Raw genomic sequence first — 57671 nt, forward strand, 5'->3', positions numbered from 1 at the left:
ACCTGAAGGCGGCGGCGGTCCGAACTATCCGAACATGTAGTCGATCTCGCAGGGCGACCTGACATGGCCGCCTCGCGTGCGATCCGAACCCATCGACTTTCCTGTCAGGCTATTTATTTATCTGCGTAGCCATGTAGGAAATCCGCCCTCTAACGACCTCAATGGCCTGTTTGAGGGCGTAAATGTCCGGAAGATGACGCTGCGGCAAGCGTATCTGGTTAGCATTTGCGTCGATCTGTTCGATCTCGGCGCTCCATTGCGAGATCTGTTCCTGGCTCGGCCGTTCACTTCGCCATATCTCATCTTCCAGCAGTTTCACTTCGCGATACCAGACTACGAGGCGGTTTTTGATCCGTGTCTCCGCGATTCGGGGCAACGCCTGAAGCACGCCAAGCAGCAAAGCCGCGAAGGGCAGAAGAATCAGAAGACGCCGCTCGATAAAACTGGCCAGCCAGAACGGAAGGTAGCGTTGCAGGAGCGGACGGCCAGATTTGAAGTAGCGAATGCTTTCGTCGGAAACGGGAAATTCGTCGGTGTTGACGTTGGGAAAGGTGCCGAGTGGCGTGAAGTAGTCCTCGCGGCCATGGACGGCGCTTGCCGTATCCAGCAACAGATAGACGAAGGCCGGGTGCAACGAGTCTTTCGCCACGAGCAAAGCCGTTGCGGCGAGCAGGGTGACATCCGCCGACGGACGATCATTGGCAATGCTCGTCGAGCCGCGCGGAAAAATGACTTTGGAGAGAGCCGGAAATTTTTGGACTAGCGCGTCGGCCTGAGCAAAGCTCATTAGCTTCAGATTGCTGTTGAGCAGGGTTCGTTGCATATCGGCATCCGGCCTGCCAATAAAGAATGCCGCATCGAGTTGTCCCGTTTCGAGACCTTGATACGCTTTGGTAGCGTCCATTTGCAACAGCTTGGCGTCGTCGCCGGAGACACCGCTGTAGGCGAGCAATTGCAGCGCGACGTTCAGCAGACCACTGCCAGGAACGCCAATGGAAATCCGCTTGCCACGCAATTGCGCCAACCGGTCAATCGTGGTGTCGCCGCGATAGAACACCCAGATCGGTTCGTACGACACCGCGGCGATCGTTTTGAGGTTGTCGGTCTCTTTCGGACTGGTCGTGCCTGACTGGATAAAGCCGACCTGGTAAGCGCTGTCTGGATCCTTCAGCCGCTGATAATTTTCGATCGAACCGGAAGAACTGCGGATATCGAGCGTCACGCCTTTGCGTTTCAGGATCGGGCCGTAGCGGTCCGCAAAGCCGCGATAGATTCCCTGGTCTGCCCCGGATGTGATGACGATCGTATGCTGAAACGCGGGTTCGAGAATGATCGCCAGCAACCAGCCCGACACGGCCACCAGCAGAATCGCACCCGTGATGAAGAGCCACGGGCGCTTCGGCCTGATGGGTCCTTTCCGGGCGCGATGGAGAACGGGGTTGTTCCTTGGCACGTTTCGGCCTCTTTGGTCAGCCCTCCGAACGGGAGGAGCACAACGCTGCCCTAACGTGCGTAGACTGCAGGCTACCCGGCTTCATGTCAACAATCCGGCAGGCGCTTTCTTCCTGCGCTGTATCGGCAATCAACCAGGCAGAAGGCGTTTGTCGGCGAACCCTCAGACGCCAGATAAACACCCGCGCCAGCAGCACCTCTCAGGCAAGTGCCACCACCGCGATTTCGACCAGCAACTCGGGCGCGGCAAGCTTCGCTTGCACCGTCGCGCGCGCGGGTGCGCTACCTTGCGGAACCCATGCGTCCCATACCTCGTTCATTCCCGCGAAATCGCGGGTAATGTCCGCGAGCCAGACCTGTGCGGAGACGAGTCGCGTCTTGTCGATGCCGGCCTTCTCCAAGAAATTGTCGATCTTCTCCAGCACCTTAGCGGTCTGGAGTTTCACGTCAGGGGTGTGATCGGCGGAAGTCTGGCCGCCGACGAATACGAGGCCGCCCGCCTTGACGACGCGGCTCATGCGTTGATTGGTTTCGATACGAACGATATCGGTCATGACACTCTCTCCAGTTGAAGTCGAACGAAGTCGCCGCGCGCTGACTGCTCGCACGACGGCGCAAAGAAATAACAGTGTTTAATGCGTCGCTAGAGACGAAGCACCGCTAAAGGACGACTCCGCGGTGCGGCCAAAGCGATCGATGGCAAACGCATCGAGCGAAATCGACGGCGCGCCGTCGAGCATCAGTTCGGACACCAGCTTGCCGCAGCCCGGCCCGAGCTGAAAGCCGCTGCCGCAATAGCCAAACGAGTAATACAGATCCGACGCCTTGCGGCTCGCGGAGATGACCGGCAGTTCATCTTCGGTAAACGCTTCGACGCCGGCCCACGCGCGGTTCACGCCAAGATTGCGCAGATGAGGAAACAGATCGGTCACGGTGCGCGCACTGCGCACGAGACGAACGAAATCGACTTCGCCGTGACGATTGGCCAGATCCGCAATGCCGATCAGCTTGCCGCCAATTACCACGGTGCCGTTGTCGAACTGCTTGAAAGACAGCGGCCTGCCCGTTGCGCCGAGCGTCGCGGAGCAGAACGGTGCAACACGATGCGTGACCATCAGCATCAAACCTTCGGGGTGCACCGGCACGGGCTCGCCGACCTGCTTCGCCAATTCGCCGGACCACGCGCCCGCGGTGACGAGCAGCTTTTGCGCGCTGAACGTGCCGTGTGACGTGACGGCGAACCATAGCGTGCCACGCTGTTCGATGCGGCGCGCCGGCGTGCCTTCCAGAAACCGCGCGCCGAGTCGTTGCGCTGCGAGCCGGAATGCCGTGGTGGTTCGATAGGGCAGCGCGTAGCCGTCGCGCTCCACCCAGATTCCGCCAGTGACATGCCGCGCGAGCGCCGGTTCGAGTTCGAGCACGGTCTCCCGGTCGATGACCTTTTCGTGCGTGAATCCATGCGATTCGAGCAGGGCGACGCGCTCGCGGCACGCATCGAGTTCGTCATCCGTTTCGGCGATCTTCAACTGACCGGAAGGAACGAAGCCGCCATCCTCACCGAGCAGATCGGTCATGCCGTGCCAGATTTCCCGCGACATCAGCGCAAGCGGAATCTCGGGCAATGGACGGCCCAGCGTGCGCACACCGCCTGCATTCACGCCCGACGAATGACGCGCGACGTAGTCGGCTTCGAGCACGATCACCTTCGCGCCGCGCCGCGCCATATGGAACGCGCTGCTCGTGCCATGCAGCCCGCCGCCGACCACGAGGACATCGGCTTCCTGAATGTCGGTCGTGTCACTCACCAGCGAGTTCTCCGAGCGTGAGCGGCTTGATCGGCGGACGGATGCGGTAGTAGCCGACTTCGGCGGGCGAGACGCGGCGCGCGTCGGCGATCACTTCCGTCACGGTGAGGCCGCACATGCGTCCCTGACACGGACCCATGCCGCAGCGTCCGAACGACTTCGCCTGATTCGGTCCGACACAGCCGAGTTCGACGAACTTGCGCAACTCGCCCGCGGTGACTTCCTCGCAACGGCACACGATAGTCTCGTCGCGCGGAATGCGATTGACGTCGCGCGGACGATACAGGCTGTCGAGAAAAGGCCGGATGCGCATCACGCCCGCCAGTGCGCGGCGATGCGCGACGGCTTCCGCATCGCGTGTCGCCGGGGTGATCGCGCCGAGTTGCGCGGCCGCCGCGAGACCCGCGAGCGTGCCCTGCAAGGCCGCTGCCTGCGCGCCGCCGATGCCCGCGCCATCGCCCGCGACGAAAATGCCGGGCACGTCCAGTTCGCCCCATGCATCGACTTTCGGGGTGAAGCAGAGTTGCGCGTTGTCCCAGCGGTGCGACGCGCGCAGCGCTTGCGTGAATTGCGTGTTCGGCACGACGCCTTGGTGCAGCAGGATCACATCGGCTTCGATACGATGCGCCGTGCCTTGTGTCGTGAAGTGAAGCGCGGCGGCGCGCTCCACGTGATCCGTGCCGATGCGCGCTTCCACGCGCAGATCGTCCGCCGCCTCGAAGATCGGCACACCCGCTTCGCGCAGCGTGCGGATCAGTTGCAAGCCTTTGCTCAGAAACGGCCACGCGCGCAGCGCCGCCAGCGCGTGACGCTTCGCGCGCCAGCGGTCCTCGTGACGCGTGGTATCGACCAGCGCGCGGATCGGCACGCCGGCGCGCACATACTGCCAGCCGAGCAGATACAGCAGCGGCCCGCAGCCCGCCAGCACCGGCGGCGCGGCCGGCACTTCGCCCGCGCTCTTCAACAGAATTTGCGCTGCGCCCGCCGTCAGCACGCCGGGCAGCGTCCAGCCCGGAATCGGGAAGGGCCGCTCCAACGCGCCGCTCGCGAGAATCACGCATTGCGCGTCGAAGCTGCCGATCTTGCCGTCCTTCAGATAATTGACGCCGCGCTCGCGCGTGACCTGCCACACCGTCGCATGGGTCACGTGGCGCGCGCCGGAGGCGGCGAACGCATCGGCGATGGCGGAGCCCGCTGCGTAGTCCGGCCCGAGAATCTCCTTGCGGCGCGCATCGGCGCGGCCGATGCCGCGGTAGATCTGGCCGCCCACGGCGTCCTGTTCGTCGATCAGCACGGTTTTGAGGCCGGCACGCGCGGCGCGCGTCGCTGCGCTCATGCCCGCGGGGCCGGCGCCCACCACGACGACGTCGACGGCTTCGGAAGCGAAATCGGATGCGAAATCAGCGGCCATGGGCGTTCTCCAGCGGTGCGTCGGTCAGGGTCGCGGGCGGCAGGTCGCGCGCGCCTTCCTGCGAGCGGATTCGCATGCCGGCTTTGACTTCGACCATGCAGGCCTGGCGGCTCGGCACGCCGTCGATTTCGACGAGACATTCGAAGCACGCGCCCATCATGCAGAAAGGCGCGCGCGCTGCGCCCGACACGGGCGTCGCACGAAAGCGCGATACGCCTGCGGCGAGCAGCGCCGCCGCCACGGAGCGGGCGCCCGGCACGGCCAGCGGCCGGTCGTTGAACCAGATGTCGACGCTCGCAGCGGCAGCGCCTTGCGCGTCCGGCAGCGGCTTGAAGAGTGTGTGAGTCGATTGGGTAGTCATGTCGAATTCAATGAGCGGGAGTCAGTTCTCCGGCGTGCTCGAAGCGGCGCGCGGAGAAAGTGGGCAATTCCTCGGGCATCGGCGCGCCCATGATCCACGGCGCGACGCGCAGCGCATGCGCGGCCGCCAGCGTCACGCCGCTATGGCAGGTGACGACGAACGCGCCGGGGTGCGCCTCGGACTGGTCATAGATCGGAAAACCGTCGGGACTGTAGACGCGCAACGCGGCCCACATGCGCACGAGCCGCACGTCATGCAACATCGGGAACGCGCGCACGCCGCGCCGGGCGATGTCGGCGAGCACATGCGTGGTCGTGAAATCGTTGAAGCCGACTTCTTCCATCGAATCGCCGAACTGCACGCTGCCTTCGTCGGTCTGGCGTACGTTGAGCGTCGGATACTCGAGAAACGGTGCGACGCGCTCGCTCACCAGCACCTGGCCGCGATTGGGCGCGACCGGCGCGTCGAGTCCGACGAACGGCGCGAGCGTGCGATTGCCGAGCCCGGCAGCGAGCACGACCCGCGCCGCGCGATACGTCCCGCGCTTTCCATGCACGACGAAGCCCTGCGCTTGCGGCTCGATGCGTTCCGCGCGTTCGCCCGACACGAGCCGCACGCCGCGCGCCTGCATGGCGGTGTGCAGTCCGCGCAGGAGCTTGAGCGGGTTCACGTGACCATCCATTGGCGTATAGCTCGCGCCGATCACCGCGGGGCCGATCTGGGGAATGCGCGCGCGAACTTCCGCGGCGTCGAGCATCTGGTAGGGGTAATCGCCCAGTTCGGCTTGCAGTGTCGAGAGGCGTTTTTCGCGTTCGGCGAGTTCGTCGTCGTCGAAGCAGAAGTGAAAGCCGCCGGGCTGACGCAATGCCACGTTCACGCCTGTTTCCTGCAACAGCGCTTCCGCGAGTCCCGGCCAGCGCGTGGCCGAACTGCGCGACCACCGTGCATAAGGCGACAGGCCATAGCCCTTGCCCTGAACCCAGACGAGGCCGAAATTGCCGCGCGACGCGCGAAAGCCGCCGTCGTCCTCGTCGAGCACGGTCACGCGCGCGCCTTCGCGGGCGAGTCCGTAGGCCACGGCCGAACCGACGAGGCCGCCGCCCAATACAAGGACGTCGGGGCTGGCGGTGCTAGTCAATGTCATCGGGTTTCTCCGATCAGAATGCGATCCAGGCCGACCATGCGGTCGAGCAGGATCATCAAAAGGACAGTGCCGACGATCAGCACCGCCGACACCGAAGCGACCAGCGGATCGATCGTCTGCGCGATCTGGTTGTACATGGCGACGGGCAGCGTGGTGGTGCCGGGCGTCGCGACGAAAATGGTCATGGTCAGTTCGTCGAAGCTCTGGATGAACGAGAGCACCCAGCCGCCCGCCACGCCGGTGCGGATCATCGGCAGCACCACGCGGCGAAAGGCGGTGAAGCGGCTCGCGCCACAGGAGAGCGCGGCGCGTTCGGCATCGCGATCGAGCCCGACCGCCGACGACAGCGCGAGCCGCAGCGCATACGGCAGCACGATGATCACGTGCGCGCACACCAGCGACCAGAACGATCCGGACAGATGCAGCAGCGACAGAAAGCGCAGGAACGCGATGCCGAGCACGACTGCCGGAATCATCATCGGCGAGAGGAAGAAGCTCGTGAGCGCGGCGCGGCCCGGAAAGCGATAGCGGGCGATCGCCAGCGCGGCAGGCACCGCCAGCAACACGCCGATCGTCGCCGCCGCGAACGCGAGCCGCACCGAGAGCCAGAATGCCGCGACGATGTCGCCGTTCTCGAGGATCGCGCGGAACCAGCGCAGCGACGCGCCGTCGAAAGGCATCGAGATGAAGCCCTTGTCGGTGAACGCCACGAGCATCACCACCGCGAGCGGCGCGAGAATGAAGGTCAGAAAGAACGCGTTGTAGACGAGGCCGAGAATGCCGTTCTGTTTCATGATCGTCTCCTTCGCTCAGTCGAAGATGTGCTGGAAGCGGCGTTCGGCGAGCCGGCTGCAACCCATCACGATCGCCACATTGGCGATCAGCAGCAGCACGGCGATAGTCGCGCCGAGCGGCCAGTTGAGCGTGCCGAGGAACTCGTCGTAGGCCGCGGTGGCGACCACCTTGAGGCGCCGGCCGCCGATCAGCGCGGGCGTGGCGAACGCCGAGGCCGACAACGCGAATACGATGATCGAGCCCGACAGCACGCCCGGCATGATCTGCGGCAGCACCACGCGGCGGAACACCGCGAACGGCGAGCCACCGAGCGAGCGGCCGGCCCATTCCACCTGCGGATCGAGCTTCTGCATCGTCGCCCAGACCGACATCACCATGAACGGCACCAGTACGTGGGTGAGCGCGATGATCATGCCGGTCATCGTGAACACGAGGCGAATGGGTTCGCTGGTGACGTGCAGCGCTTGCAGAACGTTATTCAGCACGCCGTTGTTGCCGAGCAGAATCTGCCAGCCGAGCGTGCGCACCACCACGGAGATGAGCAGCGGGCCCAGCACGATCAACAGACAGAGCGACTGCCACGGACGCCTCATGCGCGCGAGCACGATGGTCTCCGGCACGCCGAGCACGATGGACAGCAGCGTGACGGCGAAGGCGAGACCGGCGGTGCGCAGGAAGATCGTGCCGTAATACGGGTCGCTGACGACTTCCCAGTAGTTGGCGAGCGTATAGGCGGCCGTGACACCCGCCGTATCGCTGAAGACGCGGAACGACAGCATCAGCGTGAGCAGCATCGGCACCAACAGCAAGCCGATGAACAGCAACAGCGCGGGGCCCGACAGCAGCCATGGCGCGGCACCGGGGCGGGCGTCGTCAAGCGTGGCCATGAGGGCTCTCCTGGTTGTCTCGCGTGAGCACGCGCAGGTCGTCGTCGGTCCACGCGAGGCCGACTTCGTCGCCTTCCTCGGGCGGCGGCGCGCCGTGATTCGGTTGCGCGATACGCAGCTTGCCGAGTTCGGTGTCCACTTCGAGCAGCCATTGATTGCCGACGAAAACACGCGTCGAGATGCGGCCGCGCACCCGCGCATCGCCATTGGCCAGATGCACCTTTTCCGGGCGGATGTATACGTTCACCGCGCCGTTGACATGACGGCCTTCGTGCGGGACGTGCAGGGTGGTGCCCGCGACCTCCACCTCCGCGCAGCGCGGGTTGCGGCGCAGCACTTCGCCGGAAAACGCGTTGGTGCGCCCGAGGAACGTCGAGGCAAACGGCGTGGCGGGGCGCTCGTACGCGTCGTAAGGCGTGCTCAGTTGCGCAATCACGCCGCGATGCATTACCGCGATGCGATCGCTCATGGTCATCGCTTCGACCTGATCGTGCGTGACGAGAATCGTCGTGATGCCGAGCCGCTTCTGGATCGCGCGCAATTCGATGTGCATCTCTTCGCGCAACTTGGCGTCGAGGTTGGACATCGGCTCGTCGAGCAGCAGCAGTTCGGGCTGCATCGCGATAGCGCGCGCAATCGCCACACGCTGCCGCTGGCCGCCCGACAGTTCCTTCGGATAGCGGTGCCCGAGGCCGTTCAGGCGCACGAGCGACAACGCCTCGGCAACGCGCTCATCGCGCTCCTTGAGCTTGACCTTGCGCATCTCCAACCCGAAGCCGACGTTGCCTGCCACCGTCATGTGCGGAAACAGCGCGTAGCTCTGGAATACCACGCCGATGCCGCGTTTCTCGGGACGCTCGTGCGTAATGTCGCGGCCATCGAGCAGGATGCTGCCGGTGGTTGGCGTGACGAAGCCCGCGACCATTTGCAGCGTAGTGGTCTTGCCGCAGCCGGACGGTCCGAGCAGCGAAAGCAGTTCGCCGCGTTCGACGGAAAGATCCAGGTGTTCGATTGCCGTGAAATCGCCGTAGCGTTTCGAGATGTTTTGCAAAGTCAGGAAGGCCATACGCCTTGCTCCTTCATCAGATCGCGCGCCGCGCGAGGGACTTGCTGGTGTCGGAGTTCAGCGTTCGACCGAACGGTTCCAGCGCTCGGTCCACTCGGTGCGATGCTGGTTGATCGTGGTCCAGTCCATCGCGGTCAGCTTCGAGATCTGTTCGGGACCGTAGGGCACGCGCGCGGCAATCTCCGGCGTGAGTTTGACGGTCTTGTTGACCGGACCCAGGCCGATGCCTTGCGCTTGCAACGTCTGCACTTCCGGGCTCAACAGGTATTGCACGAACTGCTGCGATAACTGCGGCTGTGCGTTTTCCGCGACGGCACATGCCGCTACCTGCAGCGCGACCGCGCCTTCCTTCGGATAAATGAACTTGAGCGGAAAGCCGGTGTTCTGCAATGCGACTGCGCGGCCGCTGCCATAGGGCGCGAGAATCACGTCGCCCGCCTGCATCTGGCCGTCCATTTCGCCGGGCGTGGGCGCCCAGGAGAGTACGTTCGGCGCGACGTCCTTGGTCATCGCGGCGAAACCTGGATCGATGTTCTTCTCGCCGCCGCCGGAAAGACGCGCGAGCATCACGAGCGTATGCAGACCGTAGGTGTTGGTGATCGGCGGCACGCCGAGTTTGCCCTTGATGCGGCTGTCCGTGAGCGCCTTCCACGAATCGGGCGGCGGCAGGCCGGCCTTCTTGAACGCCTCTTCGTTGTAGCCGATGCCGGTCGCCACCATGCCGACGCCGATCGCGGTCGGTCCGAGCTTCGCGAGCGGGTAGAGGTCTTTCATCACGGGCGCGTCGTCGAGCTTTGCGCACAGGTTGAGCTGCATCGCCTGATACATGGGACCATCGTCCATCACCGCGACGTTGATCTGCTGATGGCCTTTCTGCGCCTGCAACTTGGCGAGCGTATCGCTCGAATTTCCGGCGACGTAGACGATCTTGACGTTGTGCGCTTTTTCGAACGGCGGAATGATTTTTTGCCGGTAGACCTGCTCGTTCGAGCCGCCGACATTGGCGACATACAGCGTGGTCTCGGCTTGCGCGAAGAGCGGCGCGGCCAGGGCGGAAGTGAATGAAAGCGCCGCGATGGCGGTGCGGGATGGGGCGGACAGACGGCGATGCAACGCTCTTCTCATGACGACGATCTCCAGTTCCGGTGTGGGGAGGCGGGCTTCACTGCCCGTCGTTACAATGCAGTGTCGCGCCGGCTGGTCATGTCGTCCAATACGAATAAAATACCTATCTATGCATGGATGATATGGATTGGTGGGCCTCGTCTAAGGGAGAATACGGATGAATCTCAAGCACATCGAGGCGTTTCGCGCGGTGATGGTGTCGGGATCGATGACCGCCGCGGCCAAGGCGCTCTTCACTTCGCAGCCGAACGTCAGCCGTCTGATCGCGCAACTGGAGCGCGATACGGGCTTGCAGCTCTTTCAGCGCAGCGGCGTGCGTCTGATTCCAACCAGCGAGGGCGAGGCGTTCTTTCGCGAAGTCGAACGCGCGTTCGTCGGCTTGCAAGGGTTGGTGGCTGCCGCGGCGCAGATTCGCAATCTCGGCAGCGGGCGTTTGCGCATCGCGGCAATGCCTTCGGCGGGCATGACGCTGGTCCCGCATGCGATCAAACGCTTTGTCGAGCTATTCCCGGAAGTCACCGTGTCGCTGCACGTGAATACGTCGAGCACTGTCAATCATTGGACGGCGTCGCAGTTTTGCGACCTCGGCGTGGCCGTGTATGTCAGCGAGGCGTCCGATTGCGAGGTCGAGCAGCTGTCGGATGTGGCTGCCGTGTGTGTGTTGCCCGCGGCGCATCGGCTGGCGGCGAAGCGCAGCATCAAGCCGGAGGATCTGGAAGGCGAGTCGTTCATCTCGCTGTGTCACGGCGACGGCACGCGTGCGATGATGGACGAGGTGTTCCAGCGCGCGGGCGTGCAGCGCGTCCTGGCGATCGAGGCGCAATACACTGCAATGTGCTGCGAGATGGTGCGTCACGGCATGGGGGTGACGCTAGCGCATCCGATCGTCGCGCGCGACTTCGCAGGACCCGGGATCGAGATTCGCCCTTTCTTGCCGGCTACGCGTTTTCAGACCTATCTGCTGTTTCCTCCGCACCGGCCGCGGGAGCGGCTCGCATCGGCGTTCGTCGAGGTTTTGCGGGGCTTGCATGAAGAATTGCTGGCGGAGGTCGTGGCGCCGGCGCGGAGTGTGGCGGGACGCCGGCGGGTACGGGCGCGGGCTGGGGCGTGAGCGGTGAGCGGTGAGCGTCCGGCGTCCCAGTGTAAACACTTGTGAGAATCCACATGAATCAAATGAGACAACCCGAAGACGCGCTCCATGCGTTTCAGAACGCCTGGAACAGTCACGACATGGAGTCCCTCGGAGCGTTGTTCCATGAGGACGCGACCTTCGTGAACCGGTTCGGGCACTACGTGCGCGGCGTCGAGGCGATCATCGAGCTGCATGCGCCCATCCACGCCACTATCTACAGCGATTCGACGCTGGAGAACGAGTTGATCGACGTGGTCGCGATCGGCGGCGATGCGGCGCTCATGCACTTCTGGAGCCGCCTCACGGTCGGTGCGGCGCATCCGGCGGGGCCGCATGCTGTCGATACGCTGATCCTTGCGGTGCTGACGCGGCAGGCTGGCGAGTGGCGAATCAAGGCGCTGGAGAACGTCACCCTGACGAATCCTCGCACGGGGGAAGCCGTCTTGAGAGACGGCGGGGTGGTGTGATCGGGCAGCACAATCACTTTCACGACGTACGTTACCGGAAGCACCTGGGTTTACCAGATCAAGTCTGCCTTTTCCGGCACAGCGTTATAACATTGTGTGGATAAGGCGGTAATAAGCAGCGCCGCTCAAGGCCGTGCGATTGCGCTTGCGAGAGCTTTGCGGTTCCGGAACTCCAGCCCACTAGCGTCCTATAGTGAACCGCTTTGGTCAATAGAGAGGTGTGCTCAGTTGATCGCTGGTGAACCTCGCCGGATACTCGTAGCGTCGCCCTTCGCTGACAGCCTCATGCTATCCGACGAAGGGCGCAGACCGATACGCCGCGGCCCCGGACTCGACTGAACTTGCCGGAAGGCTCCGGACATGGGAGACGAAGTATAAGCGGGACTGAAGGGGGCCTGAAATGGCGCACGCTGATCTGGCTGTACTTGGGGGTGTGGGAATTCTCTCGCTGGCTTGTCTTGTCGTATGCGGAATGTATCTGTACCTGTGCAGCGACAGATGCCGCAACCGAAAGCACCGACCGGAAGCGCAACCGGGCGGCACTCGATCCACCGGCCAAGATGGCGAACCGTCTTCAGCAATCAAGGCAACCATGGGCACGCAACTCAGCGATCGCTGCAGATCCTCGCTCTATCGGGCCGTATTCAGTCACGCCGACGAAGACAGCATCGTGTTCGTGTTCGCCGGCACCCGCGAAGACGCCCGCAAGCGCGCGGCGAGCGCACTGGCTGCCATTCACACGATCCCGGTGCGGAGTGTGCAACTCGCCGATCTCGCGTCGTTCCGAGAAATGGTCGATATCGGCGTGAGCGAGGACGAAGATCTGCGAATCTTCGAAATGGCCTGGAAAGGCGCGGACGTGAGCGCGTGGGCCGAACATCCACTCTTTCTTACCGACGACCCTGGATTGCTCGGCAAATGGGCCGAGTTGTACGGCGACCTCGCGCGCCAACTGGCCGTCGGCGCAATTGAAAAAGCGCGGAACTGATCTTCTGCCGACAGGTTGAATTCGCGGGGCGTGGCCTGTACGGAAGCGCCCCGTTTCGTTTGCGCTCGCCTCGACGAGTTCAGTGCAGGATGGTGCTTCCAGGTTTTGTGTGTCAGTATTGTCGATATGGAACTTCGTAACGTACCGACCCGGCTTTACCATCATCACGGCCGCAATCCAGTGCGCCGTGATTCGTTACGTCCATAGCAAGGAATTCGGGAGTTCGTTTTCTCCGTCTCCATGCACAAACGATCAAGGCGCCTCAGGCGCCTTTTTTTATTTTCCGGACTCGCGAGGATCTCATGACCATGATTCGCGGAACTCGTTTTATCGTTGGGAAGGAAGCCGCACAAATACGCACTCTGGAAGATCGGTTCCGGAGCTACCTTCATTGATGCTGGAGCCGAAGAGGCTATCGTGCCTGCCTTGTGGTCGCAGGATACGTTCGTCCAGAAGGCCGGCGGCAGTGAGATCATCGGCCAGATGTGGGCCTTTCCGGATAAGAAGGGACGACCTTGCTGTCTGATCCCGGAAGCCACGGCCTTATTCCAGGAGAGGTGCATCGCACTGCTTGGTCAACGAGAGGCGCGCATGCTGTTCTACGTTGCGCGCTGCTATCGATACGAGCGACCGCAGGCCGGCCGCTATCGGGAGTTTTCGCAACTGGGATTCGAATATCTTTGCGCAAATCCTGAACTGGCTGCGAGGCGGAGCCTGGAGATTGCGGTCGGCTTTCTCGATTCACTCGGAGTGCGCTATGAGATCGATGATGCGGCTCGCAGGGGACTCAGCTATTACCTGAACGGCCAAGGTTTCGAGATGCGCTGCACCGAACTCGGCGCGCAACAGCAAGTTGTAGGCGGAGGGGCATACCGGGAGGGCGCGGGTTTCGGCATTGGGGCAGAGCGGTTGCTGTTAGCCATGGCTGCTCAAGGGCTCATATAGCGAAGGGAAGATCGAGGGGGCATTCACATGTCCCCTGTTCTCAGATAGTGGCCGTTCGCCCGCCGACCTGACTCATGCGCTGAAAGGCCGTTTGAGTTAACACGCGATCGCCTATTGAATCACGCGTGTTAACTTCATTTTTTCCAATTCGGCAGATTGGAGTCGAATCATTAATCGGACGCCATTCCGGCAAAGAGCCGTCAACCAATAAATAGTGATTTAGTAATCTCGACTAACCCGATGGACCGAGGTTCGTTACGCCCGGGGCGCGTACGCCGACGTTGAGCTATCCATAACAGTCTCTTCCTGAAAATACGCTTTATCGGCCCCGGCACGTACGCCGACTATATGCCTGCGTCACGCGTCGAGCCATGGACGTGGACGCACGCAGCTCCCTAATCCCGGCAAGCAGCCGCTTACACGATCAGACCGCACAACATTCGGCCTGCAGCCAGGTGCATGAAAGCATTTTCAGGAAATGGAAAATGCAATCCACACAATGCGCGCATTAATCGTCTCCTGCCGGCATATCGACATATATCGACATATATCGCAACCCCTCGCAAAGCATCAGATTAATATATGAATAAAAGAAAGTTGAAGATGAAAATTCGGATAACGAGCGTTTTGCTCGCGTTCGCCAGTCCGGCCGTGCACGCACAAAACTCGGTGCGCCTGTCAGGATCGGTCGACGCGGGTCTCGCCTATGTCAGCGACGCGGGCAACGCGAATGGTCATCGAAGTGCCTGGCAGGCGAAGAATGGCGACATCAACATCAGCCGATGGGCATTGTCCGGCAACGAGCAGATCTCCAGCGATCTCAGCGCGATTTTCACGCTGACCAACGGCTTTAACGTGATGAACGGCACCGCCGCGCAACAGGGCCGCCTGTTTGGTTTTCAGTCGTGGATGGGACTTGCTTCGCAGTCGACAGGCACGCTCACATTCGGTCGTCAGTTCGACGAAGTCGTTCAGTTCGTCGAGCCGTTCGCGCTGGGCGGCACACGATACGGCGGTACCGCTTTCGCGCACGTTTTCGACAACGACAACCTCGACAATTACACACGAACGAACAATTCGGTCAAGTACACGAGCCCGGTGTTGCTGGGTGGACTGAAGCTCGGGGCGCTATATGGCTTCTCGAACGAAGCGGGCGGCTTCGCGGATAACCGTGGCTACAGTTTTGGTCTCGGGTATCAGTACACCAATCTGGACCTCGGCGCGGGCTACTTTCAATTCAATAACGCATCGAACCTCGCGACGGCCAATACGAACGGCGCCGAACCGGCCGGCGCGCCGTTCAACGCGGAGCGGCAGCGCACCTGGGCGGCGGGCGGCCTTTATCATTTCACTCAAACGGCGGTCGGCCTCATTTTGAGCGAAACGCGGCTGGACAAAGCCTCGTCGATCAACAACGTGGCCGATACCGCTATCAGCCTGCCCGGCGACGACGTGCGCTTCGACAACGTCGAAATCAACGTGCGCTACGCCGTCACTCCGAGGTGGGATATTTCGGCTGCCTATACATTCACGCTCGGCCGCTTCGCCACGCCGACGGGCGTGCGCTATCCGAAGTGGCATCAGGCCGGCATCGTCAACACCTACTTCCTGTCGCCTAGCACCGACGTCTATGCGGAAGCCATCTATCAACGCGCCAACCAGTTGCAAGGAACCGGGATTCAGGGCGCGCAGATCTCGAACTTCTCGCGCGCGTCCGGCGCGAATCAGTTCGTCGCCGCCTTGGGGCTGAGGCACCGTTTTTAGCCGACCCGTCATGGTCGGCGCGCCGAGGGGCTCTGTCGCAATCCGCAGCGGCGGCCGTGGCTGCGCTGGCCGGACCGCGCGTTATCGAGCGGGTCGATAGCTCTGGCTTTAGCTGAAGACAACTGATCAAACCCCGCCAAGCCGTTCCTCTGAACAGCAAAGGCGGGGATTGCTTCAGGCATTGAAGGCCACCGCGCGAGGATCGTGCGTCGTTCGTTCTCTCTGTAACCCGCTATCATCGTTTTTCGTCACCAAGGAGAACAAGCGATGAGTCGCCCGGATTTCATCAAGCACTGGACCGAACTGGAAGAGCCGCATGCGCATTGCTATCGGGGTGACTCCGAGCCGATGGGACTCGACGCGCCGCTCTCCGCCGCGATGGGTATTACGCGGATCGGCATACATCATGTCAGGCTCTTGCCGGGTCGCCGCACTTCATATCCGCACGCCGAAAGTACCGAGCAGGAGTTCGTCTACGTGCTTCAAGGCAAGCCCGATGTCTGGATCGACGGCGTTCTGCACGCTCTTGTCGAAGGCGACTCGGTTGCGTTTCCGGCCGGCACCGGTATCTGCCACACGTTCATCAACGACACCGCCGACGAAGTCAGGCTGATGGTGATCGGTGAGCGCCCGCGCGAAGACAACCGTATCCGATATCCGCTAAATGAAGCATATGAACTGACGCGCGTGGACCGCTGGACGGACTGGCCAATCAGACCGATCGGCGATCATGACGGGAAGCCGGAGTAACGTCCGCTTCCAAAGCGCGGACAGTTCATACGCGGCGTAAACGGCAAGGTCGGCGCGCGCTGGACGCAGTTTTCCAGGCGCCTTTCAATTCGTCGGCGCTGCGACACGCGCTTACGCGTGGCCGGGCCGATCCCACGGAGGCGTTCCGCCGAATGCATCGACGAGGAAATCGATCAACGCGCGCATCTTGGCGCTCATGTGTCGACGACTCGGGTACAACGCGAGCACGTCGATGTCAGGCAGACGATACTCAGGCAAGACCCGAACGAGATGGCCGGCACGCAGGTCGTTACCGACCAGAAACGTGGGCTGCCAGATCACGCCTTGCCCGGCAAGCGCGGCAGCACGCGCTGTGTCGCCATTGTTGGTGCGCATGTGGCAGTTGACCTTCACGATGTGAGCCTTGCCATTTCTGTCGATCAGTTGCCACTCGTCGCCGGTGGCCGCATACGAGTAGCCGATGCATCGATGTTCGTTCAGGTCCGCGGGCGCTGCGGGATATCCGTAATGCGCGAGGTAAGCCGGCGACGCACACAGAATGTTGGTCGACGTCGCAAGCTTGCGGGCTGCGTAGTTAGTCGAACCGGCGCGTGAGATGCGAATGGCGAGGTCGTAACCTTCGTCGACAATATCGACGACGCGGTCGATCAGCGAGACGTCGAGCTCCACTTCGGGATATTTCCGCATGAACTCGGGCCATAGCGGCGCCAGGTGCAGAATCCCAAAACTCACGGGCGCATTGATGCGCAGCCGGCCGCGCGGTTCGATCGACGCGGACGACACGAGCCCCTCGGTCTCGGCGACGTCGTCGAGAATGGATTTGCAGCGTGAGTAAAAGGTCTCGCCGCCCTCGGTGAGCGAGAGTTTGCGTGACGTGCGATTCAGCAGGCGCGTGCCGAGATGCGCCTCCAACTCATTCACGTAGCGGGTCACGTTGGCGGGCGAGGTTTCGAGCACATCGGCTGCTCGCGTGAAGCTGCCTCGGCTCACCACGGTCACGAAGACTTCAAAAGCGCGCAGCCGGTCCATGTCTGCCCCTAATCATTCACATTTGCTGAATGATACACCTATGTTTTTCGCCTTTCTGCATGCATGGCTGAAGCCTATAGTGCTTTCCACGGACCGAGGTATTCGGCCTCGGTCGACAAACTGCTGCAGGAGATTGAACATGCAACGCTTGAACGGAAAAGTCGCCATCGTGACCGGTGCCAGCGCGGGAATTGGCCGGGCCACCGCAAAACTATTCGCTGCGGAAGGTGCGAAAGTGGTGATCGCGGCGCGCCGCGAAGCTGAACTTGAAACGCTCGCTGCTGAGATTGCCGACGCGGGTGGTGAAGCCGCTTTCCTGGCGGGCGACGTGCAGTCGGAGGACTTCGCAAAAGCGCTGGTGGCGCTCGCCGTCAGCCGCTTTGGCCGGCTCGACATTGCCTATAACAACGCCGGCACGCTGGGCGAAATGGGCCCGAGCACGGGCGTGTCGGAGGCTGGCTGGTCGGCGGCATTGGCGACCAATCTGACGAGCGCGTTTCTGGGCGCGAAGCACCAGATCCCCGAAATGGTGAAGCAAGGCGGCGGATCGATCATCTTTACGTCGACGTTCGTCGGGTATTCATTCGCTTTCCCCGGCACCGCGGCCTACGCTGCGAGCAAAGCCGGACTGATTGGGCTGACGCAAGCGCTCGCTGCCGAGTACGGCCCGCAAGGCGTGCGCGTCAACGCGATCCTGCCCGGCGCCGTGGATACACCAATGTATCGCGACATGAACGATACGGCCGAGTCACAAGCGTTCGTCACCGCGTTGCATGCGCTCAAGCGGGTTGCGCGGCCGGAGGAACTTGCCCGTTCGGTGCTCTATCTGGCGTCCGACGACTCGTCTTTCGTAACCGGTACTGCTTCGCTAGTGGATGGCGGCGCATCGATTACGCGCACGTGAAATTCCGGGCGGCGTCCGGGACCTCGATTGAAGAGATCGTCCACGTGAACAGGCTGCGCTTCGTGGCCCACACACAGTTCGCGGCATGTGAAGTTCGAATCGCGAGCCCCGGACGCCGGCTCACGCATAGCGCGCGAGGAACAGGTCAGCGACCGATTCCGCGAGCTGACCTTGCTCCTGTTCGCCGAGCGGCGCCTGGCCCATCGTCACCTGCGGCCAGAATGCAAAGCCCTTCACCAACACCTGCAACTGCAGCGCCGCGAAAAGCGGGTCGTCGGTCTTGAGACGGCCGTCCGCGGCGGCCGCCCGGACCCACACGGTCAGGTCTTCTTCGCGTTCACCGAGGCGGGCGACCATGTCCCGCGCGCGTTCCGGCGAATGAATTCCGGCCGCTATTGCCACACGTGCAAGCGACAGAAAAGATTCGTCGTTTAGCAGCCGCAGCTTGCGTCCCAACAGGTCGAGCAGCTGCGTGCGCAATGGTTCGTCGGCACTGTAGGCGGGCGCGTCGCCCTGCTGGCTCGCGTCCCAAAGCCGATGAAGAATCGCCGCGAAAAGAGCTTCCTTGCTTGGGAAATGGTTATAGACCGTACGTTTCGAGACGTTCGCGCGGGCGGCGATACGGTCCATGCTGGTCGCGTCGTAACCGGCCGCGAGGAATTCCTCGATCGCGGCGCCGACAATGGCGGCACGTTTGCGGTCAGTCAGGCGTTGAGGGGTGTCACTTGAATCCATGAGCGGATTTTACACCGGGCAGTTTACTTTTCTCGAAAATAAACTACACTGCCGAGTGTACATTTTTCTTTGGACCGCCTATCTCATGACGTCGCTCCCCGCCTTTGTCAGCCGCGTGCTCGGCGTTACCGCCGCGCAACGCGGCCGCGCGTTGTCCAGCCACTCGCCGCAGCATGACGGCGAACGTTTTCGCAACGTCAAGCCGCGCCCCGTCGAAGGCTTGCGCAAGACGCTTGGGATCGCGTGGAACCTGCTGTTCAACAAACCGCGCGGCACGGTGCCGACGGTCGCGTTGCCTGTGGGCGCGCTGACGCGTTCGCAACTCGACGAGGCGCCCGACCGCAGCCTCTACCGGCTCGGCCACTCGACGATGCTGCTGAAGCTGCGCGGCCAGTTCTGGCTGACCGATCCCGTTTTCGCCGAGCGTGCGTCGCCATTCCGGAATCTGGGCCCGAAGCGCTTCCATGCGCCGCCGATCGCGCTGGCCGATTTGCCGCCGCTACGAGGCGTGATCCTGTCACACGATCACTACGACCATCTGGATCGCGAAACCGTGCTCTCGCTCGCGCAGAGCACCGGTGTGTTTCTGACACCGCTCGGCGTGGGTGACCGGTTGATCGAATGGGGCATCGACGCTGAGAAAGTACGGCAGTTCGACTGGTGGCAAGGCACGGAGGTGGATGGCATGCAGTTCACCGCGACGCCCGCGCAGCACTTTTCCGGCCGTAGCCTGTTCGACGGCAACAGCACGTTATGGGCGTCGTGGGTGATCGTCGACGATGATCTGCGTGTTTTCTTCAGCGGCGACACCGGCTACTTCGACGGCTTCCGGACGATCGGAGAGCGCCTTGGACCATTCGACGTCACGCTGGTCGAGACCGGCGCATACGACCCACAGTGGCCGTACGTTCATATGCAGCCCGAAGAAACCGTGCAGGCGCACATCGATCTGCGCGGCCGCTGGCTCGTGCCCATTCACAACGGCACGTTCGACCTCGCGATGCACCACTGGCAGGAGCCGTTCGAAAGGGTGAGCGGCCTCGCTCTCGTGCATGGTGTCGCGCTCTCGACGCCCGGCATGGGCGAGCGGCTGGATTTGAGCGCCCCGCATCGCGGCGAACGCTGGTGGCGCCATGCCGTCGAGACCGCCGCTGCGCCGAAGACCGCATGGCGCCTGTGCGCGTCGCGCAATGCCGCAGACGCGGAGTCTTCCTGAAGCCTGATTGGCGCCGCCTGGTCGTCGGATGATTGCGCCTCGCAATACATCATTCGCCAACACTCGTTTACAGGTCACCGCTACTCAGAAGTGGAACATCGCACAGGCTACAAAGCGAGCCAGTCTATCGGCGCAAACTCGCAATTGATGAGGATGGCAGGGAAGTCGGCGATAGGCTTACCAGAGCCTATGAGCCGACCCTGATCAGGAGCGTAACGTCTTTGGCAATGACAGCCTGATCGGATCCGAACACACCAGCGGGAATAACGAACTTCCCACCATAATGAATCGTGTGCAACCCTGCGGATAGTGGCTCCAGCAGCAGGTAGTAGCCGTCCGCGACGGCAGTCCCTTTTCCACCAGTATGGCCAAAAATCCACGGGCTCGGAGCAGAAAACGAGAATTGGCCGATCGGCGTGCGATAAGCCGAGATGTTGCCTACGGAAACACCGTCGATAGTGCAGAACAAATCACGGATGTCGCTTGCGAAGGCACTCACAATTTTCAACTGGTCCGGCGTAAGCGCCTGGAGTGGTGGATTGTTCAGCGAGGTCGTCCCATTGAACATGGGCAGGAAGATAGACGTCCCGTCGAGCACCGACAGAAAGATAGACGTCCCAGCAGGAATGGTTGTCGCCAGCTGATTGCAGGTCAGCGGTGCAGAATTGGGCGTGGCCCAATACCAGACGTTTCCCGTTTGCGCCGCTGAGATGGGACGATGGTTGCAGTCGTCGAACGGATGGGGAAGGGGGCCGAGCGGCAATTCCAGCGCCCATCGCCAGAACGAGACCGCCCACTGACTATATGTCTTGCCGCGGAACTGCACATTGAGCGACACGACATGGTGATTCACGACCAGGTCCTGCGAATGGACGTCATTGGCGATCACCGAGGTGGCGGCGCCGTCACTCTCGCTTCCTCCGCCACATCCAGTTAGAAGGATGACAATCGCGATCGTCTCTGCCGATGTCCGCAGTCCCCTCGTAGCAAGCGTAATGATCGCGGTACGTTCTCGCGTTTTTGCGTGGACGCTCATGCTGTTCTCCTGCCGGGTCGAGCTTCATCTGCTGTTACCCAACGCATAGTCGAGGGTGCCACATTGTTGGCATACCTCAACAGGTGCTGAACTGTCGCACGGAATCTGCCCGATGTTCCTTGACGAGACGCCCACCGCCGGGAGAGCGCATCGCATGATTCGTTATATGTCGGCGTTGAATCGAATACAAGACTGCAACCACTCGGCCGTTGTCAGCAGTCTAAAAGTGCGTCACCGTGAGTTGCACCGGACGCTACGTCGCTGTTATGCCGATCATTCGGGCCACCGTGGCCACAGCTCCAAACCATATCGACAACGCTTGAGAAGAACGCGGCATTACGTCAGTGCTTGCAAAATATTTGGCTTGCCTCACGGAAGTGATCTCGGCGGAAAGCAGCTTACGCAGCAGAGGCCTTCTTCAGCACCGCATAAAGCTGATCTTTGAGCTGGAGCTTTTCTTTCTTCAGCGTTTCGATAGCGGGGTTGTCAGACGGGGTCACGCCCGCTTCCATGTTGCTGATCTGGTGATCCAGTTCATTGTGTCGATCAAAGAGCCGCGAGAAATGAGCGTCTTCGGTCTTCAGGCGGGAAATCAGGTCGCGAAATTCAGGGAACATCACACACTCCTTTTTCGATCACGGGTGAAAGATCTGGCCTTTCAATTCGTTAGTATTTCACCCGCAGGAATGCTCGGCCTTGATTCTTATCAAGGCGCTACCGGACGGGCGCGGCGCCCGCTTGCCGCGCATCCCGATTCATGGCGCACGCAATCGCTCAAGACGTGCCTGCAATTCGACCAACGCCTCGACGACCGTGCGCACCGTGCCCGCATAGATCGCACCGTCGTTGCCGTCGAGGGTCACTTCGTCACCCTCATGCATCACCGTATCTCCTATTTGCAGAGTACGTGTCGATTCATCGAGATGCAGCGCCGCGCAGCCGACAAGGCAAACCCTGCCAAGTTGACGCGCGACGACCGCAGCATGCGAGGTGCGTGCGCCTCGCTGCGTGAGCAGACCCGCAGCCACCTCCAGTGCGGCGATGTCGTCGGTCTCCGCGTCGCGACGCACCAGGATGACCGACGCACCAGCAGCATGACGCGTGCGCGCGCGTGCTTCGTCGAAAGCGATTTCCCCTGACGCGACCCCGCTACTCGCACTCGCGGCGTGCGCGAGTGGCGTGAGCGGGCGATCGTTATCGGATGCCGCGATAGACATGCGCATCAACGCAGCGGGCTTCAGCGCGGCCGTGCGCTCACGCGCCACATCAGCACTGATCGAGCCCTCGTCGAGCAGATCCAGCGCAATCCGCGCGGCGGCTTGCGGCGTGCGTTTTCCATTGCGCGTCTGCAGCATGTACAAATGTGCATCCTGCACAGTGAACTCAATGTCCTGCATGTCGCCGAACGCGCGTTCGAGCCGCGTCGCCGCATCGCGCAATGCTTCCCAGACCGCGGGCATTGCCTGGGCGAGCTCTTGGTGGCCGCGCGCGCTACGGCGGCCCGAGACGACATCTTCTCCTTGCGCGTTGAACAGGAAGTCGACCCAAAGCGCCGGCTCGCCGCTGACCGGATCGCGCGTAAACCCGACGCCCGCGCCCGAACGCCCGCCCGCATTGCCGAACACCATGGCCTGCACAGTCACGGCCGTCCCGATTGCATCGCTGATGCCGCACTGTTTGCGGTACGCACAGGCCCTGGATGATTGCCAACTCGTCAGCACCGCGCCGATGGCGTTCGCCAGTTGAACCTGTGGATCTTGCGGAAATGGCTGGCCGGCAGCACCCTCGTAGGCGGCGAGGCAACGATGCGTGAGTTCGCGTAGTTCGGCGAAATCGAGTCCGTGCTCGTCGCGAGTTCCAGCGAGCGCGGCGTATTCCGCTTCGAAGATCGACGGGGGCACGCCCGCGACCAGTTCACCGTAGCTCGCAACGAGTCTGCGATAGGTGTCCCAGACCAGACGCGGATTGCCGGTCTGGCGGAGCATGCCCGCAAGGGTGGCATCGCACAGGCCGACGTTGAGCAGCGTATCCATCATCCCCGGCATCGACACAGGCGCCCCCGAGCGCACCGAGAGCAGCAGCGGCACGCGCGTGTCGCCGAAGCGCTGACCGGTGGCATGCTCCAGTTCCCATAGACCGGGTGCCCACACCGCGCTCGCGGTGGCAGTTTCGCGGGCTCGAGCGTCGCGACAGTAGTGCGTGCCCAGCACGAAAGCCGGCGGCACCGGCAGACCGAGGTCAGCCATGCGCAGCAGATTGTAGGCCTTGAAGCCGACCGTTTCCGCCGACGCATGGGTCGCTTCGGGATTACCGCGCGGTGTGGCGTCGCAGCCGATCAGGTAGACCTCGTCGGGCCAGCGTTGAGCCGCATCGGCTTGAAGTGCTGTCATGTGTTCGCTCCGGTTTCGCTGAATGCGACATCACGCAACGCATACCCGGCCACCAGCAGACGATCCGAGGCCAGTTCGAGTGTCGTTGCGAGATCGTTGGCGAGCATCAGGCTGGCGGCATCGCGCACGACACCGAGAATGGCGCGGCGTGCCGCGCGCAGCAGTTCGTCACACTGGCGCTCCGAGCGCAGCACGTTCCACGACGCGGCAAGAAACGCGTCGCTGTCGGTCGTATCGCTGGCGGTGCCGAGGCTGCGTGCGATAGCGAGCGACTTGACGTGCTCCTGTGTCGCCATCAGCACGGTTTGTGCGAGGCGCGACAGCGATTCGTGGACGTTGCTGTCCCAACCTTGCTGGTGGCCGTCGGCGATCAGGCTCATCAGGAACGCGGCTTCTTCGAGCGCGTCGGCGATGTCGTCGGAGAGTTCAAGCAGTTGCTTGAACGGCTGCCAGCGAGGTTGACGCTGCGCCTGCTCACGCGCGCGCATTACCAGATGGTCCGCCTGCCGCTCCCATGCCTTCGCTCTCGCGGCCAGTGCCTGCGCAGGGTTCTCGCCCGCCGGCGGCGCGCACATGACGTCATGCGTGAGGCCGTCGCTTACCGCTTGCGCCAGTGCGTGGCAGTACGCGGCGTGCTCCTCCAGCAGCTCGAACGCGCTGCTGTGCTGGCGCACACGCCGGGCGAGCAGCAACCGCGTTTGATCGCCGACGAGCGCCGCCGGCTGCCCGCCGATCAGCGCGTGACTGGCCATCTGCAGCACTTCGACCATGAACGCCTGCGCATCGCGCGAGCCCAGCACTGCGTCCAGCCGGTCGCCGATGCGGAACGCCCCTTGACCGACGGCCTGCATCGCAGCGTAGATGAGCGCTTCACCACCGGCCTTCAACCACGCCATGTGACCCACGTCGAGCCGGGCCGCATCGCGCAGAACCTCGATAGCCGCGTCTTTATCGACAAACGACAGCAACCGCTTGCGGGCCCGGTTCCAGTCGATCAGAAAAACAATGCGTGAACCGATTCCTTCGAGCGCGGTGTCGAGCGTGCGCTCGTCTGCACAATCAAAGCGCGCAACGCCGAACGTGTAAGCGTCACCTTCGTTCAGCGCCGCATTGACCTTCGATTGCAAGTCGCTCCACTGCGCACCGTAAGCCACCAGCAGCGACTGGAAGAACGCGAATCGCGGCCGGTGCAGATCCGAATAACTCAGCGTAATCGTCAGGCCTTCAACTTGCACGACCAGCACATGAACGTCGTTGGTGCCGATGTCGTTTTGCAGCAGCAGCCGCTCGCCGTCGCGCGTCGCCGCGGTGTCGAGCCCGGGATGATCGAACTTCAGTGGCGCCGTGCGGTTCAGCCCACGCATGAACGCGACGACGCGCGCGCGGTCGGCCGGTTGCAGTTGCCACACGTGCGCACCGTCGATCTGCTCGCTCGAGACCGTATTCGCCAGCTGGTTGAGCGCACGGTGAAGGTCCATCACCAGCATGTGCAGGCTGTCGTCTCCATTCGTTTGCTGGCCGCGCGTTAGCAATTGCAGTTGTGCGCGGCTAAGGCGTTCGCCCCGCAGTGCGTCGAGCCCGTCCAGCCAGTGCTGGACACGCGCGTGCAATGTGTCTGTCTGGTCGTCCGGTTGGAGCAACGGTCGGGCCATCGTCTCCAGATCTTCGGCGAGACGCTGCACGAGACGCGCGAGGTCGGGCAGCAGCAACGTGCCGTCGACTAGCGAAGCGCTTGCAGGCATGTCGTGAAGCCATGGCGCGTCGACGTGTGCGGCGACCAGTTCCGCGGTCAGGTCCGGCAATTCGCGGTCGGGATGTTCGGCGTGCGCGAATGCAACCTGCAGCACGCTCAGGTAGAGCTTCAGACGGTCGTTGGCGGACAGTGCCGCCTTGATCCAGCCTGGCAGCAGCAGACTGCGCTGTCCCATTGCAGCAATTGCCTGGGTCTTTTGCGTCATGGGAGCCACTTGTGCGGGTAGGTGGTCCAGTCTCGGCTGCGTATATGACACTTTCCTGACAGCAGCGACGAGGCCGGAGTATTCGTTGATACACATCAACTGCGCACCGATTGACCTGCGCGAGCATCCGCAGAAACGCGTATGACGCGTTCAGGGTGCATGATGGTGAAGGGGAAATCGCTTGGCGAATTGTTCTTCTTCTTTCGTTTCCCGCAGGCGAAGGAAACCGCTGTTCAACTATCGATCGACCAGGCCATGATACTTCTCGACGGCAAGTATGGAATGCGCACCATGATCCCTTTCTTCAGGACCTGGCTGCGCCGTTCGCCGTCGCCGGCAGGCGCGCATGGGTCGGCCACGAGCAGCGAAACGCTCAGCGAGATCGCCGGGCTTTCACCTGATGAAGCGCTCCAACGCTTGCACAGCACGGCGAGCGGCCTGTCCGCCGACGAGGTAGCGGAGCGCTTGCGCACTACCGGCGCCAATCAGGTGGCTCACGAAGTGCGCCATACGATCCTCGGTGAACTCGCGAATCGATCGATCAATCCGCTGAACCTGTTGCTGTTGTCGCTGGCAACTGCATCGTACTTTCTGGGCGACTCACGCGCCGCGATCATGATCGCGGTGATGGTGGTGCTTAGCGTTTCGCTGGGTTTTCTTCAGGAGCACCGCTCGAACAAAGCCGCCGACGCACTGCGCAGAATGGTGCGAACGAACGCCAGTGTACGCCGGCGTGCAACGGCGGCTGAAGCGGATCATATCGACATTCCAATCGAACAGATCGTTCCTGGCGACGTCGTCCTGTTGTCCGCTGGCGATATGATTCCCGCTGACCTGCGGCTGATCTCGGCGAGAGATCTATTCGTCAATCAATCGGCGCTCACTGGCGAGGCAATGCCACTCGAAAAATTCGCGCATGCCTGCAGCACTTCTGCCGAAACGCATTTCGACCTGCCGAATATCTGCTTCATGGGTAGCGCCGTTGTCAGCGGTGTCGGCTGCGGCGTCGTGGTGCTGACCGGGGGCAGGACGGCTTTCGGCCGCGTCGCGGACCTGATCGCCGCGCAGCGCGTACAGACGAGCTTCGACAAAGGCATTGCACGATTCACCTGGCTGATGATGGCTTTTATCCTGGTGATGGTTCCCCTCGTATTCGTTATCAATGGGCTGACCAAAGGTAACTGGTTCGAGGCGTTGCTTTTCGCGGTCGCCGTGGCAGTGGGGCTCACGCCCGAGATGCTGCCGATGATCGTGACGGTCAATCTGGCCAAGGGCGCGATTGCGATGTCACGGAAGAAAGTCATCGTGAAGCGTATCAACGCGATCCAGAATTTCGGCGCGATGGATATTCTTTGCACGGACAAGACCGGCACGCTGACGCAGGACCGAATCATCCTCAAGCGCCACCTCGATTTCCATGGTGACGAATCGGATCAGGTGCTCGAATATGCGTATCTGAACAGCGCTCACCAGTCGGGCCTCAAGAACCTGCTGGATGTCGCCGTGTTGAAGCACGTGGAGCTTCATGAGCAACTCAAGGCGCACGAGCAGTACACCAAGATCGACGAGATGCCATTCGATTTCGAGCGCCGCCGGATGTCCGTCGTGCTCGCACGGGGGGACGGTACTCACATTCTGATCTGCAAAGGGGCGGTCGAGGAGATTTTTTCGGTGTGCACCCGTTACGTGATCAACGGCGTAATGGGCACGCTCGACGAACGCAATTTCACCGCGGCAAAAGACGCCACCGCCGCGCTCAACGCCGATGGGTTTCGAGTCGTCGCGGTGGCCTACAAGGAGATGCCGCCGCAGCAGGCCACCTATGCGGTCAAGGATGAGGCCGATCTGATACTGCTCGGCTACATTGCGTTTCTCGACCCGCCCAAAGAGACGGCGGCGGCGGCCATTGCAACGTTAAAAGAGCGCGGCGTGCAGGTGAAGATTCTCACCGGGGACAACGACATCGTTACCCGCAAGATTTGCCATGAAGTCGGGCTTGCCGTGGATCGGGTCGTACTGGGCAAGGAACTCGAATCACTATCGCCCGAGCAACTAGCCGATCTGGCGGAGACCGCCTCTGTCTTCGCCAAAGTATCGCCGGCGCAGAAGGCTTCCGTTATCGACGCCTTGCATCGCAAGGGGCATGTTGTGGGTTTTCTGGGTGACGGCATCAATGATGGACCGGCGCTCAAGGTCGCGGACGTCGGCATTTCGGTCGATAGCGCGGTCGACATCGCGAAGGAATCGGCCGATATCATTCTGCTCGAGAAGAGCCTCGCCGTGCTTGGTGAAGGCGTGCTCGAAGGCCGCAAGGTGTTCGGCAACATCACCAAGTACATCAAGATGGGCGCCAGTTCGAACTTCGGGAATATGTTCAGCGTGCTCGGCGCCAGCATCATCCTTCCGTTTCTGCCCATGGCGCCAATCCAGGTGCTCACCAACAACCTGCTATACGACTTTTCGCAAACCGCCATTCCGACCGACAACGTGGATGAAGAATATCTGCGTGTGCCGCGTCGATGGGATATCGGCAACATCGTCAAGTTCATGCTGCTGATCGGGCCGATCAGCTCCATCTTTGACTACGTCACGTATTTCATGATGCTTTATGTGTTCGGCGCGTGGGACAAGCCTTCCTTGTTTCAGACGGGCTGGTTTGTGGAGTCGCTGCTTACCCAGACGCTGATCATCCACATCATCCGGACTTCGAAAGTGCCATTTCTGCAGAGTCGAGCAAGCGCGCCGCTGATTGCGACGAGTCTCGTCATCGCCGCGGTGGGAATCTCCATACCCTATACGTGGCTCGGCACATTCCTGGGCTTCATTCCCTTGCCGCCGGCTTACTGGCCAGCCCTTCTGTTGATTCTCCTGAGTTATGCCGTGTTGACACATCTGATGAAGACCTATTTTGTCCGGCGATTCGGGCTGGATTGAGTGCTGCGACTCGGCTAGTGGAGCATCACCAGGGCGGGCAGTGTGCCGGACATGCTGATTGCGGCGATTTTTTACGCCGGGTTAACGCCAATTCGCGTAGCCTGATAAAAGGCAATGGACAGGTGGCACACATGCCGCGCGCATTGGTTAGTCTGCGGACCTTCTTTGGAATGGGTAAGGCATCGCCACAAGGCCGTTCGCGGTCCGTGCCGAGCCGCAATGTGATGATGCGCGTGACCCTGGACGCCCAACACGCCACACCTTTGCGCCAGGCGCTGATCCGGGACTGTGGCGATCAGCAATGGACCATTCGCGTGGCCCCTCTGCACGGAACGGGGCGCGTGCGGCTATCGCTCTATCTGCCCAAAGACGCGGTCAATGGGGCCATGCAACGGCTTGCGCATCTGGCGCCGACTGCGGAGGTGGGACAACTGCTTGAAATCCCCCAGGCGCCAACCAACGCCTGGCGGGCTCTGATGCATACCCCGTCGCAGCCGCGCGCCGATTCGTCTGATTATCAGGCTGAATCAGTAGGGAAAGCAGACACGCTTGCCCAACTGCTTGCCCCGGATCATGTTCTACTTGGCTGGGACGTAGCAGACCGCGAGACCTTGTTCGAACAGTTTGGCCATTTCTTCGAGCAGCGCTACGACATGCCGGCAACAAGCGTGACCACTGGGCTGATGGCGCGCGAGGCGCTAGGCTCGACCGGTCTCGGCCAGGGTGTGGCTGTTCCACACGGTCAAATCAGAATGCTGCGCCACGCCATGGCGTTTTATGTGCGCCCCGCGCAGCCAATTCCATTCGATGCCCCGGATGGGCAACCTGTGAGCGACGTGATCGTTCTGCTGGTTCCGGAATGGGCAAACAGCACGCATCTGCTTTTGCTAGCTGACGTGGCACAGCGTTTCTGCGACCATCAGTTCCGCGAGCTGCTACATCGCTGTATCGACGCGCGGGCCGTATCCCAACTGTTCGCCAGCTACGAGGCGGTGGGTGATGTTGGGCGTAGGGGGCCGCACACAAATCCCGCGGGTGATGCACCTGCGGCCGTCAAACGGTTCCGTCCGCGCGGGTAGGGTTCTTGCCGTACGTGGATCATCGATCCGCGGGTTTCTTTGTTGACGCGGGCAGTGCAACGCTGACGCAAGCGCTCGTAGGAAAATGTCCTCGGTGTTCGGCCGAACCATACACTTGGTGCGGTTTTCGGCGCCCACACACCTTGGCATGCTCCTGCAAGCGCTTGCGGCAGCCGACTATGACACGAATGCGAACGGCAAAATGGCCGCGACGGCGATGGCGACGCCGACCGTAGCAAACCCCAGGCTAAGCGCAAACATGGTGGAAACGCTCGCAATGACCACGAGCGCCAAACACCAGCGACGCTGAATCTGATGGGCAACAATGAGGCTTCTGCCCTTACCCGTATCCTCGATACTCGCTGCTGCAATTGCCTTGTATTGACGAAATCTCAACCGGAGCATGTAGAACCTCGTTCTTTGAATTGAGATTCTGTCATCAACGGTATAACGAATTTATAAAGCCGCAGGGCGTGTGCCGTTAATGCGCTATATCGAAGCGCGCAGTTCCGGATGTAAACCGCTGCAACTTTTGGCGCTCGGTCGACGCGACTTGCTCTCGCCAAGCTCGGCCTGCGGGACGACGTGCTGTCTTCCGTGCGTCGTTACAAGACGTGGCCCGCGCAAGAATATCCCTCGTTAAACGCATACATCGTGTGCCCGCGATTCGTTGGCGCCCGGTGCGGCACCGTACCGACGTCTCTTAAAGTTTCAGACATCATTGAAGATGCGCTCGCTAAAAGAGTCGTGACCGCACGGTCACCTCGCGTCCGGATCGCCAACCCCCGTCTTGCCGGTGTCGATCAGTCCGTCCCGAATCCTTTGCTGCGTGCGTTGAGCTGTTGCCTGCCCGGAGCGTCAGGCCGGTGGCCATGTGTTTCTGGATTGGCGCCACGCCGTCGTAGAAAGGGGGTTCACTTGTTTAGTCATACACTCGCGTTCTTCTCAGAGGGCCTACTGGCCTTTTCGTGGTGGCGGATCCTGCTGGCTACGCTGGTGTCGACGCACATTACGATCGTCAGCGTGACGGTCTATCTGCACCGGTGCCAGGCGCATCGCGCGCTTGATCTGCATCCTCTCGCCAGTCATTTTTTTCGTTTCTGGTTATGGATGACAACTGGGATCGTGACCGGCAAGTGGGCCGCGGTTCACCGCAAACACCATGCGAAGTGCGAGACGCAGGAGGATCCTCACAGCCCACAGGTCAGCGGACTCTGGAGGGTCTTGCTTGGTGGCGCCGAACTGTACCGCACCGAGGCGAAGAACGAGGAGACGCTGCGCCGGTTCGGCCACGGCACGCCGGCCGACTGGTTGGAGCGGAATGTCTATGAAAAATATCCGGATCTGGGTATCAGCCTGTTGATGGTGATCGATGTGGCGCTGTTTGGTATCGTCGGCGTATCGGTGTGGGCCGTTCAGATGATGTGGATTCCTTTCTGGGCCGGCGGCGTGGTCAACGGGCTAGGCCATTTCTGGGGTTACCGAAATTTCGGTCCGCCTGATGCGAGCACGAATGTGATTCCGATCGGCATTCTGATCGGCGGAGAAGAACTTCACAATAATCACCATGCGTATGCAACGTCCGCAAAGCTGTCGAACAGGTGGTACGAGTTCGACATGGGCTGGATGTATATTTGCGTGCTTTCCGCGCTCGGGTTGGCCACAGTCAGGAAAGTGACGCCTAAACCGCGAATGGTCAAAGGCAAAGCGGTTCTCGACGACGAGACGCTGCAAGCCGTGCTTCGAAACCGCTGCGAGGTGATGGCAAGTTATGCGAGAACGGCTGAGCGCGCCTACCGGGAGGAATTTGCGCGGGTGAAGCATATCAGCCGGAGGGAGAGAGCCTTGCTGATGCGTGGTGTGAAAAAATGGTTTCGCGACGGGGACGCAGGACAAGGCGGAGCGGGTCATCCCGTGCCCAAGGAACTCTGCGGCAACGACGCGAAGCTTCTTGTCTACCTCGAACTGCGCGAGGATCTGGCGGCAATCTGGGACCGCTCGAATCGCTCTCGCGAACAACTCCTGTTTCAGCTGGAAGACTGGTGTCGACGCGCTGAACAGAGTCGAATCGACGCACTAAGGGAGTTTTCGCTTCGCCTTCGCCACTACGGTTGAGGTTTAATGCTGTCGCTTCGGCCGCCGTCGATCTCGAGTTCAGCCTCGCACTCGACTGGCACATTCAGAGGAAGCGCCACGCCCACTGCCGAGCGAGAGTGCGTGCCAATGTCCGGCCCAAACACTTCAAGAATGAGATCAGAGTAGCCATTGGCGATCTTTGGCATCTGATCGAAGCCCTGCGCTACATTAATCATTGCAAAAACGCGCAGCCATGCCGTAATGCGATCCAGGTCTCCAAGCGCTTTCTGCAGGCTCGCCAAATGCGCGAGCGCCACGAGGCGCGCCGCTGTATAGCCTTCGTCCACCGATACTTCAGCGCCAACTCTGCCGACCGGTTGTGCAATTGTCCCGTCGAGGTTAAGCGGAACGTGTCCTGAAACGAAGGCTCGCGGACCTCGTACTCGAACCCATGCAAAGGGCAACGTCATACGGATGTTTGCCGGCATCTGTAGCGGCGCAGGCAACGTCAAGCCTAATTCCGCCAACTTCGCTTCGATTCGCGCCATGATCACCTCCTCAGAGTTCCGCCTACCGGACTGGGCATGGTTCTTTGCTGCTCGACCTGGCAGGGGCAGTCTAAATTTATCGCTTTCCAGAATCGTTCTATTGAAGCTAGTAGTACGTAGTACCGCACCGCCTGATTTCTGAAAGCCGGCATTCTCCCGACTCCGCGCATGCTGGATGATCTATGCTGAATGACTGATAGTCAGCGCGAGGCTGCGGCCGTCTCGATCAAGGAACCGCGAAACAAGGGGCATTCCATGGATACAGTGTCCACTTCCCACATCCGGTACAGGCAGGTGGCCGATCTCCCATGTCCGAAGGGTTTGCCTTTTTTGGGCAACCTCCATCAGCTATCCCCGACCCGGCTGCACCTCGTACTCGAACAATGGGCGCGGGAGCTAGGCTCGCCTTTCAGATTTCAGATCTGTCGAATGCCGGTGACAGTGTGGACCGATCCGGAGCTATGTCAGACCATCATGCGCGAACGTCCGCACCGGTATCGCCGTTATGCGTCGATAGAGTCGGTGCTGGAGGAAATTGGCTGCAACGGTCTCTTCTCGGCCGAGGGCGCAGCGTGGGCGCCGCAACGAAAGCTGATCATGCATTCGTTGTCCATTCCGCATATCAAAGCTTTTTACCCCAGTCTGAAGGCCATCACGGAAAGGCTTTACCTACGCTGGCAACGCGCAGCGGCGCACGGAACTGTAGTCGAGATGACTGACGATCTCAAGCGCTACACGGTGGACGTCACCAGTGCTCTTGCTTTTGGCGAAGACTCGAGGACCATCGACCAGGACCGTGGCGTCATACAGGAGCATCTCGCGCTGATCTTTCCCATGTTGATGAAACGTATCAACGCGCCTTTTCCCTACTGGCGATATGTGAGATTTCCTCGGGACCGCGAACTCGATCGCTCTCTGATCGAAGTTCACCGGTATGTGCGAAATATGATGACCAGGGCACGTGAGCGGATGCGCGACGACCCCTCGGAGGCGCCACGTCATCTCCTTGAAGCGATGCTCGTCATGCGCGACGCGCCACAGTCCGACGTAACCGATGACCAGGTGGCTGCGAATGTTCTCACGCTACTGCTTGCAGGCGAAGACACGACGGCGAATTCCATAGCGTGGACGCTGCTATACGTTGCTACGGATCCGGCTTTGCAACAGCGGCTCTTTGACTCGTCGAGCAGTGTGCTCGGTTCTTCATCGGTATGCCCGGACTTTACGTCGTTAAAGCAGTTGGATCTGTGTGAGGCAGTGTGCACGGAAACCGGAAGGCTCCGTCCGGTCGCCGCGGTGAATTCGTTTGAGCCATTGGAAGACGTGTGTCTCGCCGACATCTTGTTGCCGGCCGGCACGAAAATGTTTTTCCTGAATCGGCCCGCCACTATCGACGCGCGCAATTTTTCGAATCCTTTGCAGTTCGACCCGGATCGCTGGCTGCATGACGATAGCCGCTCGCGTACAGTGCACGGCTCACGTGCATATCTGCAGTTCGGTGCCGGGCCACGTGTATGTCCGGGACGTTACCTGGCTGCTGTGGAAATGCGCCTCGTGCTGTCGATGCTGATGGCCAATTTCACGGTCCGAATGGCGGTCGACCCGGATACGATTCGGGAGATCACTGCGTTCACCATGGTCCCGAGTGCCATGCCGGTGCATCTTTCGGCGCGGACCGTATAGTTGTCCTCCGCGTGCTCGTGCATTCGGCCGATCCGGGTCCGACTCCGACTTCAGCTGACTTGCTTGCGAATCTCAGCGAGGACCTGCATGCGGTCGTTGCAATCCACGTTGGCCGCGTGGCTTCTGAAGGTCGAACTGGCGGGCAGAAAACATGAAGTAGCGGGGGCCGCGGGTAAGCGTTCAGCGAGCGACCGCGCACGCTTGATATCCTGAGATAAACCCGGCCATGGGCGAATCCACGCGAAAAGATTGCGCCCATCGACGAGCGCCAGTCAGCCGAACCACCGCTTGCCTTTACCTATCGAATGCGCGAGATTTCTGGAATCGCCAGAAGCGCGGCAGAATATGCTGAAGCAAGACGGTTTGCACCCCTGCACCCAAAAACAATGCGCATCCCTCCACTAAAAGCCATCGTCGCGTTCGAGAGTGTCGCTCGAACAAAGAGCGTCAATCGGGCGGCTGACGAACTAGGGTTAACACCGTCGGCAGTGAGCCATCAAATTGCCAACCTCGAATCCATTGTGGGAAGGCCCTTGTTCACAAGACTGGGGCGAGGACTGGTGCTGACGCCAACGGGGCAGCAATATCTGGCGGATGTCACCGGATCGCTCGCCGATCTGAGCCGTGCAACCGAGCGCGCGTCGAGTCAATCGGGTGTCGAGATTCTTCGCATTCACTCGAGTCCCAGCTTCGGGCTGATGTGGCTGCTGCCGCGGCTGGCCTTGTTTCAGGAAGCGAACGGCGACATTCAGTTGAATCTCGCGTGCTCGTACGAGGACGTGTCGTTCACCTCGGGCCACTATGATCTCGACATAAGGCATGGCTACGCGCATTGGACCGATGGCGAAATCAAAACGCTACGCAACGAGTTCATCGCGCCGCTTGCCTCGGAGGAGTACCTCAAACGACACCCTGTGCATACCCCCGAGGATCTGCTCGAACGGCGCCTGATTTTCTCGGAAACGCCCGTCGTGCAGTGGAAGCAATGGTTCGGCAAATTCGGCGTCGCGGTGTCGCACAAGGCATACGATTTCGCGTTCGACCGCTCGTATATGTCCCTCGAGGCCGCGGCATTGGGACATGGCATCGCGCTCGAAAGCACGATGCTCGCATCAGTCCATCTCAAACGAGGTTCACTCATACCGGTCTTCGATCGCACGTATGCAGTCGAAGTCGGAGCTCATCACCTCGTTTACCCTGCTCGGAGCGTGGATTTGCCGCGCGTGGCCAAATTTTTGGCCTGGGTCGAGCAGGAGACCAGCCGCGCCGCCGTGTAGCGTCAGGCCGCGCCAGGCCGGGCGGCGGCACCCCAGCGTGATGCCAGAGGGTCGCAGCGACACCTGAAAATTCTTCAGCAATAGTTGAGCCGAACTGCATTGATCGAGAAGGTTGAAGCACCGAAACTGCGTCTACCAACTAACGTGATCGATGGAGACAAACATGTTGCTCGACAGCAAAGTAGTAATCGTAACCGGTGCAGCCTCGCCGCGCGGTATTGGCAAGGCGACCGCCAAAGCGCTCGCTGCCCAAGGCGCGCGCGTGGTGATTCTGGACCTTCGCAAGGAAGACGCCGAGCGTGCCGCGCGTGAACTCGGCGAGGACCACCTCGGCCTCGCCTGTGACGTGACCGACAAAGCCGCATGTGTTGCTGCCGCCACGGCCGTCATCGAGAAGTACGGTCGTGTAGATGGATTGATCAATAACGCAGGCATCACGCAGCCTTTGAAGACGATGGACATCGGCGCTGACAATTTCGATGCCGTCATCGACGTGAACCTGCGCGGCACACTCTATATGTCGCAAGCGGTCATTCCGCAAATGCGGGCGCAAAAGAGCGGCAGCATCGTCTGCATGTCATCCGTTTCCGCGCAACGCGGCGGTGGCATCTTCGGCGGCCCGCACTACAGCGCGGCCAAAGCCGGCGTGCTCGGTCTCGCTCGCGCGATGGCACGTGAACTCGGCCCGGACAACATCCGCGTCAACTCGATCACGCCAGGTCTCATTCAGACCGACATCACCGGCGACAAGCTTACGACGGAGATGCGCGCCGACGTCATCAAGGGCATTCCGCTAGGCCGGCTCGGCGATGCCGCGGACGTCGCGAACGCCTGCCTGTTCCTCTCAAGCGGCCTGTCGACTTACCTCACTGGCATCACGCTCGACGTCAACGGCGGAATGCTGATCCATTGAGTACGACATCTGTCGCGACTGCGGCAGATGGGTCAATGCACCCGGCGGTAAAAACCCGGGGCGATATGTCCGCAAACATCTTGCATGGGGCCAGAAGTAAGCGCTAAAGCGCTAACTCTGGCTGACAGGAGACAACCATGAAAACGAAGGCAACCGCGCCGTCAATGGCGGGCGATGTCACGACGCTCGCCGACTCGGCGAGCTTCGAATCAAAAACGTATGCGAAAGTCGGACGGCGCCTGATACCGTTCCTGATGCTCTGCTATCTGGGCGCTTATCTCGATCGTGTCAACGTGGGCTTTGCAAAACTGCAGATGCTCAACGATCTGCGATTTAGCGAAACCGTGTACGGCCTTGGCGCCGGCATTTTCTTTCTCGGATATTTTCTCTTCGAAGTACCGAGTAATCTCATGTTGCACAAAGTGGGCGCACGAAACTGGCTCGCCCGCATCATGCTGACCTGGGCTGTGATCTCGGCCTCGTTTGTCTTCGTCAAATCGCCAACCACGTTCTATGTTCTCCGCTTCATGTTGGGCGTGGCCGAGGCAGGGTTCGCGCCAGGCGTCATTCTGTATCTGACGTACTGGTTTCCTTCGGCACGGCGCGCAAAGGCACTCTCACTCTTTTTCATGGCGATTCCGCTGGCCGGCATTGTCGGCGGGCCGCTGTCCGGGTACATCCTGCATGCTTTCCAGGGGGTGCATGGACTGGCTGGCTGGAAGTGGCTGTTCATCCTCGAAGCGCTGCCGTCGCTGCTCCTTGGCGTCGCCATTCTGCTCTACCTCGACAACGGTATTGCCGCCGCGAAGTGGCTCACCGATGCGGAGAAAGCACTCCTTGCACGAAACGTGGCCAACGACAACGCACACAAGATCGCGCATGTGTCGATCAGGTCATTCATCGGCGATCGTCGTCTGTGGTTGATGGCCTCCATCTACTTCTGCGTCGTGCTCGGTCAATATGGGCTCACATTCTGGCTGCCGACGATCATCCGCAAATCCGGCGTAGCCGATCCGCTGTGGGTGGGCGTTTTTACAGCCATTCCGTACCTGTGCGCCATCATTGCGCTGCCGCTGGTGGGAGCGAGTGCTGACCGCCATCGCGAGCGCCGTCTGCATCTTGCGATCCCGATGCTCGTATCGGCAGCTGGCTTTGCAACGCTTCCGATGCTGGGCGGAGTCGGCGCATCGCTGGTGTGTGTCAGTGTTGCCGCAGCCGGCATTCTCGCTTCGTCTTCACAGTTCTGGTCACTGCCGACCGCGCTCCTTGGTGGCATGTCCGCCGCGGCGGGTATCGCGGCAGTGAACTGTTTCGCCAATCTCGCCGGCTTCTTCTCGCCGGCCATCGTGGGCTGGTTGAACGATCTGACCGGTAAATCGACGGCTGGGCTCATCTTCATCTCCGTCGCCATCGTCATCGGTGCCGGGCTTGTTTTCCTCGTGCCAGCCAAAACCGTCAATCGCTGACACCGGCCGCTGCAAAGACTCACTTTTTTGAATCAAGGAGACACCATGAACAGTTCGTCATCAGATGGGGTGACGCTCGCCGAGCGCGCCTACCGGATTCGCAGAAACGCCTTGCTGATGGGCGAAGTACAAGGCCAGGGCTATATCGGCCAGGCACTCGATATCGCCGATGTACTCGCCGTTGCCTACTTTGGCGCGATGCGCTACCAGCCCGAGAACCCCGACTGGGAGGGCCGCGATCGCTTCCTCTTGTCCAATGGCCACTATGCAATCGCGCTTTACGCCGCGCTTTTCGAAGCCGGCTTCCTGCCACCGGAAGAACTCGAAACCTACGGTAGCGACGACAGCCGGTTGCCCATGTCCGGAATGGCGAGCTACACACCCGGCATGGAGATGTCAGGCGGTTCGCTCGGCCACGGTCTCACGATCGCGGTGGGCCGCTGCCTGGGCTTGAAGCGCAAAGGCTCCAACGCCTTCGTCTACACGCTTTTCTCCGACGGCGAACTCGACGAAGGCGCGATCTGGGAGGGCTTGATGTCGGCCGCTCACTGGAAGCTGGACAACCTGATCGCCATGGTCGACGTCAACAACCAGCAAGCCGACGGTCCTTCTTCGAAGATCATGGCATTCGAGCCGCTCGTCGAGAAGCTCGAAGCATTTGGCTGGTTCACGCAGCGGGTGGACGGCAACGACATCGACGCAGTGAAGGCGGCCTTCGATGCTGCACGCAATCATCCGAAAGAGCAGCCGCGGATTATCGTTTGCGATACCCGCATGGGCTGCGGAGTGCCGTTCCTCGAAGAACGGGAAAAGAACCATTTTATCCGCGTCGATGCCCACGAGTGGCAACTGGCGCTCGCAGCACTCGAAGCAGGGAGACAAGCATGAGTGACACCACCACCCAAAAGCCGCGTCTGAAGACTTCGGCGATGATTGCATCGATCGCCGGCGAGGGACAGGTCACGCGTTCCGCTCCGTTTGGTCATGCATTGGCCCAGTTGGCTCGGGAGAAGAAGAATGTCGTTGGCATGACAGCCGACCTCGGCAAGTACACGGACTTGCACATCTTCGGCAAGGAATTCCCTGAGCGTTACTACCAGATGGGCATGGCCGAGCAGTTGCTGATGGGTGCGGCCGCCGGTATGGCACATGAGGGCGCCCAGCCGTTCGTGACGACGTATGCCGTATTCGCGACCCGTCGCGCGTATGACTTCATGCACCAGGCCATTGCTGAGGACAACCTCGACGTAAAGATCATCTGCGCACTGCCTGGCCTCACGACCGGCTACGGCCCGAGCCATCAGGCGGCAGAGGATCTCGCCCTGATGCGTGCGATGCCGAACATGACGGTCATCGATCCGTGCGACGCGCTGGATACCGAACAGATGGTGCCGGCGATCGCCGCGCATAACGGCCCGGTGTACGCGCGCCTGCTGCGTGGCAACGTTCCGGCCGTGCTCGATGAGTACGACTATCAGTTCGAGTTGGGCAAGGCGAAGCTGCTTCGCGACGGCGCGGAGGTGCTGATTATTTCTTCGGGCATTATGACCATGCGCTCGCTGGAAGTCGCGAAGGCGCTGGAAGTGGACAATGTCGGCGTCGCGGTGTTGCATGTGCCGACCATCAAGCCGCTCGATACTGAGACGATCTTGCGCGAAGCCCGGCGCACGGGGCGCATGGTGGTGGTCGCCGAGAATCACTCGGTGATCGGCGGTCTCGGAGAGGCGGTCGCGACCACGCTGCTCACGGCCGGCGTCACGCCGATGTACCGTCAGATCTCGCTGCCCGACGAGTTTCTCGCTGCCGGCGCGTTGCCGACCTTGCATGATCGCTACGGCATCTCGACCCATGTCATGACAGCAACCATCAAGGGCTGGCTTGGATAAGCCCACCATAGGGCCGTTGTACGATCGTGCGCAGGCATTCAACGCGACTCTGAAAACCATCTCCGCAAAAGCTGCACGTCCGGAATGCGGATATGCCGGCCCTTGGCCTCGATGAGATTCAGATCGCAAAGGCGGGTGAATGCCCTGCTCACGGTTTCCAGTCGCAGGCCGACAAAATCAGCAATATCGGTTCGACTGAGGGGGAGCGAAAATTCGGTGAAATGCTGTTTGCGCGCGGCAAGCTGGTCCGAGAACCAGAGGAGGAAACCACACACACGCCGTTCGGCATTGGCGCTCGCGGTGGACAGGAACGCCGCCTGCCGTTGTTGCATGACGCGCGCGACGAGACGTTGAAACTGGGTGCCAACCAGCTGGTTCTGGGAGATACGCCGCAACAGGTGCCGGTAAGGGATAACACAGAAGACCGAATTCTCAAGGGCAACCACCGTAACGGGTTGTGCCCCGGACGCAGCGCCGAGAAAACCAACAACATCACCTCTCAGGGCAAGCGCCGCGATCTGAAGACGCCCGTCGACGGATCGCACTACGGCTTTTGACGAACCGCTCGCAATCGCGAAGACATGCGTGAACGGGGATCCTTGCTCATAGAGAACCTTGCCTTGTTGTACGCGCCTTCTTTCGACGACCACGTCGGCGAGACTCGACATCTGATGCGAGTCAAGCCCACTCCCAAGACACAAGTCGCGGATTCCGCATTGAGCACAATGATTGGGGCGCTCGCTAGCGAAAGATTGCTTGCCAAGGGCGATGAGGAGTTCGTGGTCCATGAATGATGAGTACCGGGTGAGCCGCGCGCGTGGCGTAGTTTTGATTGGCGGTGCATGACCCTTTCGTCAACGAAACTGGCGAAGGGTGTATCTATTCGCAGTTGGATGCGCCAGCGCGTTTGCGCCAGTCGTGCCGGCGGTGCCTGGCCATCCACACCGTGGCCCACGTCGCGTCGATTGGCTGTCTCAATCTAAATGTAGTCATTAGCCAACGTTGCAAGGGCGAGCCGAAAACGCCGATTAGGCTCACGGCTGCATGTCCCATCCGCGCAGGTTTCTCCGTGAACCTGACATGCTGGCAAAACTGTGTCCTGAACCGATCATATTCCCCGCTCGACTTTAAGCGCTTACCGGTACAGCGCATGAAGTTGACTAAAGTCAAACGAGAAGGTTTGCCGGGCCGCCAATGGGCCAAGTGAGGCGATATGAACCGGTATCTTGGTAGGGACCTTAAACCAACGATCTAAAGCATCGCATGAACGGGCGTGCATTCATCAGACTTTTGCTATTTCAACTCATATGACCCGCCCACTTGCAGGCGCACTTTCTTATGCGTGATCGATGGTGTTTGTGCATGCGGTCAGCGGATGACCATTGTCTGACGTTGTTCGACAAGTGGTGCGAGAGACGCGCGGTGCTGCCGCTGTGCTACTTGATGAATGCATGGCCCATCACGTCCGCGTTGGGTTCAGCGATCAATCGCCTTTACGCGCTGTTAGATGAACTATTGGCTGACGAGTCTGCAGGACTGCGCGAAAGCGAGCGTAAGACAATCAACATGATTCTGCGGAACAGATGCATCCATATCGAGGGCTCGGCTGACGAGGTTGCGAACGTGCTATGCGAAGTGTGTTCGCACCGGCGTTGCGAGTTGCCTATCGTGCAGCGGTGCGCCTGCTAGCCGGGATTGAATTGTTCCGTGAGTGCGGGCGCAGTTTGCGGCGGGAGATTGAATAAACGTCAATCAGTCTTGTCGATAATAATTGGTAGACCGAACATTATATTTAAGTTGCGTTTCTCTAAAGATATCGATCCTGAGGCCGTTAGCAAGCTGTGGGGATGCCGCACTGTCTGATCGTCGTGGTCAATTTGAGAGGTTTGTTAACGTATGAAGTTGTCCTTCTCCCAGAAGCTCTGGCTCCCGCTCGTTCTGAGCCTGTCATGTCTTGCCGGCATGTCGATCTACAACGCCTACGAAGAGAGGGAGGGGCAGTTGGATGATCGAAAAATGGATCTGGTCCACGCTTCGGATATCGCCCTTAGCATCGTCAAGACATATGGTGATGCGGTAGCGGCGGGATCATTGTCCGAGACGGAAGCCAGGAAACAGGCCATGGATAAGGTCCGTGCTATCCGGTATGGCGACGAAGGCTATTTCGCGATCATCAATTCGCAAGCAACAGTGCTGATGCATCCGACACGGCCAGAGTTGAACGGCAAGGACGCGAGCAACTACAGGGACCCGAACGGCGTGTATGTTTTTCGCGCCGCGGTGGATGCCGTCAAGCGCGACGGCAAAGGGTTCAACGAGTACGCATTTCCGCGGCCGGGCTCGACCGCGGCCTCTCCTAAAATTTCGTACAACGTGAGCTATCAGCCGTGGGGCTGGATTCTCACGACAGGAGTCTATGTCGACGACATCGACGCGGCGTTCCGTTCAATGTTGTATCGCAGCCTTGGAATCATGCTGGTGCTAGTCGGCGCTTTGTCGACTGTCGTGGTGCTGTTCAATCGCGGCATCCTGCGCGCGATGGGCGGAGAACCATCCTACGCGGCCGAACTCGCTAACCAGATTGCGAGCAATGACCTGACCGCAGTGGTCAAAACGAATCGGGATGATCAATCGAGCCTGCTATTTTCGATGAAGAGCATGCAGGAGCAACTCACGCGAACGATCGGCGCGATCAAGGTTTCTGCCGATTCGATCGCGACGGCTTCGCATCAGATTGCAGTCGGCAACCAGGACCTGTCGCAGCGCACAGAGGAGCAGGCCGCGGCCCTGGAGCAAACAGCAGCCAGCATGGAACAACTCATTTCCACGGTTACTCAGAACGCCGAGAATGCGAGCGAGGCTAATCATCTCGCTGCTCAGGCGGTCAAGGTGGCCGAACAGGGCGGTGTCGTGGTAACGCGCGTGGTGGAAACCATGGACGGGATCAACGCCAGCTCCGACAAGATTGCCGATATTGTCGGCATGATCGAAAGCATCGCATTCCAGACGAATATCCTCGCCTTGAACGCGGCGGTGGAGGCCGCGCGTGCCGGCGAGCAGGGCAGGGGTTTCGCGGTGGTCGCCTCCGAGGTGCGCTCGCTCGCGCAGCGTTCGTCGACCGCGTCGAAAGAGATCAGGGAACTCATTCTTGATTCCGTGCAGCGTGTGCGCACTGGTGCCGGCTACGCGCAGGAAGCCGGCGAAGCCATGGACAGGATTACGCAGGAGGTGAAGCGTGTGACGGATCTCATGAGTGAAATCGCAGCTTCTTCGCAGGAACAGAGCAAGGGCATCGGCGAGGTCAATGAGGCTGTTACGCAGATGGATCAGGTCACGCAGCAGAACGCGGCACTGGTCGAAGAAGCCGCGGCCGCAGCCAGTTCGCTGGAGATGCAGGCAGACGATCTGAAGGCTGCCGTTTCCATGTTCCGGCTGGATGCATAGCGTGGTGCCGGCGTGTGCTTCGCCGCTCAGGCGCGCAGTGGGATTCCGGCGCATCTCGATGCATCGCGAAGCCCGCCTTGATGCCACCGGCACTCATGCCCGCACGGACTGCGCGACGCGCTGCAAACAACATGCAAGAAAGCCTACACCCCGGAGCTTCCATGGCCATGTCGAAAGAGGTTTCCGACGCAACGCCTGAGAACGACCTGATGGACGACGGTTCACATCTGTACAGCCAGGCATGGGCGTCGTCGCTCACCTCGCTGACGGAGGTGTTGCGGCACAATGCCGCCGATATCGTCAAGCGATTCTATGATGGCCTGATTCGCCTGCCCAAGTCGGAGCACACGCTTGCGGCGCTGTCGGAGCGGGAACTTCAGCATCTCAAGACGCAACAGATCCAGAATCTGTACGCGCTGGCGTCGCCGGAGCTAACCGCAATGGATCATCGCGCAATGGCGTTGCGGGTCGGACGTATCCACGCCATTGTCGGGTTGGAGTGGGAAGACCTGATTCGCAGCCGGGGCATTCTTTCCGCTGCGATTCACGACACACTCGATACGACACTGCACGGCAGGGCGCTGGCGGTACTGGGAAGGCGATTGACGCAGGATCTGGCCTGGCAAACGGAGGCCTACCAGCGTCTGCAGACTTCGCGTCAGGACGTGCTATTACGCGTGACCCGGCTGGCGTGGGAAGTGGAGAGTTACACGGATCTAATCGGCCGGGTTGTTCAGATCCTCGGCGAACACGATGAGGTCGCGGGCTGCTCCGTTGGGCGACCCGATAGTCAGGGGATTTTTCGCTTCGAGTCGGTGTCAGGCAAAACCATGGAGCGGTACCTTGCCGATATGGAGAACTCGACCCAACGGCCGATCTCGAATGGCGACCTGCCTCAAGGCCAGGGCCCGGTCGGGCGCGCCTGGCGTAGCGGGAACGTGGAGCGAAGCATCAACTTTGCGACGGATCCCCTGATGGCGCCGTGGAAGACACTGGCAATGCAGGAGAATTTCCGCTCCAGCGTGGCGATTCCTTTACGTCAGCCCGGGCATGCTCCCAAAGCCATTCTTTTGCTCTATAGCGCGTTTCCCGGCGGGTATTCGGCAGCGGATCAGATGGCTTTCATCACGCCATTACAAACTCTTTTGGGGCTCGCGATTGCGCGGATCGAGAATCAGGAAGGGCGGACCCAGGCGGTCCCTTATGCGACGCGACAGCATTGGGCGGCGCTGCTCAGATCGGATGCGCTGGAAATGCACTATCAGCCGCTATTGGACCTCAAAACCGGGCAGGTGACCAAAGTCGAAGCGCTGGCTCGACTGCGCGACGGCGATAGGGTTCTGACGCCTGGTGAGTTTTTCCCGGCGCTGTCCTCGGATGATTTCCTCGACCTTTACGTCCGGGGCTTGGCACAGGTGCTGTCGCAGCGCAATCGCTGGCTCCAGGCGGGTTTCGAGTTGAAGGTGTCGGTGAATCTGCCGTCCAGTGCGTTGGGTGACAACCGCTATTTCGAAGCCACGCGGCAAGCCTTGACGGAATACGCTTGCTGCCCGGACATGCTAACCCTCGAAATTCTGGAAACGGATGCACTTCCATCCGGTATGGATGTGTGCGGCGAACTGGCGAAATTCAAGTTGCTCGGCATCAACCTGGCCGAAGACGATCTGGGGTCCGGGCACAGCAGCCTGAATCGGTTGCGTGAATTGCCCTTTGACTGGATCAAGATCGACCGCAGTATCGTGAGTGTTGCTGGTCAGGATGCTTCTAACGTGTTGCGTTTCGTCTATCAGTTGACAAGGCTTGGCCGCTCGTTGGGTAAATCGGTGGTCGTGGAAGGGATTGAAGATGCGGGCATGCTGGAAGCCATCGTCATTCTCGGTGCCGACGTCGCTCAAGGCTATGCGATTGCGCGCCCCATGCCCGCGCAGCAGTTGACGGCATGGATGCATAACCGCCCCCAGTTGCCGCGCTCTCTGAGCGCGAAAAGTGCGTTGGGGAAACTGGCTACGTTGTTGATCTGGGAAGAACGCCTGCATCTGATTTGCGAGGACCCGCGCGCTTTTGGCAGGCTGTTTGACATCGTGACGACGCCGCCCGCGATCGGAGTCGTTGCAGCGGCTGCGCCGGCGCCGCTCGACTCGGCGTGTCAGGTTTGTCCATTCTCCAGGTTCTTTAGTGAAACGGAGTCCATTCTGCCGAGGGAACTGTCGGATCCGACCGCGCAGCGAGCCCTGATTGCGGCGGCGGTGAGTCACGGACCGGACAGTGTGGCCTATCGGTCGGCACGCCAGCGGTTGGTGACCGCCATCATGAGCGAAGCGGTGGAATACTGAGCAATGTCGCTTCGCGCAGGCGGCTGCAACGTACGTGGAGGTGACCGCATACGTGTGCGCCGGCTCTTGGGGTATCTCTCTTCTTTTTGACGCGCGACGTCTTGCGCAAGTTTCCATGATCAGGAATGCATTCTCCGCCATGTCCATAGACAGGCGTTTTAGTCTCAGTGTCGCAGTCGCACTCCTTCCGGTCCTGGTTTTGTGTGGCAGGCTGGTCGTGCACGAGTGGCACTCGTACATCGTCGCTGACGACGCCCTCTACGCGTTCCAGAGCTATCGCGCCGGATTGCAGGCAATCGAGCGCGTCTCGGCTGAGCGCGGCCCGACGAACAGCGTGCTGGGCGAAGACTTACCGACTCCTGAAGCGAGAAGTGCGAAGCTGCGTCTCGCGCGCGAGGAGAGTGATGCCGCGATCGAGAAGTTGATCGAGATGCTTCAGTCCGGCCACTGTCCAGCGTGTGCCGTGGAGCTTGCGCATATCAGGGAAGCACGCGACGAGCTCGCAGCCGCACGGGTGAATGTCGATGCGCTCATCCGTCTGCCGTTGGCACAACGGCGGGAGCGTGCGGTGTCGAGCGCAGTGGACGGGATGATCAAGGTCATTCCACAGTTTGCGCCCGCGATCGACGCGTTGGCCGCAAATGTGGTCAAGGGCGATACGCGTGCGTTGAATTGCCTGATCCTTGCCACGCTGACCGCGGATCTGCGGGAAGCGGCTGGTCAACTCGGCTCGCACTTTACCGCGACCCTGACGGCGCGCAGAGCGCTCGGTGAAGACGATCAGCTCGCCATCGAGCGGACGCAGGGGAGAGTCGACCAGTTGCGTGAACTGATCGATGCGCATGTCCGGGACCGGTCGGCGCTGGAATCAACGGCGTTCGACAAAATGAATCAGCAGTATTTCGGGGAGGGCATTGCCTATATCGCAGAGGTTCGCCGCCTCGCGAGCCGGCCGGGCGGCGCCGGCATATCTCCCGCGCAGCTGGCGGATCACTACGTGCCGCTGATGCGACCGGTTACGGCGTTCCGCGACCAGGTGTTGGATCTTGCTGACACGGAGATCCGTTATCACCGTAGCAATGCCTTGATGCTACTCGCGGCCAGCGCTCTCTCCGTATTTCTGCTGTTGGCGATACTGCTTTCGATCGCGACGTTATTCAGAAGACGCGTGATTCGACCGCTCCTCGACGCAACGCATGTAATTGGCGCGATAGCAAACGGCGACCTCACCGCGGAAATCCCGGCAGCGCGCTATCGGGGTGAGATCAAGGCCATGTTCAATGCAATCGGCGTGCTGAAAGCGAACAGCGTCGAGCGGCAGCAGCTCGAACGCGAGCGAGGCCGTCTGATCCATGAACTGAAAGCCATGGCGGAAACCGACTTCCTGACCCACCTGCTCAATCGCCGCGCGTTCGAAAGCAGGGCGCGCGTGAGCTGTGCCGAACGGAATGCGGCCGAACCGGAACTCGCGCTGATCATGTTCGACATCGACCACTTCAAGAGGATCAACGATACCTATGGTCACGCCACAGGCGATCACGCGTTGCAACTCGTCGCCCGTCTTTGCCGTGAAACCTGCCGGGATTCGGATGTCGTCGCGAGATGGGATGGGGAAGAGTTTGCGGTACTCAGCCGCGTGCACGACGCGGCAGAGGCGCTTGCGATAGCGGATCGCTTGCGTCGCAAGATCAGCGAGACCCGAATCCCTTGCAACGGCGGCGATGGCTTCACTATCACCGCAAGCTTTGGCGTCGCGCTCGCGTCAGCCTGCGAATCGCGCGACGTGGGCCGCCTTTTCAGGCACGCCGATCGTCTGCTGTATCAGGCAAAAGAGGCTGGGCGTGATCGGATCGTTGCCGATCCGCTCGGCGTGCCAAGCGGCAACGCCTGACAACATGGCTTAATGGCGGGCGCGCCTCCTTCATCAGCCGCAGCGAAGCGGCGACACAATCTAGCCTTTGAACTCGACCGAAACAAAGACCTTCTTGCACGGCTCGACAACCTCCCAGGTTCCCTGAAATCCTGCGGGAATCAGAAACCGGTCCCCCGCGCGCACGGTTTTCGCGGTTCCATTCGCGTCCCGAATGACCGACACGCCTTCGAGAATCTCGCAGTACTCGCTTTCGGTGAAATTCACGGCCCACTGACCGCAAGCCCCTTCCCAGATTCCCGCCGCAAGCTGTCCGCACGGGCTGGCGAAATGCGTATGAACGGTCTGGAAAGGATCACCGGCCAGCACTGCTTCTGCCTTCGGCATGTACTCGGCGCTTTCCTTGGCAGGCGCTGAAAAATCCACGATGTTCAGAATACTCATAAAGTCTCGAATGGAGGAATAAAGAGAACGCAACGGAAAAGAAGCGCAGCGCGCGCACCCACTGCCCGCGCCACGCCCAAAAGAATGTCGCCCCAAAGCAATAGCGCAAAGAGCGATTCAAAACACAATCACCAGGCACTCAGTCACTCAACTGCCTGACTTCAATTGGGCCCAAAGCCGGTTCTCGAGCCGCATGATCGGCGCAGGCTGTGGCCGCATCAACGTCATCTTGTTCAGCACGGCTTCAGGCGGATACACATTCGCATCCTGCTCGATCGCCGGCGTCACATACTGCCGCGCTGCGCGATTCGCAGTCGGATAGAACACTTCGTTCGTAATCTCCGCACTCACTTTCGGATCTTCGATGTAGTTCATCCATTTCATCGCCGCTTCGGGGTGCGGTGCATCTTTGGGTATCACCATCACGTCCATCCAGACGAGGCCCGCGTCCTTGATGTTCGAGAACCGCACCTCATACGCGCGTCTGGCTTCCGATGCGCGTCGCCGTGCAATCCCCACGTCGCCGGAAAAGCCGAACGCCACGCAGATGTCGTTGTTTGCCAGATCGTTGATATAGCCGGACGAATTGAATTGGGTGATATAAGGCCGGACTTTCTTCAGCACCTCATATGCGGCCTGGTAGTCGCCGGGATTAGTGCTGTTCGGATCCTTATGCATGTACTGCAGCACGGCGGGGAAGACGTCGGCGGCCGAGTCGAGAAACGACACCCCGCAGCTTTTCACCTTCGCGAGATTCGCCGGGTCGAATAACAGCGACCAGCTATCCACAGGCGCTTCGCCTCCAAGCGCTTTCTTCACCGCTTGCACGTTGTAGCCGATACCGTCGGTGCCCCACGCCCACGGCACGCCGTATTGATTGCCGGGGTCCGCGTCGGCAATCAGTTTCATCAAGCCAGGATCGAGGTTGGCGAGGTTCGGCATCTTCGACTTGTCGATCTTCTGATAGATGCCGGCTTCGATCTGCCGCGCCATATAACTCGATGTCGGCACCACGATGTCATAGCCGGAACTGCCCGCAAGCAGTTTGGCCTGCAGCGTGTCGTCGCTGTCGTAACTGTCGTATTTCACGTTAATGCCGGATTGCTTTTCGAAGTTGGCAATCGTGTCCTTGCCAATATAATCCGACCAGTTATAGACATTCAGCGATGTGTCCGCAGCGCGCGCGGCGTGCATTGCGGTCAAAGCGGTCAGCGAGCACAGCATTGTGCCGGCAAGCGAAAGCAGCGTGGCGTGACGAGTCTTCATTCAGCAATCTCCTTGATATCGATCTTCAGTTTCCACCGCAGTACAGGCGTGCGCGTGCCTTCCTTCTCGATTCGCGCAATCCGCAACGAATGCGAACGACGACAAGAGACGTGGCGTCGCCTGCCGCGGCGCAAGCGCACAGCAGAGCTAAAAAGAATGCGGATAAGCGCCGGCAAGCGAGCTTGCCGGGCATGAACGGACGACGTTGCAGGCGCGAGCGCTAAACGAACGGCCCCCCGCACGCAACACGGGTCCGCGAAAAGAGAAGGGGGCTAGGGCAGAAGCGACGCGATCTCGTCGGTGCGCACAGGAATGGCGGAGGGTGCTGCAACGACGTTATGCCGGCGTACGGAGCGACGCGACAATACCGTGTCGATAGACAGGGGGCGGGATGGCGAAGCGCAGTGACTTCCCTGATGAGCGATCGGACAGCCGAACAGGATCGTTCTTTCCCGACCGCGCTGGTATCTCACCAATGGACCACGGACTTTCACGATTGAACCCGAAGCGACGTTGAGTAGAAGTTCTCGATAATGCACATGCATGCACGGTGAGAACCACCGAACTGCCGTCCTAGGATAGCCGAGCCATTATTTTCGTCAAAGGATTTTCTGACAATACGCTGGTGAACGTACTAATGCGAGCGCATGACATGAAGCATGGCTCGCATCGAATGCGCGACGATGAAGCGCTATTGACCCTGCAGATTCGGATTGCCGGCGGGAACGCCAGAGCCGGTTTCGGACGAGCCTGTCGTGGAGGGACCGTATCCGGTAGCCGCATTGTTCTGCGCGGAAACGCGGGCTTCGGCCGCCTGAATGTCGGCGGGATAGGTGGAGTCCGTTGCGACCGCGGGGTTGTAGCCGGCCTGTTCGAGCTGCTTCAATTGCGCCTTGACCTCGGCACGCGTGAGCGGTTGCTCGGATTGCGCGAACGACGCCAGCGGGGCGGCCAGCACGACGACTAGCGCCACTGCCTTGATGAGCGATTTCATGATGCTTCCCTCCGAGAATTTTTTTGGGGCGCCGCACCAATCTTCGGCACCATGCACGGATTCTAGGAAGCGAGTGCTCCAGGGGAAACCACTAACGCGGTAATTCAGTGTTGCGGCAAACAACAAGTCGGCGTGATGTAATGTCCGCCGTAATATTTGAGTAAACGTTTTTACACGCCCTGGCGTACATCCACTCGGTAGGCGGTGACCTGCCGATAGGTGTCGCCTGCGCGCACGATCACCTCGTCCTGTTCGGCCATGTTGACCTGATTCGGAAATCCGCCTGCTTCGAGACAAAAGCCCGCGTGCGGTTGATACGCAATGCCGCCGCGTCCCACATCGCCATTCAGCGAATTGCCGCTATAGAACTGTAAGCCGCGTTGATCGGTCGACACGGTCAATTCACGTCCGCTGGCAGGGTCGTAGGCGCGGGCAACCTGGCGCATGGCCGGCGTGCCGCTATTCGTGCCGAACTCACGCGCATCGCGCAGCACGTAGCAATGATCGAATCCGCCGGCCGTCGCCAACTGTGCGTGCGGCCATTCGAGCCGCGCACCGATCGGTGCGCTCTGCCGAAAATCGAAGGCGTTGCCCGCCACCTCGGCCAGCTTGCACGGAATCAAGGCGGTGTCGACTTCGAAGAACCGGTCGGCATCGATCCACAGCATATGACCACGAATGTCCGCGCCCGCGCGGCCTGTGAGGTTGAAGTACGGATGGCTCGTCAGATTGAGCGGCGTAGCCGCGTCCGTGACGGCTTCATAGGCGATGGTCAGCGTGCCGTCGTCGTCGAGCGAGTAGCGCACTTGCGTTGTCACATTGCCCGGAAAACCGGCGTCGCCTTCGGGCGACTCCAGACGCATGAGCAGTGCACCGTTGTCCTCGCTCACATCCCATAGCGCGCGATGAAACCCGCTCGTGCCACCATGTAACAGGTTCGTGCCGTTATTCCGGTCGAGCGTGTATTCGATACCGTCGAGCGTGAAGCGCGCATTGGCGATGCGGTTCGCCCAGCGTCCTATCAGTCCGCCCATATAGGTGTTGGCCGCTACATACTCGGCGGGCGTGTCGTGACCGAGCAGGATATCGCCGAGTACGCCGGCACGATCCGGCGCATGCCACGACACCAGCGTCGCGCCAAGATCGCTGATGGCGACTTTCATGCCGTGCGCGTTACGCAGCGTGAAGAGACGGACGGCGTCGCCGCCGCGCAATGTGCCCCACGGCTCAGAAGAAAGTTGTGCAATGCTGATCATGTCGTTGGTGAGAAGAAAAGAGAATAGGCATGCTCAGCCCGGCGCCGGTGTCGAATTCACCCGCTCCTGGTACTCGCGCGGTGTGCAACCGAGTTCACGGCGAAACACCGCATACATGTATTGCAGTGACGTGAAGCCGCAACGGATCGCCACTTCCGCGCTCGACGCATCGCGCTTCGCCAATAGCGCCTTCGCGACATCGAGTTTATGGCGCAGGATTTCCTGATGCACGGTGCACTGCTGCTCGCGCCTGAAGTACTCTTCGAGCGACGAGCGCGACACGCCCACATAGTCGGCGACCTGTTCGGTGCGAATACCCTGGCACGCGTACTGGCGAATAAAGTGGCGAGCCCGCATCACGTAAGGACTCGCAAGCGGTTGGTGCCTGGTCGACTCGAGCACGTTGATGCCGACTGGCGGCACGAGAATGCGCCGCCCCGGAAAGCGCGCGCCATGCAGCATTTGATGCAACAGGTGAGCCGCGGTGCGGCCCATTTCCTCAGTGCCCTGAATCACCGAAGACAATGGAATTCGCGTCAACGTGCGCGTCAGCGGATCGTTGTCGATGCCGATGATCGCGACTTCCTCCGGCACGGGAATTCCGGCAATCAAACACGCCTGGAGCAGATGCCGGGCACGCGCGTCGGTCACGGCAATGATGCCGACCGGCTTCGGTAAATCCCGCAGCCATGCGGTGAGCTGCTCGGTCGCCTGATTCCATGACGGCGCGCTGGTCGACAGGCCGCGATACATCTCGCTGGCGATCTGCGCGGCGCTGCGGCCATCGGCACTGCGCAAATGGGCGAACGCGAGTTCGCGCTGTTGCGCCCAGCGGTTTTCCTGCGCTTGCGGCAGGCTGTACAACGCGAAGTGCTCGAGACCCGCGCCGATCAGATGCGTATAGGCGAGCGAGATGAGCTTGCTGTTGTCGGTGGCGATATAGGGTAAATCCGGGGGGTAGTGCGCTGGATCTTCGAACGACGAACCCACGGCAACCACGGGCAACGGACAATCGCGCAACGCTTCGCCCACTGCGGGATCGTCGAAATCCGCAATGATGCCGTCGCCGTCGAAGCGTTCAATGCCCGTTAGCCGGCAGCGAAAGTCTTCTTCGAGAAAGAGGTCCCACGCCACACGCGTGGACAGCAGGTAATTACCAATGCCGGTGATGATCTCGCGATCGTAGACCTTGTTCGCGTTGAACAGCAGTGCGATCCGATGCGTCGTCTGTGGTGTTTGCGGACGGGTCATGGCGGTAAGCGGCGTTGGGTGCCCGTTTAGCGCGGCACCGGTTTTAAGCGTCTGGTTATTCTAGGCCTCGAATCACGCCCTGGTGCGAAACAAAATGGCGGGCGGTAAGAAACATCAAGCACGCTGCGCAATTTCGCAATTGCCGATGCATCTTGCAAGCGGCAGCATGGCGTCACCTTGTCGACCGGCGCGACGACGTCGCACGGGTTGCGGTGCAACATAACTGGAGACGCAGATGTCTTACTTCGAACACATTCCCGAGATCCGCTACGAAGGCCCGCAATCGGATAATCCGCTTGCGTACCGCCACTACGATAAAAGTAAAAAGGTACTCGGCAAAACCCTCGAAGAACATCTGCGTATTGCCGTGTGCTACTGGCATACGTTCGTCTGGCCGGGTGTGGATATTTTCGGGCACGGAACGTTTCGCCGCCCTTGGCAGCAAGCCGGTGATGCCATGGAGCGGGCACGGCAAAAGGCGGATTCCGCATTCGAGTTCTTCTCGAAGCTCGGCACGCCGTACTACACGTTTCACGACACCGACGTCGCACCCGAAGGGTCGAACCTGAAGGAATACAGCGAAAACTTCCTGCATATTGCCGACTATCTGGCGCGCAAGCAGGAGGACAGCGGCATCAGGTTGCTGTGGGGCACCGCCAATCTATTCTCGCATCCCCGTTACGCGGCGGGCGCGGCCACCAATCCCGATCCAGAGGTGTTCGCATTTGCGGCGACGCAGGTGCGCCATGCTCTCGATGCGACGCAAAGACTCGGCGGCGACAATTATGTCTTGTGGGGTGGACGCGAAGGTTACGATACGTTGCTCAATACCGACCTGGTGCGCGAACGTGATCAGCTCGCCCGTTTTCTGCATATGGTCGTCGATCATGCGCACAAGATCGGTTTCAAAGGCTCGCTGCTGATTGAACCCAAGCCACAGGAGCCGACCAAGCATCAATATGATTACGATGTCGCGACCGTACACGGCTTCCTGCTGCAACACGGACTCGAGAAAGAGATTCGGGTAAACATCGAGGCCAATCATGCGACCCTCGCGGGTCATTCGTTTCATCACGAGATCGCGACGGCCTATGCGCTGGGTATTTTCGGCAGCGTCGACGCGAATCGCGGCGACCCGCAGAACGGCTGGGATACCGACCAGTTCCCAAATAGTGTGGAAGAGCTGACGCTCGCCTTCTACGAAATTCTCAAACATGGCGGCTTCACAACGGGCGGCATGAACTTCGACTCGAAAGTACGGCGGCAAAGTGTCGATCCGGAAGACCTGTTCTACGGCCACATTGGGGCAATCGATAACCTCGCGCTCGCTGTCGAACGCGCCGCGGTGCTGATCGAAAACGATCGCCTGGATCAATTCAAGCGTCAACGTTATGCGGGCTGGGAAGCGGAGTTCGGCCGCAAGATCCTGTCCGGCGACTATTCGCTCTCCACGCTGGCGACGGATGCGTTGGCGCGCGGTCTGAATCCGCAGCATGCCAGCGGCCATCAGGAGCTGATGGAAAACATCGTGAATCAGGCTATTTACAGCGGACGCTGATCCGGATCGCAGGAAGACGTGGCTGAGAAGTCGTAGCACCTCATAAAAATCGCGCGGCCACGTCGACCGCGCGAAACAGGAAGCTTTGGGTTGTCGCTTGTCCGGTCCTGCGGCTCGCAGCGCAGGCCGTCCAATCCGGTATTCCGGCTATCAGAAGAAGGAGAGAGACATGAAATTCGCAACGCGTCGTACCGTGTTGAGTTCGCTCGTGTGTGGAGCGGTGCTCGCCAGCCTGTCGCTTGTCGCGCCGCTCGCGCATGCAAGCAAGGATCATCCGGAAATCGGCTTCTGTATCGACGATCTGCGCGTGGAGCGCTGGTCACGCGATCGTGACTATTTCGTTGCCGCGGCAGAAAAGCTCGGTGCGAAAGTGTCGGTGCAATCCGCCGACGCGAGCGAAGAGCGGCAGATCTCGCAGATCGAAAACCTGATTTCGCGCGGCGTCGACGTCATCGTAATCGTGCCGTTCAATTCGAAGACGCTCGGCAATGTGGTTGCGGAAGCAAGGAAAGCCGGCATCAAGGTCGTCTCGTATGACCGCCTGATTCTCGATGCCGATGTGGACGCCTATATCTCGTTCGATAACGAGAAAGTCGGCGAATTGCAGGCGCAAGGTGTCTACAACGCGCAGCCGAAGGGCAACTACTTCCTGCTCGGCGGTGCGCCGACGGACAACAACGCCAAGATGCTGCGCGAAGGCCAGCTCAAAATCCTGAAGCCCGCCATGGACCGGGGCGACATTAAAGTAGTCGGTCAGCAGTGGGTGCCGGAATGGAGTGCTTCCACGGCGTTGCGCATTGTCGAAGATGCGCTGACGGCCAACAACAACAAGATCGATGCGATCGTCGCATCGAACGACGGCACCGCGGGCGGCGCGATTCAGGCGCTCGCCGCGCAGCACCTGGCGGGCAAGGTGCCGGTCTCCGGGCAGGACGCGGACCTCGCGGCCGTCAAGCGTGTGATTGCCGGCACGCAAACCATGACCGTCTACAAGCCGCTGAAGCTGATTGCCAACGAAGCCGCCAAGCTCTCGGTGGCGCTTGCGAAGGGCCAGAAGCCCGCCTATAACGCGCAATACGACAACGGCAAGAAGAAAGTCGACACGGTGCTCCTGCAACCCACGTTGCTCACCAAGAGCAATGTCGACGTAGTCGTCAAGGACGGCTTCTATAGCCAGGCCCAGCTCGCGAGCCAATGAGCGTAACGCGTGCGCGGCGGACGGCGATGCGCGTGGTGCGTATCGGCGCCGCCGCGCGCCTTGCAGCGAGGCATAGCGAATGACGCAACCTCTCATGACGATGCGCGGCATCGTCAAGGCGTTTTCCGGCGTGAAGGCGCTCGACGGTATCGACCTCACGATCGCGCCGGGCGAGTGCGTGGGTCTGTGTGGCGAGAACGGCGCGGGCAAATCCACGCTGATGAAAGTGCTCTCCGGCGTGTATCCGTGGGGCACGTGGGACGGCGAGATCATCTGGGAAGGCGAGCCGTTGAAAGCCGCCAGCGTGCGTGACACCGAGCGCGCCGGCATCATCATCATTCACCAGGAGTTGATGCTGGTGCCGGAATTGTCGGTGGCGGAGAACATCTTTCTCGGCAATGAAATCACGCTGCCCGGTGGCCGCATGAATTACGCGGCGATGTACCAGCGCGCCGACGAACTGCTGCGCGAACTCGGTATCAGCGGAATCAATGCCGCACAGCCGGTGATGAACTATGGCGGTGGGCACCAGCAGTTGATCGAGATCGCCAAGGCGCTAAACAAGCGCGCCAAACTGCTGATTCTCGACGAACCGTCTTCTTCGCTGACCGCATCCGAGATCCGTATTCTGCTCGACATCGTGCGCGATCTGAAGCGGCGCGGCGTGGCCTGCGTGTACATTTCGCACAAGCTCGACGAAGTGGCGGCCGTCTGCGACACGATCAGCGTGATTCGCGACGGCCGTCACGTAGCGACGGAGCCGATGCGCGCGCTCACGACCGACCGCATCATTTCGCTGATGGTGGGCCGCGAGATCAAGAACCTGTTTCCGCGCGAGCCGCATCCGATCGGCGAGGTGATCTTCGAAGCGCGTCATGTCACCTGTTTCGACGTGACCAATTCGCGTCGCAAGCGGGTCAACGACGTGTCGTTCGCGCTGCGGCGTGGCGAGATTCTTGGCGTGGCCGGCCTGGTCGGCGCGGGGCGCACGGAGTTGATGCAGGCGATCTTCGGTGCGTACCCGGGGGTGAGCGAAGCGACCGTGGTGATGGACGGCAAGCCGCTCAGGATTCGCGCGCCCGTTGACGCGATTCGCGCGGGCATCGCCATGGTGCCGGAAGATCGCAAACGCCACGGCATCGTGCCTGGGCTGAGCGTCGGCCACAACATCACGCTCGCGGTGTTGGCGCGCTTTGCCTCGGCTGGCCGGATTGATTCCGCGGCCGAACTCGATACGATTCACACGGAGATGAAGCGGCTTTCGGTGCGCGCCGCGCATCCCATGTTATCGATTGCGAGTCTGTCGGGCGGCAATCAACAGAAGGCCGTGCTGACACGCATGCTGCTGACCGACCCGAAAGTGCTGATTCTCGACGAACCCACGCGTGGCGTGGATGTCGGCGCGAAATACGAAATCTACAAACTGATTTTTCAACTGGCGCAGCGCGGCATGTCGATTGTGATGGTGTCCTCCGAATTGCCCGAAGTGCTCGGCATCAGCGATCGCGTGCTGGTGATCGGCGAAGGCGAGTTGCGCGGCGATTTCGTCAATGACGGCCTGACTCAGGAGGACATACTCAGCGCTGCGATCCGTCCCGTGCCACGATCCCCGAACCCAACCGTAGCGAGTGCCGCATGACGCCCGACGTTACTTCCCACCGCGCCGATGAAGCCGTGCCGCGAGGCGCATTCGGCGGTCCGCAGCGCCTTCAGCAACTGTTCGCGCGCTACAAGATTCTCGCGCTGCTGATCGCCGTGGCCGCGATCTGGATTTTCTTTTCGGTGCTCACGCATGGCGCATTCGTTACGCCGCGCAATCTGTCGAACCTGCTGCGGCAGATGTCGATTACCGGCATGCTCGCGTGCGGCATGGTGTTCGTGATCATTGCCGGCGAGATCGATCTGTCGGTCGGCTCGCTGCTCGGTTTGCTCGGCGGCGTGGCGGCGATACTCGACGTCAACCGACACTGGCCGCTCGGCGTCACGTTGCCGGTGGTCATGCTGCTAGGCGTACTGATCGGCATGTTCAACGGATGGTGGTCGACGTACCGGCGCGTGCCTTCGTTCATTGTCGGGCTCGGCGGCATGCTTGCCTATCGCGGCATTCTGCTCGGTGTGACAGGCGGATCGACGATTGCACCGGTGTCGGATGGTTTCGTATTCGTCGGCCAAGGGTATCTGCCGAGGCTCGCGGGCGATACGCTTGCGGTGGTGCTGTTTCTGTTGCTGGCGTTTCTGACGATACGCCAGCGGCGCAACCGCGAGCGCTATCAACTGCGGGTCGTGCCGTTCTGGCAGGACGTCGTGAAGGTGGTCGGCGCGGGTGTGATTCTCGCCGGCTTCGTCGCCACGCTTGACCGTTACGGTGGCATCCCCGTGCCGGTGCTGTTGCTGCTCGCGCTGTTAGGCATTTTTACGTGGATCGCTACGCAGACGGTGTTCGGGCGGCGCATCTACGCGGTCGGTTCGAACCTCGAAGCGACCCGGCTCTCAGGCGTCAACACCAACCGCGTGAAACTGGCGATCTTTGCGCTGATGGGGCTGATGTGCGCGTTCGGCGGCATCGTCAATACGGCACGGCTTGCAGCGGGGTCGCCTTCGGCCGGATCGATGGGCGAACTCGATGCGATTGCCGCGTGTTTTATCGGCGGAACGTCGATGCGCGGCGGGTCCGGCACGGTCTATGGCGCGCTGATCGGCGCGCTCGTCATGGCAAGCCTCGATAACGGCATGTCGATGCTGGACGTGGATGCGTATTGGCAGATGATCGTGAAGGGCAGCATTCTCGTGCTGGCCGTTTGGATCGATGTGGTGTCGGGGTCGAATAGGCGGTGA

49 protein-coding genes are annotated in these 57671 nt (G+C 60.8%); 24 read left to right on the plus strand and 25 right to left on the minus strand.

Features of this window, described 5'->3' with window-relative positions; genetic code table 11:
• Positions 1–109: 109 nt before the first annotated feature.
• The 10 genes from P0D71_RS29610 to P0D71_RS29655 form a co-directional block, all read right to left on the minus strand.
• The gene (locus tag P0D71_RS29610) at positions 110–1453 is read right to left on the minus strand and encodes a TAXI family TRAP transporter solute-binding subunit (RefSeq protein WP_408483277.1); all 1344 of its coding nucleotides are present in this window, start codon (positions 1451–1453) and stop codon (positions 110–112) included.
• Positions 1454–1652: 199 nt separating this feature from the next.
• Positions 1653–2006, minus strand: a complete 354-nt coding sequence (locus P0D71_RS29615) for a RidA family protein (protein WP_408187673.1) — start codon at positions 2004–2006, stop codon at positions 1653–1655.
• A 78-nt stretch (positions 2007–2084) separates the two neighbouring features.
• Positions 2085–3257, minus strand: a complete 1173-nt coding sequence (locus tag P0D71_RS29620) for an NAD(P)/FAD-dependent oxidoreductase (protein WP_408483278.1) — start codon at positions 3255–3257, stop codon at positions 2085–2087.
• Positions 3250–4668: an FAD-dependent oxidoreductase gene (locus tag P0D71_RS29625; protein ID WP_408303122.1), complete on the minus strand. Its 1419-nt coding sequence runs from the start codon at positions 4666–4668 to the stop codon at positions 3250–3252. The genes P0D71_RS29620 and P0D71_RS29625 overlap by 8 nt, the downstream gene beginning before the upstream one ends.
• Positions 4658–5029: a (2Fe-2S)-binding protein gene (locus P0D71_RS29630; RefSeq protein WP_408483279.1), complete on the minus strand. Its 372-nt coding sequence runs from the start codon at positions 5027–5029 to the stop codon at positions 4658–4660. The genes P0D71_RS29625 and P0D71_RS29630 overlap by 11 nt, the downstream gene beginning before the upstream one ends.
• 7 nt (positions 5030–5036) lie before the next feature.
• Positions 5037–6173, minus strand: a complete 1137-nt coding sequence (locus P0D71_RS29635) for an NAD(P)/FAD-dependent oxidoreductase (RefSeq protein WP_091804455.1) — start codon at positions 6171–6173, stop codon at positions 5037–5039.
• Entirely contained in the window at positions 6170–6967 is a 798-nt protein-coding gene (locus P0D71_RS29640) for an ABC transporter permease (RefSeq protein WP_091804452.1), read from the minus strand. The genes P0D71_RS29635 and P0D71_RS29640 overlap by 4 nt, the downstream gene beginning before the upstream one ends.
• A 15-nt stretch (positions 6968–6982) precedes the next feature.
• Complete coding sequence (locus tag P0D71_RS29645; protein WP_408187669.1) at positions 6983–7855, minus strand: ABC transporter permease; 873 nt, start codon at positions 7853–7855, stop codon at positions 6983–6985.
• Positions 7842–8921: an ABC transporter ATP-binding protein gene (locus P0D71_RS29650; protein WP_408483280.1), complete on the minus strand. Its 1080-nt coding sequence runs from the start codon at positions 8919–8921 to the stop codon at positions 7842–7844. Before P0D71_RS29650 ends, P0D71_RS29645 begins: the two co-directional genes overlap by 14 nt.
• 57 nt (positions 8922–8978) lie before the next feature.
• Complete coding sequence (locus P0D71_RS29655) at positions 8979–10046, minus strand: ABC transporter substrate-binding protein (RefSeq protein WP_091804443.1); 1068 nt, start codon at positions 10044–10046, stop codon at positions 8979–8981.
• A gap of 157 nt (positions 10047–10203) precedes the next feature.
• Here P0D71_RS29655 and P0D71_RS29660 point away from each other — a divergent pair, with 157 nt between their 5' ends.
• From P0D71_RS29660 to P0D71_RS29685, 6 genes are all read left to right on the plus strand, one after another.
• Entirely contained in the window at positions 10204–11157 is a 954-nt protein-coding gene (locus P0D71_RS29660; RefSeq protein ID WP_408483281.1) for a LysR substrate-binding domain-containing protein, read from the plus strand.
• A gap of 53 nt (positions 11158–11210) precedes the next feature.
• Positions 11211–11645: a YybH family protein gene (locus P0D71_RS29665; RefSeq protein WP_408483282.1), complete on the plus strand. Its 435-nt coding sequence runs from the start codon at positions 11211–11213 to the stop codon at positions 11643–11645.
• A 592-nt stretch (positions 11646–12237) separates the two neighbouring features.
• Entirely contained in the window at positions 12238–12633 is a 396-nt protein-coding gene (locus P0D71_RS29670) for a hypothetical protein (protein ID WP_408483283.1), read from the plus strand.
• Positions 12634–12966: 333 nt separating this feature from the next.
• On the plus strand, positions 12967–13578 hold the full coding sequence (locus P0D71_RS29675) for an ATP phosphoribosyltransferase regulatory subunit (RefSeq protein WP_408483284.1): 612 nt from the start codon (positions 12967–12969) through the stop codon (positions 13576–13578).
• A 582-nt stretch (positions 13579–14160) separates the two neighbouring features.
• On the plus strand, positions 14161–15342 hold the full coding sequence (locus tag P0D71_RS29680; RefSeq protein ID WP_091804432.1) for a porin: 1182 nt from the start codon (positions 14161–14163) through the stop codon (positions 15340–15342).
• A 267-nt stretch (positions 15343–15609) separates the two neighbouring features.
• A complete protein-coding gene (locus tag P0D71_RS29685; protein ID WP_408483285.1) occupies positions 15610–16092 on the plus strand; it encodes a cupin domain-containing protein in 483 nt (160 codons plus the stop codon).
• 111 nt (positions 16093–16203) lie between these two features.
• On the opposite strand, the gene P0D71_RS29690 is transcribed toward P0D71_RS29685, so the two are convergent.
• Entirely contained in the window at positions 16204–17121 is a 918-nt protein-coding gene (locus tag P0D71_RS29690; RefSeq protein WP_408483286.1) for a LysR family transcriptional regulator, read from the minus strand.
• A 139-nt stretch (positions 17122–17260) separates the two neighbouring features.
• On the opposite strand from P0D71_RS29690, the gene P0D71_RS29695 reads away from it, so the two are divergent.
• Complete coding sequence (locus tag P0D71_RS29695) at positions 17261–18025, plus strand: SDR family oxidoreductase (RefSeq protein WP_408187661.1); 765 nt, start codon at positions 17261–17263, stop codon at positions 18023–18025.
• A gap of 120 nt (positions 18026–18145) precedes the next feature.
• Here the strand turns inward: P0D71_RS29695 and P0D71_RS29700 are convergent, their stop codons facing one another.
• Positions 18146–18760: a TetR/AcrR family transcriptional regulator gene (locus P0D71_RS29700; protein WP_408483287.1), complete on the minus strand. Its 615-nt coding sequence runs from the start codon at positions 18758–18760 to the stop codon at positions 18146–18148.
• A gap of 85 nt (positions 18761–18845) precedes the next feature.
• Here P0D71_RS29700 and P0D71_RS29705 point away from each other — a divergent pair, with 85 nt between their 5' ends.
• Positions 18846–19976: an MBL fold metallo-hydrolase gene (locus P0D71_RS29705; RefSeq protein WP_408483288.1), complete on the plus strand. Its 1131-nt coding sequence runs from the start codon at positions 18846–18848 to the stop codon at positions 19974–19976.
• 187 nt (positions 19977–20163) lie between these two features.
• Here the strand turns inward: P0D71_RS29705 and P0D71_RS29710 are convergent, their stop codons facing one another.
• The 4 genes from P0D71_RS29710 to P0D71_RS29725 form a co-directional block, all read right to left on the minus strand.
• Positions 20164–21012: a hypothetical protein gene (locus P0D71_RS29710; protein WP_408348623.1), complete on the minus strand. Its 849-nt coding sequence runs from the start codon at positions 21010–21012 to the stop codon at positions 20164–20166.
• 398 nt (positions 21013–21410) lie between these two features.
• Positions 21411–21629: an HP1242/YdcH family protein gene (locus tag P0D71_RS29715; protein WP_091804415.1), complete on the minus strand. Its 219-nt coding sequence runs from the start codon at positions 21627–21629 to the stop codon at positions 21411–21413.
• 138 nt (positions 21630–21767) lie between these two features.
• Positions 21768–23402 (minus strand): PEP/pyruvate-binding domain-containing protein, encoded by a 1635-nt coding sequence (locus P0D71_RS29720; protein WP_408483289.1) that lies wholly within the window; start codon positions 23400–23402, stop codon positions 21768–21770.
• Positions 23399–25360 carry a phosphate transport regulator gene (locus P0D71_RS29725; RefSeq protein ID WP_408483290.1) on the minus strand — a complete coding sequence of 654 codons (1962 nt, stop codon included), beginning with the start codon at positions 25358–25360 and terminating at the stop codon, positions 23399–23401. The genes P0D71_RS29720 and P0D71_RS29725 overlap by 4 nt, the downstream gene beginning before the upstream one ends.
• A gap of 255 nt (positions 25361–25615) precedes the next feature.
• On the opposite strand from P0D71_RS29725, the gene mgtA reads away from it, so the two are divergent.
• Complete coding sequence (mgtA, locus tag P0D71_RS29730; protein WP_408483318.1) at positions 25616–28294, plus strand: magnesium-translocating P-type ATPase; 2679 nt, start codon at positions 25616–25618, stop codon at positions 28292–28294.
• Between the two features lie 131 nt (positions 28295–28425).
• Positions 28426–29373 carry a PTS sugar transporter subunit IIA gene (locus P0D71_RS29735; protein ID WP_408483291.1) on the plus strand — a complete coding sequence of 316 codons (948 nt, stop codon included), beginning with the start codon at positions 28426–28428 and terminating at the stop codon, positions 29371–29373.
• A gap of 177 nt (positions 29374–29550) precedes the next feature.
• Here the strand turns inward: P0D71_RS29735 and P0D71_RS29740 are convergent, their stop codons facing one another.
• On the minus strand, positions 29551–29778 hold the full coding sequence (locus tag P0D71_RS29740) for a hypothetical protein (RefSeq protein ID WP_408483292.1): 228 nt from the start codon (positions 29776–29778) through the stop codon (positions 29551–29553).
• A gap of 513 nt (positions 29779–30291) precedes the next feature.
• Between P0D71_RS29740 and P0D71_RS29745 the strand changes: the two genes are divergently transcribed.
• Positions 30292–31488 (plus strand): DesA family fatty acid desaturase, encoded by a 1197-nt coding sequence (locus P0D71_RS29745; protein ID WP_408483293.1) that lies wholly within the window; start codon positions 30292–30294, stop codon positions 31486–31488.
• On the opposite strand, the gene P0D71_RS29750 is transcribed toward P0D71_RS29745, so the two are convergent.
• Positions 31479–31997 carry a RidA family protein gene (locus P0D71_RS29750; RefSeq protein WP_408483294.1) on the minus strand — a complete coding sequence of 173 codons (519 nt, stop codon included), beginning with the start codon at positions 31995–31997 and terminating at the stop codon, positions 31479–31481. The genes P0D71_RS29745 and P0D71_RS29750 overlap by 10 nt on opposite strands.
• Positions 31998–32186: 189 nt before the next feature.
• On the opposite strand from P0D71_RS29750, the gene P0D71_RS29755 reads away from it, so the two are divergent.
• From P0D71_RS29755 to P0D71_RS29780, 6 genes are all read left to right on the plus strand, one after another.
• A complete protein-coding gene (locus P0D71_RS29755) occupies positions 32187–33680 on the plus strand; it encodes a cytochrome P450 (RefSeq protein ID WP_408483295.1) in 1494 nt (497 codons plus the stop codon).
• Between the two features lie 386 nt (positions 33681–34066).
• A complete protein-coding gene (locus tag P0D71_RS29760) occupies positions 34067–34957 on the plus strand; it encodes a LysR substrate-binding domain-containing protein (RefSeq protein WP_408303077.1) in 891 nt (296 codons plus the stop codon).
• 163 nt (positions 34958–35120) lie between these two features.
• A complete protein-coding gene (locus tag P0D71_RS29765) occupies positions 35121–35870 on the plus strand; it encodes an SDR family NAD(P)-dependent oxidoreductase (RefSeq protein ID WP_408303075.1) in 750 nt (249 codons plus the stop codon).
• Between the two features lie 137 nt (positions 35871–36007).
• Positions 36008–37336 (plus strand): MFS transporter, encoded by a 1329-nt coding sequence (locus P0D71_RS29770; protein WP_091804387.1) that lies wholly within the window; start codon positions 36008–36010, stop codon positions 37334–37336.
• Between the two features lie 45 nt (positions 37337–37381).
• Positions 37382–38224, plus strand: coding sequence for a transketolase (locus tag P0D71_RS29775; protein ID WP_408483296.1), 843 nt, complete (start codon positions 37382–37384; stop codon positions 38222–38224).
• Complete coding sequence (locus tag P0D71_RS29780) at positions 38221–39222, plus strand: transketolase family protein (protein WP_408483297.1); 1002 nt, start codon at positions 38221–38223, stop codon at positions 39220–39222. The genes P0D71_RS29775 and P0D71_RS29780 overlap by 4 nt, the downstream gene beginning before the upstream one ends.
• Before the next feature lie 38 nt (positions 39223–39260).
• Here the strand turns inward: P0D71_RS29780 and P0D71_RS29785 are convergent, their stop codons facing one another.
• Positions 39261–40010, minus strand: coding sequence for a Crp/Fnr family transcriptional regulator (locus tag P0D71_RS29785; protein WP_408186591.1), 750 nt, complete (start codon positions 40008–40010; stop codon positions 39261–39263).
• Positions 40011–41118: 1108 nt separating this feature from the next.
• Between P0D71_RS29785 and P0D71_RS29790 the strand changes: the two genes are divergently transcribed.
• The 3 genes from P0D71_RS29790 (at position 41119) to P0D71_RS29800 (ending at position 46890) form a co-directional block, all read left to right on the plus strand.
• A complete protein-coding gene (locus P0D71_RS29790) occupies positions 41119–42666 on the plus strand; it encodes a methyl-accepting chemotaxis protein (protein ID WP_408186592.1) in 1548 nt (515 codons plus the stop codon).
• Between the two features lie 161 nt (positions 42667–42827).
• Entirely contained in the window at positions 42828–44999 is a 2172-nt protein-coding gene (locus tag P0D71_RS29795) for an EAL domain-containing protein (protein WP_408483298.1), read from the plus strand.
• 34 nt (positions 45000–45033) lie between these two features.
• Positions 45034–46890, plus strand: coding sequence for a GGDEF domain-containing protein (locus tag P0D71_RS29800; protein ID WP_408483299.1), 1857 nt, complete (start codon positions 45034–45036; stop codon positions 46888–46890).
• 60 nt (positions 46891–46950) lie between these two features.
• Here P0D71_RS29800 and P0D71_RS29805 read toward each other — a convergent pair whose 3' ends face one another.
• The 6 genes from P0D71_RS29805 to P0D71_RS29830 all read right to left on the minus strand — a co-directional run bounded on the left by P0D71_RS29805 (position 46951) and on the right by P0D71_RS29830 (position 52080).
• A complete protein-coding gene (locus P0D71_RS29805) occupies positions 46951–47313 on the minus strand; it encodes a cupin domain-containing protein (protein ID WP_408483300.1) in 363 nt (120 codons plus the stop codon).
• A gap of 147 nt (positions 47314–47460) precedes the next feature.
• Positions 47461–48537, minus strand: coding sequence for a polyamine ABC transporter substrate-binding protein (locus P0D71_RS29810; RefSeq protein WP_408483319.1), 1077 nt, complete (start codon positions 48535–48537; stop codon positions 47461–47463).
• A gap of 314 nt (positions 48538–48851) precedes the next feature.
• The gene (locus P0D71_RS29815) at positions 48852–49073 is read right to left on the minus strand and encodes a hypothetical protein (protein WP_091808973.1); all 222 of its coding nucleotides are present in this window, start codon (positions 49071–49073) and stop codon (positions 48852–48854) included.
• Positions 49074–49270: 197 nt separating this feature from the next.
• Positions 49271–49573, minus strand: a complete 303-nt coding sequence (locus P0D71_RS29820) for a DUF4148 domain-containing protein (protein ID WP_408186596.1) — start codon at positions 49571–49573, stop codon at positions 49271–49273.
• A gap of 170 nt (positions 49574–49743) precedes the next feature.
• Positions 49744–50829: an aldose epimerase family protein gene (locus P0D71_RS29825; protein ID WP_408483301.1), complete on the minus strand. Its 1086-nt coding sequence runs from the start codon at positions 50827–50829 to the stop codon at positions 49744–49746.
• A gap of 33 nt (positions 50830–50862) precedes the next feature.
• Entirely contained in the window at positions 50863–52080 is a 1218-nt protein-coding gene (locus P0D71_RS29830; RefSeq protein ID WP_408483302.1) for a XylR family transcriptional regulator, read from the minus strand.
• A gap of 235 nt (positions 52081–52315) precedes the next feature.
• Between P0D71_RS29830 and xylA the strand changes: the two genes are divergently transcribed.
• The 4 genes from xylA (at position 52316) to P0D71_RS29850 (ending at position 57671) form a co-directional block, all read left to right on the plus strand.
• On the plus strand, positions 52316–53638 hold the full coding sequence (gene xylA, locus P0D71_RS29835; RefSeq protein ID WP_408483303.1) for a xylose isomerase: 1323 nt from the start codon (positions 52316–52318) through the stop codon (positions 53636–53638).
• Between the two features lie 169 nt (positions 53639–53807).
• A complete protein-coding gene (xylF, locus tag P0D71_RS29840; protein ID WP_408483304.1) occupies positions 53808–54836 on the plus strand; it encodes a D-xylose ABC transporter substrate-binding protein in 1029 nt (342 codons plus the stop codon).
• A gap of 79 nt (positions 54837–54915) precedes the next feature.
• Positions 54916–56475, plus strand: coding sequence for a D-xylose ABC transporter ATP-binding protein (gene xylG, locus P0D71_RS29845; RefSeq protein WP_091804340.1), 1560 nt, complete (start codon positions 54916–54918; stop codon positions 56473–56475).
• A complete protein-coding gene (locus P0D71_RS29850; protein ID WP_091804337.1) occupies positions 56472–57671 on the plus strand; it encodes a sugar ABC transporter permease in 1200 nt (399 codons plus the stop codon). Before xylG ends, P0D71_RS29850 begins: the two co-directional genes overlap by 4 nt.

The organism is Paraburkholderia sp. RL17-383-BIF-A (genome assembly GCF_046028015.1).
GTDB lineage: Bacteria > Pseudomonadota > Gammaproteobacteria > Burkholderiales > Burkholderiaceae > Paraburkholderia.

Excerpts from the sequence above, each read along its gene's own strand:
- P0D71_RS29615 (WP_408187673.1), bottom strand. The coding sequence starts at position 2,006 with ATGACCGATATCGTTCGTATCGAAACCAATCAACGCATGAGCCGCGTC.
- P0D71_RS29625 (WP_408303122.1), bottom strand. The coding sequence starts at position 4,668 with ATGGCCGCTGATTTCGCATCCGATTTCGCTTCCGAAGCCGTCGACGTC.
- P0D71_RS29630 (WP_408483279.1), bottom strand. The coding sequence starts at position 5,029 with ATGACTACCCAATCGACTCACACACTCTTCAAGCCGCTGCCGGACGCG.
- P0D71_RS29635 (WP_091804455.1), bottom strand. The coding sequence starts at position 6,173 with ATGACATTGACTAGCACCGCCAGCCCCGACGTCCTTGTATTGGGCGGC.
- P0D71_RS29640 (WP_091804452.1), bottom strand. The coding sequence starts at position 6,967 with ATGAAACAGAACGGCATTCTCGGCCTCGTCTACAACGCGTTCTTTCTG.
- P0D71_RS29645 (WP_408187669.1), bottom strand. The coding sequence starts at position 7,855 with ATGGCCACGCTTGACGACGCCCGCCCCGGTGCCGCGCCATGGCTGCTG.
- P0D71_RS29650 (WP_408483280.1), bottom strand. The coding sequence starts at position 8,921 with ATGGCCTTCCTGACTTTGCAAAACATCTCGAAACGCTACGGCGATTTC.
- P0D71_RS29655 (WP_091804443.1), bottom strand. The coding sequence starts at position 10,046 with ATGAGAAGAGCGTTGCATCGCCGTCTGTCCGCCCCATCCCGCACCGCC.
- P0D71_RS29660 (WP_408483281.1), top strand. The coding sequence starts at position 10,204 with ATGAATCTCAAGCACATCGAGGCGTTTCGCGCGGTGATGGTGTCGGGA.
- P0D71_RS29665 (WP_408483282.1), top strand. The coding sequence starts at position 11,211 with ATGAATCAAATGAGACAACCCGAAGACGCGCTCCATGCGTTTCAGAAC.
- P0D71_RS29670 (WP_408483283.1), top strand. The coding sequence starts at position 12,238 with ATGGGCACGCAACTCAGCGATCGCTGCAGATCCTCGCTCTATCGGGCC.
- P0D71_RS29680 (WP_091804432.1), top strand. The coding sequence starts at position 14,161 with ATGAATAAAAGAAAGTTGAAGATGAAAATTCGGATAACGAGCGTTTTG.
- P0D71_RS29685 (WP_408483285.1), top strand. The coding sequence starts at position 15,610 with ATGAGTCGCCCGGATTTCATCAAGCACTGGACCGAACTGGAAGAGCCG.
- P0D71_RS29690 (WP_408483286.1), bottom strand. The coding sequence starts at position 17,121 with ATGGACCGGCTGCGCGCTTTTGAAGTCTTCGTGACCGTGGTGAGCCGA.
- P0D71_RS29695 (WP_408187661.1), top strand. The coding sequence starts at position 17,261 with ATGCAACGCTTGAACGGAAAAGTCGCCATCGTGACCGGTGCCAGCGCG.
- P0D71_RS29700 (WP_408483287.1), bottom strand. The coding sequence starts at position 18,760 with ATGGATTCAAGTGACACCCCTCAACGCCTGACTGACCGCAAACGTGCC.
- P0D71_RS29705 (WP_408483288.1), top strand. The coding sequence starts at position 18,846 with ATGACGTCGCTCCCCGCCTTTGTCAGCCGCGTGCTCGGCGTTACCGCC.
- P0D71_RS29710 (WP_408348623.1), bottom strand. The coding sequence starts at position 21,012 with ATGAGCGTCCACGCAAAAACGCGAGAACGTACCGCGATCATTACGCTT.
- P0D71_RS29715 (WP_091804415.1), bottom strand. The coding sequence starts at position 21,629 with ATGTTCCCTGAATTTCGCGACCTGATTTCCCGCCTGAAGACCGAAGAC.
- P0D71_RS29720 (WP_408483289.1), bottom strand. The coding sequence starts at position 23,402 with ATGACAGCACTTCAAGCCGATGCGGCTCAACGCTGGCCCGACGAGGTC.
- P0D71_RS29725 (WP_408483290.1), bottom strand. The coding sequence starts at position 25,360 with ATGACGCAAAAGACCCAGGCAATTGCTGCAATGGGACAGCGCAGTCTG.
- mgtA (WP_408483318.1), top strand. The coding sequence starts at position 25,616 with ATGATACTTCTCGACGGCAAGTATGGAATGCGCACCATGATCCCTTTC.
- P0D71_RS29735 (WP_408483291.1), top strand. The coding sequence starts at position 28,426 with ATGCCGCGCGCATTGGTTAGTCTGCGGACCTTCTTTGGAATGGGTAAG.
- P0D71_RS29740 (WP_408483292.1), bottom strand. The coding sequence starts at position 29,778 with ATGCTCCGGTTGAGATTTCGTCAATACAAGGCAATTGCAGCAGCGAGT.
- P0D71_RS29750 (WP_408483294.1), bottom strand. The coding sequence starts at position 31,997 with ATGGCGCGAATCGAAGCGAAGTTGGCGGAATTAGGCTTGACGTTGCCT.
- P0D71_RS29755 (WP_408483295.1), top strand. The coding sequence starts at position 32,187 with ATGACTGATAGTCAGCGCGAGGCTGCGGCCGTCTCGATCAAGGAACCG.
- P0D71_RS29760 (WP_408303077.1), top strand. The coding sequence starts at position 34,067 with ATGCGCATCCCTCCACTAAAAGCCATCGTCGCGTTCGAGAGTGTCGCT.
- P0D71_RS29765 (WP_408303075.1), top strand. The coding sequence starts at position 35,121 with ATGTTGCTCGACAGCAAAGTAGTAATCGTAACCGGTGCAGCCTCGCCG.
- P0D71_RS29770 (WP_091804387.1), top strand. The coding sequence starts at position 36,008 with ATGAAAACGAAGGCAACCGCGCCGTCAATGGCGGGCGATGTCACGACG.
- P0D71_RS29775 (WP_408483296.1), top strand. The coding sequence starts at position 37,382 with ATGAACAGTTCGTCATCAGATGGGGTGACGCTCGCCGAGCGCGCCTAC.
- P0D71_RS29780 (WP_408483297.1), top strand. The coding sequence starts at position 38,221 with ATGAGTGACACCACCACCCAAAAGCCGCGTCTGAAGACTTCGGCGATG.
- P0D71_RS29785 (WP_408186591.1), bottom strand. The coding sequence starts at position 40,010 with ATGGACCACGAACTCCTCATCGCCCTTGGCAAGCAATCTTTCGCTAGC.
- P0D71_RS29790 (WP_408186592.1), top strand. The coding sequence starts at position 41,119 with ATGAAGTTGTCCTTCTCCCAGAAGCTCTGGCTCCCGCTCGTTCTGAGC.
- P0D71_RS29795 (WP_408483298.1), top strand. The coding sequence starts at position 42,828 with ATGGCCATGTCGAAAGAGGTTTCCGACGCAACGCCTGAGAACGACCTG.
- P0D71_RS29805 (WP_408483300.1), bottom strand. The coding sequence starts at position 47,313 with ATGAGTATTCTGAACATCGTGGATTTTTCAGCGCCTGCCAAGGAAAGC.
- P0D71_RS29810 (WP_408483319.1), bottom strand. The coding sequence starts at position 48,537 with ATGCTGTGCTCGCTGACCGCTTTGACCGCAATGCACGCCGCGCGCGCT.
- P0D71_RS29820 (WP_408186596.1), bottom strand. The coding sequence starts at position 49,573 with ATGAAATCGCTCATCAAGGCAGTGGCGCTAGTCGTCGTGCTGGCCGCC.
- P0D71_RS29825 (WP_408483301.1), bottom strand. The coding sequence starts at position 50,829 with ATGATCAGCATTGCACAACTTTCTTCTGAGCCGTGGGGCACATTGCGC.
- P0D71_RS29830 (WP_408483302.1), bottom strand. The coding sequence starts at position 52,080 with ATGACCCGTCCGCAAACACCACAGACGACGCATCGGATCGCACTGCTG.
- xylA (WP_408483303.1), top strand. The coding sequence starts at position 52,316 with ATGTCTTACTTCGAACACATTCCCGAGATCCGCTACGAAGGCCCGCAA.
- xylF (WP_408483304.1), top strand. The coding sequence starts at position 53,808 with ATGAAATTCGCAACGCGTCGTACCGTGTTGAGTTCGCTCGTGTGTGGA.
- xylG (WP_091804340.1), top strand. The coding sequence starts at position 54,916 with ATGACGCAACCTCTCATGACGATGCGCGGCATCGTCAAGGCGTTTTCC.
- P0D71_RS29850 (WP_091804337.1), top strand. The coding sequence starts at position 56,472 with ATGACGCCCGACGTTACTTCCCACCGCGCCGATGAAGCCGTGCCGCGA.